Origin of the sequence: Corallococcus sp. CA054B (genome assembly GCF_003611625.1) — a bacterium.
GTDB lineage: Bacteria > Myxococcota > Myxococcia > Myxococcales > Myxococcaceae > Corallococcus > Corallococcus coralloides.
This window is the reverse complement of the sequence record NZ_RAVY01000041.1, coordinates 1-54460: the sequence shown is the minus strand read 5'-3', so window position 1 is coordinate 54460 and position 54460 is coordinate 1. Positions and strand designations below refer to the sequence as shown.

The window sequence follows — 54460 nt, the reverse complement described above, 5'->3', positions numbered from 1 at the left end:
TCTTCCACGACCTCAAATGCTTTCGCGCCGCTGCCACCCGTTACGACAAGACAGCGACCTGCTACCTCGCCGTCCTGCACGTCGCATCCATGCTTCTCTGGCTGCGTTAATCAGGGACAGCCCCTAGTCCACCGCGAGAGTAACCGCCTTCGCCCTGCGACGGCGGTGCTACGGGTGCTTGAATGAGTGCCTGCGATGACTCAACTGTCGTCAGGATTGGTGTCTTTGCCGGGGCCTCGCAGTTCATAACGACGTTCGGCGACAGGCTCGAAAATTCTACTGGTGCCTCCGGCCGCCCCGAAGCCGGCGTCCTTGTCCGCGGCCCGCAGCGCGCCCGCGACGACACGGACGGGTTGCGCCGGGAAACCCTCCTTGGGCATCCGAATGACACCCAGGCGTCGCGCTCGGCGCGCATCGGCCAATTGGACGATTTCTTCGGGAGCGGTGTCGAGCCCGTCCGGCTCGACATGCACATGGACGACCTCTCCCGTGTCCACGTCATAGACAGCATACGAAACCATGGTCATGGCGTCCTCCCTGTTTCACAGGTCAGGTGATGTCGTAGACAACGCCTTCCCCCCTGTGGAGCCCGCCGTCGCCTCGGAGCTTCACCGTGACCCGAACGGCGTTGTTGATGAGTTCAACGATGCCGAGGTTCGAGATGCTGGTTTCTGGCGGGTCGGCCGGATCATCTCGGATTCCGCAAAGGATCTGATCTTCGCTTCGCATCGTACAGACGGTAGAAATGAAAACCTGACCCAGCTCACTGCCAGCCTTGCCAGTCAGGGCGCCTGTCACGAGGTAGCGACGTCCGCGATCGAGTGAGATTGTCTGTGAGATTGATATACGCCCCCGCGTCCACATCCAGTATGTCGCGTGTACAAACATCAGGGCCTCCTCTCACACACAGCGTAGGCCTCGTGCTTTCAATGCGCACGGAGCCAGGACTCGACGTGCCGCAGACCGCCTCACAGGGCATGCGACGAGTGCCTGCCAGCTATCTCCCCCACACAACTCTTCGCCCGCGCCAATAGGGAGGCAGGGGCGGGGTGCTGGCCTGCTCGTCCACACATCGGCATCACCGGACTGTCGGAGGTATTCGGCCTCGCCGCCCTCCTCAGAGGTTCCGCGCCAGCCGCTCCCGCGCCTTCACGATGGCCGCGGTGCGCGTCGTCACCTCGAGCTTCGAGAACACGTTGCGCAGGTGCCACTTCGTGGTGGAGAGCGCCACGTTGGAGCGCTCGCTGATCTCCTGGTTGCTCAGCCCCTGGGCCAGGAGCTTGAGCATCTGGAGCTCCCGCTCGGTCAGCGGCTCCAGCGGCGCGCTGGGCAGGGGCGTGATTCCGGCCGGCCCGCTGGGGCCCAGGGACAGCAGGTCGTGGTACCGCTGGGTGTAGCGCGCGGGCAGCACGTGGCTCAGCTTGCGCTGCGTGGCCGCCGCGACGATGACCTCCTGCAAGCCCGGCGTCTCGTCGAACACGCCCCGGCTGAAGCCGAACCGCGGCACCAGCGCGAACCCCCGGTTCACCGCCGCGAACGCCGCAGCTGGGTCTCCCGCGCGCCAATGACACACCGCCAGCGCGGCCAGCAGCGCCGTCTCCCGGGCCACACAGCCCGCGTCATGCGCGCTGGCCCGCAGCGTCTCCAACAGCCCGTGCGCCCGGTCGTGCCGCCCTTTCGCCATCAGCACCCACGCCTGCGCCACCCCCAGCTGCTCCCAGGTCTCGTCGTAGAAGCGCCGCTCGCTCCACTCGCCCCGGCGCATGCGCTCGCCCAGGTCGAACTCCCGCGCCACCGCCTTCATCCTCGCGGGGGATTGCTCCACCAGCGACAGGCGGATCTTCTCGCCGCAGACATGGGCCAGGAAGCGCGTCTGGTGCCCGCATTCGAGCACGCTGTGCAGGTAGTCCAAGAGCTGCCAGGCCTCCGCGTACTTCCCTCGGATCGCCTTGAGGCGGGCCAGCACCAGGTAGGCCACCGCGAAGGTCTCGAACACCGCCGCCTGCGACAGGAGCGGGAGAACCTCGATGCAGAGCGCCTCGGATTCATCCAACCGGTTCTGATCGTAACGGGTGGTGGCCAGCGCCGTCGCCGCGTTCACCCACACCGGGTTGCGCCGCCCGCGGCTCGCGCGCTCGAACGCCGCCTCGCACCGGTCCGACGCGTCCTTCATGTGCCCCTGCGCCCGGTCCGCCAGCACGATGAGGACGTCCGTGTAGCCCACCATGTATGGGTTGTTCAGTCCGGCCAGCGTCTCGCGCGCGACGGAGGCGAGCCGGCGCATCGCATCGAACCGGTTCTGCCGGAGCGCCTGGTAGGCCTTCGCCGCCAGCACCGAGCCCGCCATGAAGACGTCCGGGTCCTCGTCCCCGGGTGACGTCTCCAACTCAATGTCAGACGCCGGTGCCGAGTCCGACAGGACGGCGTGCAGCAGCGCGAGCCGGGAGAGCTGTCGCGCCAGCCGCTCACGCTCCGGGTCCGCCGAGGCCGTCTGGAGCCGGCGCTGCGCGTCCTGCAATGCCAGGGAGGCCGGCGCGAAGCCGCGGGACAGGATGAGGCACGCGATGCGCGCCACGCAGATGGCCGGCGCGTGGAAGGTCTCCTCCGCGGTCAGCTTCGCCGTCCAATGGAGCACGGAGGCAATCTCGCCCTCGCGCATCCACGCCTCCGCGCAGCGGGCCGTGAGTTCCAGGCACCAGCTCCGGTCTCCGGAAGCGAACGCGTGCGTCAGGGCCTCGTCCGGCAGCGCGTGCTCGGCGAACCATGCGCTCGCCGCGCGGTGCAGCCGGGGGATGCGGTCGCCATACGTGCACGCGAGCTGCGTGCGCAGGAAGTCGAGGAACAGCGGGTGGTACCGGTACCACTGCTGCTGCGTGTCGAGCGACTGGATGAACAGCTGCGCCCGCTCCAGCTCCGCCAGCAGCGCCGGCCCCTGGGTGATGCCCAGGAGCGCGTTGCACAGCTCTCCGTTGAGCCGGTCCACCACCGAGCTCAGCACCAGGAACGCGTGCACCTCCTCCGTCTGCTCCCGCAGCACCACGTCCGCCAGGTACCGCGCCACGTCGTGGTTGGAGCCGACGGCCTTGCGGAGCGCGTCGCTCACGCTGGCGTGCTCGCCCGCGGTCAGCAGGGCCAGCTTCACGCCGGCCACCCAGCCCTCGGTGCGCGCGCGCAGGTACTCCACGTCCTCCGGATTGAGCGCGGCGCCGCACAGGCGCTGGCCCAGCTCATGGATGGCCTCCCCATCCAGGCCCAGGTCGCGGCCGTCGAGCGTCACCAGCTGCTCGGTCAGCTTCAGCTTCGCCAGGTCCAGCTCTGGCGGGCTGCGCGACGAGACGATCCAATGGACGTGCGGCGGCGCGTGGTCCAGCAGGTACGAGAAGGCCCGCACCAGCGAGCGCTCCCGCAGCACGTGGAAGTCGTCAATCACCACGACGAGCTCGCGCCCCAGGTTCCACAGGCTCCGCAGCACCACGGTCGTCGCATGGTCGAGCGGGGGCGCCACCTGCGCGTCCAGCTGGCTCGCGATGTAGGCGTCGAACTCCGGCGCCGCGCGGCGGATGGCCCCGACGAGATAGGAGAAGAAGCGCTCGGGCGCGTTGTCCCGCTCGTCGAGCGACAGCCACGCGAGCAGCCGCGACCCGCCCACCTCGCGGTACCACTGCGTCAGCAGCGTCGTCTTGCCCGAGCCCAGCGGCGCCGTCACCAGCACGAGCGTGCCGCCGACACCCCGTTCAATCTTCCGGAGCGCCGCGCTCCGCGACACGAGCACCGACGCCGTCCGCGGCGGCGAGAGCTTCGTCGGCAGCAGGTGCGAGAGCGGATCGCCCATGGGCACGTTCCCCCTGAGACCGATGGCATTGCCAAGTAGACCACGGTCCGCTCGGGCGGGGGCCGGGGCGCTGGCGCCCCCCATGTCAGGCAGCAAACACCGCAATGCGTCACAGCCCCCCTCCCCTGCCCCTCCCTTCGGAGGGGGCGATGTCGCGGGCCTCACTGGTAATCCCGAGTGCGCAGCTCTTCCCGCTCACCCAGGAGATCCCCATGGTCCGTACCCCGCAAGTGGGCCCGAGCAAGAACCGGTGGCGCACCCGAGCCGGTCTGCTGTGCGCCGCCACATCGCTGTTCGTCGCCTCCCCCGCCGCAGCCCAGGCGCCCTCGTTCATCGAATTCGAGAGCGCGCACGTGCGTCCGTTGGCCCTCTCTCCGGACGGGACGAAGCTGTTCGCCGTCAACACGCCGGACAACCGCCTGGAGATCTTCAACGTCACCAGCGCGGGCCTGTCGCTCGCGGCGGAAGTGCCGGTGGGCCTGGAGCCCGTGTCCGTCGCCGTGCGCAACAACACCGAGGTCTGGGTGGTCAACCACCTGTCCGACAGCGTCAGCGTGGTGAGCGTGAGCGGCACGCCGCACGTGGTGCGCACGCTGCTCGTGGGTGACGAGCCGCGCGACATCGTCTTCGCCGGCGCCAACGGCAATGCGTTCATCACCACCGCGCACCGCGGCCAGCAGCGCACGGATCCGTCCATTGCCTCCGTGCCCGGCGCGGGGGATCCGCAGCTCACCACGCCGGGCGTGGGCCGCGCGGACATCTGGGTCTTCAACCCCGCGGCCCTGGGGACGACGCTGGGAGGCACGCCCGTCCGCATCCTGACGCTCTTCGGCGACACGCCGCGAGGCCTCGCCGTCAGCCCGGACAAGAAGACGGTCTACGCGGGCATCGCCCAGTCCGGCAACCGGACGACGACCATCAACATGGACAGCGTGTGCAACGGCTTTGGCAGCGCGGGCGTGTGCCTGGTGCAGCCGGACTCGTTCCCGTGGGGCAACAACCTCTTCCTGGGCGGCCTGCCCGGTCCGTCCACGAACGCCCAGGGCGCGAAGGCGCCGGAGACGGGCCTCATCGTCAAGTGGAACAGCGCCACCAACCGCTGGGAGGACACGCTCGGCCGCAGCTGGAACAACGGCGTGCGCTTCAACCTGCCGGACAAGGACGTCTTCGCCATCGACGCGGACGGCCTGCAACAGAAGGCGTTCTACACGGGCGTGGGCACCACCGTCTTCAACCTGGCCACCAACCCGAAGACGGGCGCGGTGTACGCGACCAACAGCGACGCCAACAACCTCACCCGCTTCGAGGGCCCCGGCACCTTCGGCGGCAGCACGGTGCAGGGCAACATCGCGAAGATGCGCATCACCGTCATCAAGGGGACGACGGTGTCTCCCCGCCACCTGAACAAGCACATCGACTACTCGAAGCTGGCCGGCGATCCCGGCTTCGACCCCACGGCGAAGAACCACAGCCTCTCCACGCCCACGGAGATGGCCATCTCCAGCGACGGCGCGAAGCTCTACGTGGCCGCGTTCAGCTCCAGCAAGGTCGGCGTCTTCGACACGGCGGCGCTGGAGGCGGACACCTTCAATCCCCGGACGGCCAGCGCCAACTACATCCCGGTGAGCGGCGGCGGCCCCAGCGGCCTGGTGCTGGACGAGGCGCGCAACCGCCTCTACGTGATGACCCGCTTCGACAACGCGGTGAAGGTCATCGACCTGGGCACGAAGAGCCAGGTGGCCTCCGCGGCGCTCTTCAACCCCGAGCCCACCTCCGTCGTGCAGGGCCGTCCGTTCCTCTACGACGCGAACTTCTCCTCGGCGAATGGAGAGGCCTCCTGCGCCAGCTGCCACATCTTCGGTGACAAGGACGAGCTCGCCTGGGACCTGGGCAACCCGGATGACCCGGTGACGACCAACGCCATCGACAAGCGGCTCGCGAGCAACCTGGAGATTGGCGCGTTCCGTCTGCTCACCGGCCACCCGAGCTCGGACGTCAACGGCACCGGCAACCAGAACTCCTTCCACCCGATGAAGGGGCCCATGACGACGCAGACCCTGCGCGGCATGTCCACCTCGGGCGCCATGCACTGGCGCGGGGACCGGTCGACGGGCTTCTTCGGCTCGGGTTCATATGACGAGGCCCTGTCGTTCAAGAACTTCGTCGTCGCCTTCCCCGGGCTGCTCGGCCGCGCGGATCAGCCCACCGAGGCGGAGATGAACCAGTTCACGAACTTCCAGCTCCAGGTGCAGCTGCCGCCCAACCCCATCCGCAAGCTGGACAACTCGCTCACGTCCACGCAGGCGGCCGGCCGCGACTTCTACTTCGGCAGCCGCCGCGTGGACGGCCTGGCGATTGGCAGCAACACCGGCTTCAACTGCAATGGCTGTCACGCCATCGACGCCGCGCAGGGCTTCTTCGGCACCGACGGTCAGGCGAGCTTCGAGGGAATCAGCCAGATCATGAAGATTCCCCACGTGCGCAACATGTACACGAAGGTCGGCATGTTCGGCTTCCCGGACAACAGCTTCTTCCAGCATTCGGAATCCGGCCCCATGGGCGACCAGATCCGCGGCTTCGGCTACACGCACGACGGCGCGGTGGACACGCTGTTCCGCTTCTTCAGCGCCATCGTCTTCTCCAACACCAGCATCGGCGGGCCGCTGGTGGGCTTCCGCAGCGACACCGAGCGCCGCGAGGTGGAGGCCTACATGATGGCGGTGGACTCCGACCTGGCGCCCATCGTCGGACAGCAGGTGACGCTCACGTCGACGAACGCCTCCGCGGTGGGAGCGCGCATCGACCTGCTCATCGCCCGGGCGAAGGCGCCCTTCGTGTCGAAGATCCTCGGCGGCTCCACATATGAAGCCGACCTGGTGGCGAAGGCCGCCATCGGCACGCGCGTGAAGGGCTTCCTCTTCGACCGCGCAGCCGGCACGTGGAAGCCGGACGACGGCACCGCCAACCTCACCACCACGGCCCTGCGCGCGCTGGCGAACACGCTGGGCCAGGAGGTGACCTTCACCGCGGTGCCTCCGGGCTCCGGCACGCGCATCGCGCTGGACCGGAACCTGGACGGCAGGCTCGACGGGCAATGACAGATTGACGTGGATGGCCCCCTGCCCCGCCACTCCGGCACGCCCGGGGAGGCGGGGCTTTTTCGTGTCCACGGGTGCGGGACTCTCAAATAACTGAGATGTCTGTCGGCGCGGCCCCTCCGGAAAACGATGGGATGACCATGGCCTGACGTCTGCATCAGCGCCGGGGACTCAATCCCAGGAGGACGCAGATGCGACTCACCGTTCCATTGATGGCCCTCACCGCGCTGCTGGTGGCTTGTGGGGAGGTCGAAGTCTCCCTTTCCACGGACGCCACGGAGTACCGCCCCGGTGACACCGTCCAGCTCGAGCTGCGCAACGAGGGCACCCGCGAGGTGGGCTACAACCTCTGCTTCGTGCGGGTCGAGCGCAGGGAGGACACCGGGTGGAGCCACACACCGCACCTGGGCGAGGACGAGGCATGCCAGGCCAGCCAGCACACGCTGAAGGCCAGCGCCCGGGCCCATGGCACGCTGAAGCTCCCCTCGGAGCTGGCCGCCGGCGAGTACCGCATCGTGCACGACGTGGACACCCTGGAGACCGACGCCCAGGGGCGGAGCGTCCAGGAGCCGGTGAGCAGCAATTCCTTCGTCATCGCGCCGTGACGCTCGTGTTCCATTGCTCGACCATCAGGTCGATGAAGCGCCGCACCTTCGCCGGCAGGTGACGTTTGCTGGGGTAGAGCGCCATGATCGGGACGTGCTCCGTCTCACAGGACGGAAGCAGCGCCTTGAGCCGCCCGGCCGCCAGGTCTTCGTCGACCAGGAAGCCGGGAAGATAGGCGATGCCCAGCCCCGCGACGGCTGCGTCCCGGATCGCCTCGCCACTGTCGAGCCGCAGGCGGCTCCGTCCTTCCACCTTCACTGTGGAGCCGCCCTTCTGGCGCAGGTGCCAGTGCTGCCGTCGCGTCCGGCTGCTGAAGACCAGGCACTCATGCGCGGACAGGTCCTCTGGCGTGCGGGGTTCGCCGCGCGCCTCCAGGTAGGCGGGCGCCGCGCAGACGAACACCGGGTACCGGGCCACGGTCCGCGAAACCAGGCGCGTATCGGTGCTGGAAGCATTGATGCGCACCGCCAGGTCGTAGCCCTCCTCGATGATGTCCGAGACGCGATCGGAGAAGCTCACCTCCGCCTGCACCTCGGGCCAGGTCCGCAGATAGTCCCGCAGCAAGGGAAGGACATGCAGTCTGCCGAACGCGGCGGGCAGCGTGAGCCGCAGCAACCCTCGGGGAGTCCCCGTGCGCTGCCCGACGCTGGCCTCCGCGTCGTCCAGGGCCGCGAGGACCTGCAGGCAGTGCTCATGGAAGACGCGGCCCTCATCGGTGAGGCTCAGCTGCCGTGTCGTGCGGTTGAGCAGGCGCACCCCCAGGCGGGACTCCAGTCGGGCCAGGGCCTTGCCCGCCGCCGAGCGCGTCAGGCCGAGGGCCTCTCCGCCGCCCACGAAGCTGCCCGCGTCCACGACGGACATGAAGGCGAAGATCTCATCCAGGTGGGCGCGCTTCATCGAGGGTGCTCGATTGTAGCGACCGCGTCGCTGGAGAGGGGAACGCTGTTCGTCAATGGGCCCGGTATACGAGTCCGGCACTCGCATCCCCTCTGGAGATCCTCCATGCCCGTGACCCTGCTCAACCCCGATGGAATCATGAAGCCCGACGTGTACCGGCAGGTGGCCATCGCCACCGGCACCCGGCAGGTGCACATCGCGGGGCAGGTCGCGTACGACGCGGATGGCCAGCTGGTCGCTCGCGGCGACCTGGCCGGACAGGTGGCGCAGGCCTACCGCAACGTCGCCATCGCCCTCGCGGCCGCTGGAGCGACGTTCGACGACGTCGTCCGGCTGACGTTCTACGTGGTCGACTGGAAGCGCGAATCGATGCCTGACTTCCTCGCCGGCATCGAGCAGGTCGCCAGGGAGCTGCGGATTTCTCCGGCACCGGCATCGCTGATCGGGGTCTCCGTGCTCTACGAGCCGGGCGTCCTCGTCGAGATCGAAGCCACGGCCGTCGTGGGCTGAGCCGCTTCGGTGCCGCGCCCGCGGGGAACGCCTCTTTCTGAACCCGAGGCGCGCCTGCTGACCTGGAATGGAACGCCGCGCATTGCAAGTGGCTGACGGCCACGCCTATGACAAACAAGGCAATCGCGGCTCAACCAGGAAGGCAAACATGAACTCGACCCAGCTGATGAAGTCATTGTCCGGCCTTGCCCTGTTGGTGGGACTCATCACAGGCACGGCCCTGGCGGTGGTCCCCAGTTCCATTCCGGAGTCCCCGTCCATGGCCGCCGCCGGGCGTGCCTCGGGAGCCACCACCGTGACAGAGGGCGGTGACCCCGCCGCGCCCCGGCCCCGGATCTGCTCCATCTCGTGCAGGGATTGTCTCCTCAGTGAATGCCCCCCGGGCGAGGGCACCTGCCAGAACATGCTCTGCACCATCGCGGACTAGCGCTCCCCCAGAGTCTGGGTGAAGCCCGGCTCCACTCCCGGCAGGGAACCTGTTCGGGAGCAGCCATGCCAGCCGATATGCTGGGGGGCCATGAGCCCCTCTCCCCTCCCGGATGAAGCCGCGCCCCACCGCGACGGTTACGCTCGACGCGTCGGCTTGTTCTCGGGGGTGATGCTCGTCATTGGCGGCATCATCGGCTCGGGCATCTTCCTCAACCCGGCCATCGTCGCGCAGCGCGTGCACACGCCCGCGCTCACCCTGGCCGTGTGGCTGCTCGGCGGGGGCGTGGCGCTCATTGGCGCCTTCATCTACGGAGAGCTGGGCCAGCGCATCCCCAAGGCGGGCGGCAGCTATGTCTATCTGCGCGATGCCTTCGGCCCGCTGCCCGCGTTCCTCAATGCGTGGGGATTGATGCTGATGATCGCCACCGGGGCCATCGCCGCGGTGGCCGTCACCTTCGCCAACTACACCCTCGCGCTCACCGGCCTGGGGCCCGGGTTCCGCTTCCCCCTCGCCGTCGGCGCCATCCTCCTGCTCTCCGGGGTGAACTACTTCGGTGTGCGGTCCGGCGCGCTCACGCAGAACATCTTCACCGTGCTCAAGCTGCTGGCGCTCGCGGTGCTCGTGGGCGCGGGGCTCCTGCTCGACAGCCCCCCTCCCGCCGCGGTGGAAGCCGTTGCCGCTCCGGAGGCGCCCGACTCCCTGGTGCTCGCGCTGGGGGCGGCGCTCGTCCCGGTGCTGTTCAGCTACGGAGGGTGGCAGCAGACGAACTTCGTGGCCGAGGAGATGGTCGACCCCGAGCGCAACCTGCCGCGCGCCCTGCTGCTCGGCGTCATCGGCGTGGTGACGGTGTACCTGCTCGCGAACCTCACCTACCTGCGCACGCTCGGCGCGGTGGGGCTCGCGGGGAGCAGCGCCCCGGCGGCGGACGCGCTCGGCCAGATCATCGGCCCCGCGGGCCGCACGTTCATCACCCTGGGGGTCGCCCTCTCCACCTTCGGGTTCCTCAACCTCGTCATCCTCGTGTCGCCGCGCGTGTACCAGGCGATGGCCGCGGACGGACTGTTCTTCCCGTGGATGGCCCGGCTGCACCCGCGCTACCGCACGCCCTCCAACGCCATCCTCTTCCAGGCGGCCTGGGCCATCCTCCTCACGGGCACGGGCACGTACGGCGAGCTGCTCGACTACGTCGTCTTCGCCGACTGGCTCATCTTTGGCGCCACGGCCGCGACGCTGTTCGTCTACCGCGCTCGCGAACGGCAGGGGCTGGTGCCCCGCGCCGCGTACCGGGTGCCCGGCTACCCCATCACCCCGCTCCTCTTCATCGCGGCGGCGCTGTACGTGATCCTGGGCTCCACGGCCTCCAACCCGCTCAACGCGCTCAAGGGCACGTTGCTGTTTGGCGCGGGCGTGCCCGTGTTCCTGTTCTGGCGCCAGCGCACCCGGTCGCGCATGCCCATGCCGAACGCGACTGCCATTGATTAAAGCCGCGCGAAAGCGCGTATGCCTTTGACCCGCTCGCCCGCCTGGCCGGCGAGCGGGGGCACTCCAAACCCAGGCGGCGTGTATGGGCAGACCCGTGGGAATCCCCTAGCCGGGCCCCGATGCAATGCGCAACGCGGCCCGGGCGCAATCGTCCGCGCTCACAGGAATCACATGATTTGCTCGTTCTGATTTGCAGTTAAATCAAGACCAGTGCTAGGAATGCCTTGGCTTCGGCCAACCCCACACAATCAACTCAGGAGCAGTCCATGACGAGGAACGTGAAGCGTTTCCTGGCCGCCTCCCTGTTGTCCCTCGCGCCGTCGGTTGCCTTTGCCGGTCCGGCCGATCTCGGGTTCCCCGACTTCCTCTCCCAGCGCAACGAGTACGTCAGCGTTCGCGAGGGCGCGTTCGAAGTTCCGCAGGTGAAGGGCGGCGCCGCCATTGGCCCGGCCCTGGAGAACTTCTTCGTCTCCAACCAGAGCGGCGCCACCATCTCCCTGGGCCTCCAGATCGTGAACGGTACGTTCAACGGCGTGTTCTCGCCCTACCCCGTGCCCACCGCCAACCTGGGCGGGTTCCAGATCGACGCCCCCGCGCCGGCCCCGTCGTTCTCCCAGCAGTACTACTGGACGGTCGACCCGGCGAACCCGGCCGGCGCGAAGACGTGCGTCTGGCGCGTGGACATCGCCGACAACGCCGGGGCCTGCACCGCGACGGTCTATTACGGCACCTATGGCGGCGCCGTCTGTGCCCTCGACACCATCAACTCCTACATCGACATCAACACCTGCTTCGCGCAGATCGTCACCATCATGCAGTGACGTGAGCCTCACGCCGCCCGGGGCCTTGCATGAGGCCTCGGGCGGTGCCCGTTTCCGAGAGACGACCCATGAGGCGCAAGCATTGGCATTGGCGTGTCGCCACCACCCAACGGGAGTTGGATGACGCGGCGCGGATCCGCTGGGCTGTCTTCGGCGGCGAACTGGGATTGCTGTCCGAGCAATCGGCGCTCTCACGGCGGGAGTTGACCTGCGTCGACACGCTCGACACCACCGTGCATGTGCTCGTCCATGACGGCGCCGAGCCGGTAGCGACGATGCGGATTGCCTTGCCCAATGCGGAAGTGGCGGCGAACCTGGGCGGGACGGTGGGGCTCGAGCTGGAGCAGCGACTGGACCTTTCGGCCTTGCTCCGGCCGGGGATGAGGTTCGCTGAGCCCTCGCGCTTCTGCGTGCTGCCGGAGTGGCGGCGCTCGGAGGCCGTGACCTGGCTGCAGGCGGGCATGTACGCGGAGAGCCGGCGGCGCGGGGTAACCCATTGGATTGCTTCCGCGAACCTGGAGACGGATTCGCCCGAGGACGCACTGCTGTCGTGGCAGGTGGTGGCGAGCCGGGGATGGCGGAGTCCTTGCTTCCGGGTGGCCGTGCCTGATCCACGGGAAGCCGCGGCGCACGCCCGGACTCTCTTCTACACACCGGAGGAGCGGGCGCGAGCGAAGCAGGGGCTGTTGGACGGACTGCGGGTTCCCAGGTCGCCCTCGCTCTTTGCCAGGACGATGGGGGCGCGCTTCATCGCAGAGCCGCTCTACGACGCGTATTTCGAGTGGTTCACGCTGCCGCTGATCATGGCGCTCGATGAGATCCCGGCGGACTCCCTGGCGCGCTTCCATGCGCTGGAGAACAGCCTGAGCTCCGCCGCGTAGGCCCGGAGCGGCGCTCCCCTCTTCCTTCACCTTCAACACCCATCCGCCGGGAGCCCGAATGGCCCCGGACAGGAGACTCACGTGCAAACACAAGCGGATCATCAGGCGGGAGCGAACTGGCTGGCGGCGCTGGACGCGGAGGCGCGTGCGCTGGTGGCGGCGGTGGATGCGCAGCCCGACGCCCGCCGCATGCTGGAGGGCACCCTCGACGCGGAGGGTTACATCCACTACCTCGTCCAGACGTACCACTACGCCCGCTGGAGCACGGCGCTGCTCGGCGAGGCGGGCCATCGGCTGCGGCGACTGGGGCGGCATCCGGAGCTGGCGGAGCTCCTGGTCCAGAAGGGGGAGGAGGAGCGGGGGCACGACCTGTGGTTGCTGTCCGACCTGAAGAACCTGGGGTGGTCGCAGGAGCAGGTGGAGGCGGCGGCGAAGAGCCCGGCGGTGGATGCCTATACGGGGTGGAACTTCTTCACCTCGCGCGCGGGCGTCCCGACGGCGGTGCTGGGGACCGCGTACGTGCTGGAGTACCTGTCACAGACGCGGGCGGGCCGGTGGGCGGAGCGGATGCAGGCGGCGGCCGCCATTCCCAACATCCACAAGTCGGTGACGTTCCTGCGCAGCCATGGGGCCCTGGACGGAGACCACGTGGCGGAGATGGTGAGGATCCTGGGGAAGCTGACGGACCCCGAGGACCAGGAGGCCATCCTCTTCTCGGCGCGGGTCGCCCGGAGCGTCTACCCGCGCATCTTCCGTGAGGGTGGCGCCTCCAGCCGTCCCCTCGCGGCATAGCGACCTCCGCTTCGGCTACGCTCACGGCGCGCGGCCGGGAGCATGGGGCCCTGACCGCGACGGGACAGGGGCAACGAAGATGAGCGCGGTCGTCGCGGGAGTGTGTCTGCTGGTGGAGCTGGGGCTGGGCGTGGCGCTGCTGGTCGGCACCTTCTTCACCCTGGCCTTCAGCAGCGAGTCGTACCGGCACTCCGCCACGCCGCTGCATCAGGCGTTGAACGGGCTGGCCTTCGTGCTCGCGGTGCTTCCGCTCCTCCTCACGCTCTGGGTCGGCTGGCGGCGCTTCCTGTCGGACCGCCCGTTCGACTCGGTGCCGCTGGGGATGGGCCTGCCCATGGTGGCGCTGGTCGCGTGCGCCGTCACCGCATTCCTGTCCATCATGGGAGGCGAGTGGTCGACGTCGCGTCACCGCGCACGGCAGGAGCAGGAAGCGCGGCTCGCACTGCGCGCCGCGGTGGAAGGCGGCGCGGTGGACAAGGCGTGTGACCTGGTGGCCGCGGACCCGCGCGCTTCGGCCGAGGACATGCGCCGTTGCCGCGCGTTCATCGAGTCCCGCCCCGACGCCGAGTCCCGCTGGACGCAGCTCACGAAGTTCGCCGACGAGCGCGGCGGCTTCAATACCTGGCACCTGGGGCAGACGGGGCTCGCGCCGGACTGGGAATGGGGCAAGGCGGTGCCGGTCATCCGGCACGACCAGGAGTGGTTCCTCCGCACGTTCTATGAAACGTGGCTGGCCCGGACCCAGGACCTGCCGACCCTGGATGACCTGGGCCGGTTGCAGTTGGCCCTCCAGACCAGCACCCGCTACCTGGGCTGGGATGCCCGGGCCGTGGAGACCCTCCGCACCCAGGTGCTCCCCACGCTGAGCGCGCGGCTGGAGGCACAGGACGCCCGCCTGCGCGCCCTGCCGGGCATGGACCCCTGGGTGCTGGATGCGATCCGGGACCGGATGCAGGGCCTCCAGACGAAGCCTGACGAGGGTGTGGAGCCGCTGCCCCCGTTGCCGGGGACGCCGTCGCCGGGAGACATCGGCGTGGCGCGGCTGGACGACACGGGCGCGCTGGACCTGTGGCTGCGCGCCACGCCCACCTCGGGGGACTTTGGTGACGTCTACGTGCGCCGGGCTTCGTACGACAGCGAGTACGAGGAGTGGCTGAAGTATCTGGGGCTCCTGCGTCCCGGGGAGCCGCGGTTCATCCCCGCGCCCTGAGCGTCAGCTTCCCGGCGAGCAGCTCGCGCATGCTCGTCGGCTCGCGCCCGAGCAGCTGCCGCAGCGTGGGGTCTACGGCCGCGAACTCGCCGTCGCGGCTCGCGCGGTAGAGGCCGAGCGAGATGCCGACTACGGGCGCGGGCATGCCGCCCGCCACGAGCTTCGCGCGCATCTCGTCCTCCGACACGGTGCTTCGACGGAGGGGACGCCCGAGGATGCCCGACGCGACGTCGCACAGCTCACCGAAGTCCAGCGCCTGAGACGCCGTGAGCGGCGGCGTCGGCCCGTCGAAGCGCCCCTCGTTCGTCAGGATGACCGCCGCCGCCTCCGCCAGGTCCGCGTGCGTGGTCCAGGAGACCTTCCCGTCCGCGGGCGCCTCGAAGACGCCCGATGGCAGGGCCCGCTCCAGCAGGAACGCCGCGCTCGAGGCGTAGAAGCCATTGCGAAGCGAGGTCCACGCCAGTCCGGATCCGGCCAGCATCTGCTCCGTCGCCGCGTGGTCGAGCATCGGAGGAAACGCCGACGTGCGGCTCGCGCCCATGTGGCTCGTGTAGACGATGCGCCGCGCGCCAGCGGACCGCGCGGCGTCGATGGCGGAGCGATGCTGGGCCAGGGGATCGCCCCCATGCGCGGCCGCGTTCGACGAGACCAGCAGCACCTGGGTCGCGCCCTCGAAGGCCTGCGCGAGGCTCGTCGGCTCCGCGAAGTCCCCCCTCCGCACCCGGACGCCGCGCGCCGCCAGGTCCTGGGCCTTCTGGACGTCCCGGACGCTGACGGCCACCTGGTCCACGGGGACGCGGGCGATGAGCTTCTCCACGATGAGGCGGCCAAGCTGCCCCGTTGCTCCGGTCACGACGATCATTGAACGTCCTCTCTCAGTATCACCGGAAACACCATCGAGATACCAACGATAACGTAGCGACCGCTATCGCCGTTATCAAGTGTTCGTTACCGCCGCTCCGAAGGGCGCGTGCTAAGTCGGTCGCATGAAGGACCGCGAGAAGGTCGCCGCCGAAGACGCCGAGGGCCCCGATACGCGTGCGCGCATCCTGGTGGCCGCCGCGGAGCTCATCGCCGCAGGAGGGCCCGACGCCGCGACCACACGAGCCGTGGCCGCCGCGGCCGGTGTGCAGGCGCCGACCCTCTACCGGCTCTTCGGGGACAAGCGTGGCCTCCTGTCGGCCGTCGTCGAGCACGAGCTGACGAGCTACGTGGCGAAGAAGGCCGCTCGCAAGCCGCACCCGGATCCGGTTCAGGACCTGCGGATGGGATGGGACATGCACGTCGCGTTCGGACTCAGCCATCCAGGGCTGTTCGCGCTCATGTGCAGCGACCTGGAGCCGGCTCCACGGTCCTCCGTGGTGAGCACCGGCAACGACGTCCTGCGGCGCCGCATCCGGAACATCGCGCTCGCGGGCCGGCTGCGGGTCAGTGAGGAGCGGGCGCTCGGCCTCGTGTCGTCGATGTGCAACGGCGCGGTGCTCACGCTCCTGCGCCAGCCCGAAGGGCAACGCGACCTCGGGCTGTCCGATGCCGCGCGAGAGACGGTCATGGCCGCGATCACCAGCGAGGCCGCCCCTCCGGCGAACACGGAGGTCCGTTCAGCGGCCACCACGCTGCGCGCCTCCCTGGACCGGCTAACCGTCCTGACCCCAGGCGAAAGCGCGCTGCTGAGCGAGCTGCTGGCGCGCATCACGGACGCCGGGTGACAGTCACCGCCGATACACCGCGCAGCAGGTTGAGGGCCCAGAGCATGTCGTTCTCCGCATTCCAGCGCTATCTCGCGAGCGAATACGTCTCGCAGCAGTCAAACGCTCCCCTCAGCCCCAGTACGGCGAGTGACTACGCCTCGCGGCTGCGCCGCCTTGAAGAGGTGTCGGGGTGGCAGGTGGAGGAGACGAGCCCCAGCATCTTGCGTGGGTTCATTGACCGCATCCGAGACGACCGGGAGCTGGCCGGGAAACTGGGCCCTGGAGGAGCTTCAGACATCCAGGTTGCCCTCCGGCGTTACGCCGACTACCTGTCACGCCCCAAGGACGCTGAAGCGCACGAGGCCGACCCGGGGCCGCTCCGTACAGACGGACAGGGGCAGGCAATCGATCCTGGAGATGCTCCACCGGGCGAACCGCTGGATGCTTCAGCAAGGACGTCACCTCGGGCAGGGACGCGGTCCCGGACACCACGCCCCTTCGATCCGCATCAAGTCCTTGCTCCCTTCGTCCCTGGCGATGAGCACGAAGATCCCGCAGACACGTCGGACCGCCGAGAGAAGGCCTCGCGGGAACACCGTGCCCTGCTCACCATCCTCCACCAGCACCTCGTAGAGGCGAGGTGGACCGAGATCCGGGAGATCGCAACCTCGGTGGACCTGTGGGGCACGAATCCGGCTGACGGGCGCCGCATCATCTTCGAGGTGAAGACACTCGGTGCCAAGACCGAGCGAATGCAGACCCGTCACGCGCTCTCGCAGCTCCTGGAGTACCGATACTTCGACGGGAACAGCGAGGACCGACTGTGCCTGGTGACGGATGCGCCCATCAGCGATGCGCGCGAGCAGTTCCTGAGGACGCAGGGGATCGCCGTGCTCGTGCACAATGGCGAAGGCTTCCAGGCGCTGGGGCCACTGGCGCACGAGTGGCTCGGAGCCTTGCTCGGCAGCAGGGCTCCTGCGGCGGCCCCCAGCGATGACGTGAAGAGCAAGACGGCCGGACCGTCGTAAGCGCCCTTGTGGCAGAGGGGCGCGCGAGCTGTTTGCCGCGCGCTCCTCGCCTGGACGCTTCCTGCTACGGCATCGGACGCGAACCGGAGGACGGCGCTTCCGGAACCGCGGGCCAGCCGTTGGGCCAGGTAATGGCATCCACGAGCATCACCCGCGCCGTGTGGGCGCTGTTCCACGCGTGGTAGACCATGACCGTCCCTCCGCCGGGTCCGGTGACCACCGAGTTGTGGCCGGGCCCCACCCAGCCGCCGCCCGTCTTGAGGATGGGGTTGCCCAGCTTCGTGTAGGGCCCCAGCGGACTCGTGGCCCGGGCCACGCCCACGGCGTAGGTGCTGTTGGCGTACGAGTTGCCACTGTAGAAGAGGTAGTAGTAACCGCCCCGCGCGACGACCCACGGCGCCTCGACGACGCCGCCCTCCCAGCCGAGCGTGTTGCTCATCAGCGTGCGGCGCGTGCCGGTGAGCGACAGACCATCCGCGGACAGCGTCTGGCCATAGATGGGCGTGGACTGCCCCACCGCGTTTCCGTCCGCCTTCCACACCAGGTACGGCACGCCCGCGGTGTCGTAGAAGAACGTCGCGTCGATCATCCCCATCCCCGCGTCATGCACCAGCGGATGGCCCAGGTCCGTGAAGGGCCCCAGCGCGCTGGTGGCCGTCGCGGCGCCGATGGACAGCTTCCCGTCCTGATGGCGCGCCGTGAAGTACGCGATGTACCGGCTGCCCACCTTGTGGATCTCCGGCGCCCAGTAGTCACCCGTGGCCCACGTCGGCCGGCGCGAGGAGGGGAAGATGTTGCCGGCGGCCGTCCAGGTGACCAGGTCCTTGGACGTGCGCAGCGGGAACGCGTTGGCCGCGCCACCGGACGTGCAGGCCGCGACGTACTGCGTGCCGTCGTGGATGACGCCCGGGTCCGCGCAGTCCACGGGCACCACGGGGTTCTGGTAGAGCCCGCCACAGCCCGTGTAGCGCAGCGAGATGCCGCACGCGTTGCTGCCGCTGAAGTACGGCGCCCAGTCGTTCGACAGCACCGTGTACGAATTGGGGGACGCATTGGTGCAGCCCCGGTCCCACCACACGCGGCCGCCCACGTCGTCGTACTGGGCCGGGTGCCCCGCGGGATGCAGCCACGCCGGACCGTAGGTGACGCGCGTCGCACAGGCCGTGGCGCCACCACAGTCCGTCGTGTCGAGCGCCATCACACAGGCGTTGTTGCCGGTGAAGTACGGCTTCCAGCCGTTCGACAACACCGCGTAGGAGTTGGTGCCTTCGTTGACGCAGCTGCCGTCCCACGTCACCAGACCGCTCGCGATGTCGAACTGCTCCGGGTGCCCGGGGTGGATCCACCGGTCCCCGTAGGTGATGCGTGTGCTGCACGCGAGCGCCCCCGTGGACGTGCCCACCGGGGCCTCGTCCACCAGGGGACCGTCGGGACGCTCCTCACCACACCCCGCCGCGAGCGCGGCGAGGAAGACGGCGGACAACAACGGGGGGTTCTTCATCGATGGACCTCCAGGCCTGCGAAGACTTGGAAGTCCTATTTATCAGTTTTTACTTGTTGTCGAGATTCCATCCCGGCCCGGGCGTGGGAAGGGTCGGTCAGCGAACCTCGAGTTCGTAGATGCGCGTCGCCGGGTCGCCGTTCTGGGACGGGGTGGTGATGTTGAGCTTGATGTAGCGCGCGGAGGTGGCGCTGATGGCGTGGGTGGAGGTGTTGGCGGTGTTGTTGGTCACCGTCACCAGGGTGCTCCAGGTCGTGCCGTTGGTGGAGGTCTGGAGGGTGAAGGCCCGGGTGTTCCAGGTGCTCGCTTCGCCGCCCGCGCCGGCATGCTGGACCGTGAAGCTGCTGACCGTCTGCACCGACCCGAGATCCACCTGCATCCAGGCGCCCGACACCAGCGAGCAGAACTTGTCGGTGGTGCCACCGGAGACGCTCCCGTTGACCGCCCGGGCCGGCGTCTCGCTGCTGTTGCAGGCGGTGGAGCCGGTCGCCGGCTTGTTGAGCGCCAGGTTGGCGTAGCCCGCGCCGACCGAGACGGTCTGCGTCCGGGTGTGGCTGGCGCCGCCGTTGTCCGTCACGGTCAGGCTGACGGCGTAGTTGCCGGCGCTGGCATAGACACGGCTGGGATGGGTCGCGGTCGAGCCGCTGCCGTCGCCGAAGCTCCAGCTGCGCGCGGTGATGGTGCCGTCGCTGTCGCTGGAGGCGTCGCTGAAGGTCGCGGTGAGTCCGCTCACGGTGACGCCGAAGTTGGCCACCGGCGGGGTGTTGCCGCTGACCGCCGTGTTGATGGCCGCCGCGTACTGCGCGCTCGTGCCCTGCGCCGCGCACTTCTGGATGTCGTCGTACAGCCACATGAAGCCGCCGTTGATGCCAGCGGTGCTCTTCCAGTTGCTCATCCGGGTCTGCACCGAGGCCGGGCTGTCGCCGCTGGCGCAGTTGGTGCCGTGGCGCGACCACAGGCCCGGGTCGACGGTCATGCCCATCGCGGTGTTCCAGCTCGCCGGGTTGTTGCCGGCGCCGCCGTCGTAGACCTGGAGGTAGATGCCGTCGACCGCGGAGCCGAGGTTGTTCCGGAGGTTCCGCCAGAAGGTCTGCTGGGTGTAGGGCGCGAAGGTGATCTTGAAGCCCTGTCCAATGAGCATCTGTCCGAACTGCGTGGTCGGAGCGAGGTCGTAGGCGCTCTCGTCGTCGAAGTTGACCGCGTCGGCGCCGGTGGCGGCCTTCAGCGCCTGGAAGTTGCGGTACAGGATGCTGTTGGTGCCGGTGCCGCAGACGAGCGTGCTGCCGCAGCCGGCGGCGGTGCCGTTGACCAGCCGGGCCATGCGCTCGAAGTCCGGGACGCTCCAGGCGCCAATGGACACCTCGATGCGATTGACCGAGGTCGGCGCCGTCTTGAGCGTGGCCAGCCGCGCGGGCCAGGCCGGATCGCCGATATAGGCGCCGTTCCGGACCACGGGGATGTCGTTGTAGACGAGGTCGCCGTTGTCCTCGATGTGGAAGCTCCAGAGGATCACGGTGGTGAAGCCCGAGCCGCGCAGGTCGTTCATCACCGCGGTGCCGCCGGAATAGAACGGGCCGCCGCCGTAGATCGCCGAATCGGCAAGTGCCACCGGCGAGACCGTGGCCAGCGCGAGGGCAAGGCAGGACGCGAGTTGCTTCGACTTCGGCATGGTGTGCTCCCCCTGTCGCCATCGTTGGCGACGGGGAGACATTGCGAACACGCAAACCAGCAAGTCAATTCTATTCAGACAAACTGGAATATACCGGAAGACTCACTCGGCGCGGAAGTGCGACTCCGCGATGGAGGCGCCCCAGCAGCAGGCGGCCTCGCCCTCCGCATCGGTGGGCAGCGTGGTGTGGAGCGGAGCGTCCGCCTTCACGTCCTCGAAGTAGAAGAGGTTCTCCGGGAGGAGGACGAGCGCACGGTCCGCCTTGCGCGTGCGCAGGGTGAGTTGCGCCAACGCCGGGTCGGCCACGTCCGAGGTCCCCTTCGGGAAGAAGGCCTCCCGCTTCGGCGGAGCACGGTCACCCTCCGGGATGCAGCCACCCTCCTCCGTGGAGACCTCCACCTCGCGCACGTGGCAGCCCTTGCCTTCCGCGAAGTGGAACACCGCCCGCACCTTCGTGAAGTAGCAGTCGGGGGTGCCGCAGTCCGCGCTGTGGACGTCCGCCACCGCGGTCAGTCGCACCTTGTTTCCAGGCAGGGACTCCACCATCCCGCTGCGCGCATAGCGCTGGAACAAGGGGGCCTGGGCGCAGCTGGAGGGCGCCGGAGCCGCCGCCTGGGGGCCACTGACAGGCACGGACAGCAGGAGCGCGAGGAGCGGCGAGACGTGCTTCAGGGACATGGCTGAGCTCATAGCAGACGCCAGACTTCGAGTAGCGCGGTGATGCGGGCTACCGCTGCGTCCAGACGATCGGCGTGGACACCGAAGTCACGACCTCGGTGATGTCCACCGAGGACGCGACCCAGGTGTGTCGCGAAGGGCCCCCGGACGGCGAGCAGCCCCAGACCGCCGAGGGCTGAGGCCCCGAAACAGCCAGGCGCGCGCGGCCTTCAGTTGCGGACCAGCGCCACGTCATCCACCTGCAACCACGTGTCGCCCGTGTTCGCCCAGGTTCCGGCGTACACCTCCACGCTGTGGTTGCCGCCGGAGTTGAAGGTGACGGACTGGAGCGTGTAGCTGCCCAGCGGCTGCGTCAGGTGCACCTCGTTGAGGATGGGGCCGGCGTTGAGCATGCGCGCGCCGAAGTAGCCGTCGTTCTGGTTGGAGGACGTCTTCACCCAGCCCGTCAACGTGTAGACGGTGTTGGGTGTCACCGCGACCTCCTGCTTGAGCGCATTCCAGCCGGTGTTGTTGCGCACGAAGCCGTTGTTCGCGCCGGTGCGCGCGAAGCCCAGTCCCCGGTCGACGCCGCCGTTGCCCTGCACGTACCAGGGCGAGGTGGCGGTGGAGGACGACTGCTGTTCGAAGCCGCCCTGCGCCACCAGGTTCGCGCCCCGCGTGAGGCTCACGTCGTCCAGCTGGGCCCACGTGTCGCCCGAGTCCGCCCACACGCCGCCGTACACCTCCACGACGGTGTTCGCGCCGGAGTTGAACGTGACGGTGCGCTCCGACCAGGACGGCAGCGAGCCGTACTGCGACTCCCCCAGGATGGGGCCGTTGCCCGCGGCGCGCGCGCCGAAGTAGCCCCGGGTGGTGTTGGACGAGGAGCGCAGCCAGCCCTTGAGGGTGTAGTCCGTGTACGGCTGCACCACGACGCTCTGCTTGAGCGCGTTCCAGCCGCTGGACCCACGCACGAAGCCGTTGTCCTGGCCGGAGCGCGCGTTGCCCAGCGCCCGGTCGATGCCGCCCGCGCCCGCCAGGTACCAGGGCGCCATCGTCGGCGTCGCGGCTTGCGTCTCGAAGCCCGGCTCGGACAGCAGGTTGTTGCCCTCCGCGTCGGCCGTGAGCGTCGCGCGCATCAGGAACGTGTTGTAGGGCGTCCACTGCGAGGTGATGAAGTACAGCTCGCTGGCGCTGTTGCCCCACGGGTGGATGAAGCCGTTGTAGACGCCGGGGAAGGCGGCACCGGTGGCCAGCAGCTTCTCCCCGCTCCACGGCCCGGTGGGCGTGCCCGCGTCGCGCATCACCACGGCCTGCCGGTGCTCGTTGAGATACGTCATCAGGAAGCGGCCCAGCGCGGCGTTGTAGGCGACGGACAACTCCCCCGCGATGCCGATGACCACCGGCCGCGCCGCCGCCTGGGACGCGGACCAGCCATTGCCGTCCCAGTACCGGTACGCGTTGATGTCCAGCAGCGCGCCCTCCGGCACTCGCGCCAGGTGCACGTTGCCGAAGCGCCCGTTGGGCGTGGCGTACAGGTAGACGAAGCCGCCGTTCTTCACGAAGGCGCCCATCTGGAAGGGATTCGTGAAGGACGCGTTGTTCACCCAGCGCGCCGTGGGGTGCTTCACCCAGTTCTGTCCGTTGTCGTCCGAGTACGCGATGCCCGAGTAATTGGTCGTCCACTGCCCCGGGTCGCCCCAGTGCTTCACGGACATGTAGTGGATGTAGTGGCGCGTCCCCACGCTGACGCCCGCGGTGGGGATGACGGTCATCTCGTCGTTGTCCACCTTCTTGGACGCCAGCACCTCCTTCGCGTGGCGGGTGCGGTCCTGGATCATCGTGGTGAAGGACAGGCCGTTGGACAGCGTGGTGTCCGCCGAGCGCGCCAGCACGTTGCTGCGCCAGCCGCCGCCGCACCCACCGTTGCCGCACCAGCCCGCGCCAAAGGTGTCCCCGAACAGGACGAACACCTCGCCGCCGCCCTTGTCCCAGACGATGCCCAGGTCCGTGCCATACACCTCGTAATTCGTGTGCGTCTGGTTCGGATTGGGAAGCGTCTCACCCGCCGGCGTGGCGCCCGTCACCCGCGCCACCTTCGTCACGTTCGTGGGCGTCACCGCCCCGGCCGTCCCCGTAACTCCCAGCAGACACACCGCCTGCAACACCACCACGCGCCTCATCATCTGGACTCCTCCGGCAAGAAAATTCGCATTCAAAGCAAATGCCTCAATTCAGGAAATAACCAACCTTGAGTTGAGGACTCCAGTGTCTGGTGGATCAGCGGTAGCGTGGGGGGACGCCCGAGGAGATCCGGATGCTCGCCTGTGTGGACGTGGACTACCGCCCCGACGTCACCGTGGCCGCGTGTGTCCTCTTCCGTGGGTGGACGGACGCCAAGGAGGCCGGGCATTGGGTGGACCGGGGCCCCATCGCGGCCCCCTACGAGCCGGGCCAGTTCTACCGCCGCGAGTTGCCGCACCTGCTGCGGGTGCTCGCCGACGTTCAGGAGCCGCTGGAGGCCATCGTCGTGGATGGCTACGTGTGGCTCGGGGAGGGCGTGCCCGGCCTGGGCGCGCACCTGTACGAGGCGCTCTGCCGCTCGGTGCCCGTCATCGGCGTGGCCAAGACGCCCTACGTCACCACGGGGTCCGCGCTCCCCATCGTGCGGGGGCAGAGCCTGCGGCCCCTGCTCGTCACCGCCATTGGGATGGAGACCGCGACCGCCGCGGAGCACATCCGGCGGATGCATGGCTCCTCGCGCCTGCCGACGATGTTGAAGTTCGTGGACCGGCTGTGCCGTGAGTCCTGACTGAGGGACGAGGACGTGCTACCCCAGGCGCATGGATCGCCCCCGCCGCCCCACCGCCTCGCCTTTCGAGTTTCCGCCCGGCGCCTCGTTCACCTGGCACTCGGAGAGTGACGAGCCCGCGCCCACGCGCCTGTCGCCCGTGGACGACGGCCTCAGCGCCGACACCGCGCTCAAGCGCGTCCGCCGGGGCGAGTTCCTGCGCTACACCGGCGACTTCCACAATGCGAAGCAGCTGCTGGGCGCGTTGGGCCGGCGGCTCGAACGGCCCTGGCAGGCCCGCACACCGCTGGAGGCGTTCCGGGCCGAACGCCGCGCACGGCAGCAGGAGCACGCGACGCTGTCGCGCATCGTCGTCGCGCTGGACCGCGGCTACCGTCTGGACCTCGCTCGCGCGCCGGACGTCGCGGAGGCGTGCCGTCAGGTCTGGGGCGAGCCCACGGAGGACTTCACCGTCGTGCCGCTCAAGCAGCTGCTCGGCATGCTCGGGGCCGCGGAGTGGCGGCGCAAGGGCCTGGCGGTCCCGGGGCTGAAGGGGCTGATCCATCCGCACTACGGCGTCTACCTGCCCACGCGCACGGACTACGTGGAGCTGCTGGCGGCGGTGCCGGACGTGAACGGCCAGCGCGTGTTCGACGTGGGCACCGGCACCGGCGTGCTCGCCTTCCTGCTCCTGCAGCACGGAGCGGCGTTCGTGCAGGCCACGGACTGCGACTCCCGCGCGGTGGCGTGCGCACGGGAGAACGCGGAGCGGCTCGGGCTCTCCCAGCGCTTCCAGGTGACGGAGGCGGACCTGTTTCCGGAAGGAAAGGCGGACCTCGTCGTCTGCAACCCGCCGTGGATCCCCGAGCCACCCAAGAACCGGGTGGACCGCGCGGTGTTCGACGAGGACAGCCAGTTCCTGCGCCGCTTCCTCGAAGGGCTCCCCGCCGCGCTGAACCCGGGTGGAGAGGGCTTGCTGATCCTCTCGGACCTGGCGGTGCTGCTGGGCCTGCGTCCGCCCGGGTGGCTCGAGGAGCAGTTCGAGCGCTGCGGCCTGACGGTGGTGTGGAAGGAGTCCACGCCAGCGCGGCACTCCAAGGCGAAGGACAAGGCGGATCCCCTGCACGCCGCGCGCTCCCGGGAGATCACCACCCTCTACGGCCTCGTGCCCACCACCCGATAGCCAGGGCGCGTGGCCACCGCCAGGGCCGCCGGAATCCTCTCCCGCATCCACTCCACGAACCTGCGCAGCCTCGCCGGATGGAAGCGCGCGGCGGGATAGATCAGGTACATGGGCAGCGGCGCGGCCTGCCATCGCGGCACCAGGTGCAGGAGCCGCCCGCGTTGGAGCTCCTCCTGGAGCACCCAGGACGAACCCACGCAGACGCCCAGGCCCTTCACCGCGGCGCTGCGCAGGGCGTAGAGGCTGTCCGTGCTCACGCGCGGCTGGAAGACGATGGGCTGGACCTCGCCGGTGGCCACGTGGGTCAGCGCAATTTCGTTGCGATAGAACGTGCGCAGGGACAGCCAGGGCAGCCTCGCGAGCGCGTCCGGATGCTCCGGCAGGGGGCCTCCCGCCAGCACTGACGGCGCGGCCACGACGATGCGAGGCACCTCCGCCACGCGGATCGCCACCACGCTGGGGTCCTGCACCTCGCCGACATGGATCGCGCAATCGATGCCGTCCGCGATGAAGTCCACCGGCCGGTCATGCAGCAGCCATTCGACGGAGACCCGCGGGTGACGGCCCAGGAACTCCGTCAGCGGCGCCACCAGCAGCTCCTGCCCGAATGCGTGTGGCACCACGACCCGCAGCCTGCCCTCCGGTTCGTCGCTCGCGCCGCGCAGGTCGGACTCGAACAGGTCCCAGCTGGCCAGCAGCTCCTTCGCCCGCTCGTAGCAGCGCGTCCCGTCCTCGGTGAGCTTCATGGCGTGGGTGGAGCGCTGGAGCAGCCGCAGCCCCAGTGAGCGCTCCAGCGCCTGGAGCCGGCGGCTCACCGTCGGCTGCGTGGTGCCCAGCTGCGCGGCGGCGGAGGACAGGCTCCCGGCGTCCACGATGCGGATGAACGTCTGCATCAGCTCCAGCCGGTCGGCGCTGGCGGACACGGGAAGCTTCGGCGGGGACTCGCGCCGCCGGGCCGGCTTCGAAGGGTTGGGCATGCGGAAGCCGCTCCAGACGGGGTGATACGTCATGCGTATAACCGCTGTACGGAGCGCGCGTCTACCGTCCCCGCTCCCTCTGGCGCACTGTCACCTCATCGCGCATCACCCGAGGTGAACGTCATGTCCTTCATTCGCGCCGTACATGGAACCGCCGGAAGCGGCGTCCTCCCCTCACCGGTCTCCGCCGCCAGCGCCTCCCTGTCGCACGGCCTGCGGCTGCTGCTGGCCGCGAGCGCCGGCCTGTCGGTGGCGGCGATCTATTACAGCCAGCCGATGCTGGGGGTGATGGGGTCCACCCTCGGCGCCTCCGACACCGCGGTGGGCCTGGTGCCCATGCTCACGCAGCTGGGCTACGCGCTGGGCATCCTGCTGCTGACGCCGCTGGGCGACCGCTTCGACCGGCGCCGCATCATCCTCATCAAGGCCGCGCTGCTGAGCGGGGCCCTGCTCCTGGGCGGCCTGGCCCCGGACATCCAGCTGCTCCTGGGGGTGAGCTTCGCCGTGGGCCTGACGGCGACCGTGGCGCAGGACATTGTCCCCGCCGCCGCGACCCTTGCCTCCGAGCACGAGCGCGGCAAGGTGGTGGGCACGGTGATGACGGGCCTGCTGCTCGGCATCCTCCTGTCCCGCGTCATCAGCGGCGTGGTGGCCGAGCGCTTCGGCTGGCGCGCCATGTTCATGGTCGCCGCCGCCAGCGTGGCCTTCGTCGGCGTGGCGGCCTGGCGCGGGCTGCCCCGCTTCCACCCCACGAACACGCTCTCCTACGGCGCCCTGCTCGGCTCGCTGGCCGCCCTGTGGCGCAAGCACGGCGCCCTGCGCCGGGCGGCGCTGGCCCAGGGGCTCATCTCCATTGGCTTCAGCGCGTTCTGGTCCACCCTCGCCGTGATGCTGCATGGCGCCCCGTTCCACCTGGGGAGCGCGGCGGCCGGCGCCTTCGGGCTCGCGGGCGCGGCGGGAGCGCTGGGTGCTCCGGTGGCGGGCCGCATCGCGGATCGCTACGGGCCGGAGGTCGTCACGCGCCTGGGCGCCGCACTGACCGTCCTCTCCTTCGCCACGATGTTCGCGGCGCCGTGGCTGGAGCCCCATCACCGGCTGTGGCTGATTGGCGCCAGCGCGATTGGCTTCGACCTGGGAGCGCAGGTGACGCTCGTGGCGCATCAGACGCTCGTCTTCGGCATCGAGCCCGCCGCCCGCAGCCGCCTCAACGCGGTGCTGTTCGCCGGTGTGTTCGCCGGCATGTCCGTGGGCGCGGCGAGCGGCAGCCTGGTCCTGGCCCGCTGGGGCTGGGTGGGCGTGACGCTGCTGGCGACGGCCTCCGCGCTGGCGGCCCTGCTGGTCCGCCTGTTCCCGGCGGCCCGGGCGGCCCGCTGACGGTGCCGAAACCGCGCCCCGTCCTCTTTTCCGAGGACGGGGCCCCCCCTCCCCCACCTACTGCACAGCTTGTTCGGACAGCATCCGCACGTTGAGCGCGCCGTTGGCGAAGAACTGGCTGTTCTGGCCCACGCGATGCTGCTCCAGGCGGCGCTGGAGGTTGACGTCGTAGCGGCCCAGCTTCATCAGCCCGTCGTTGAACCAGCCATCCCCCGGCCCGGTGCCGTCCACGTACTCCGCATAGACCCTGGGCGAGGGCCAGATGACGGTGTCGAGCGTCACGACGAACCTGCGGATGTCCGCGTCCGTCCACACCATGCCCGCGTCGTGGGCTTCCACGATGAAGGCCAGCACGTTGTTCGCGTGCGCCACGTCCTGGCCGGGCTGGGCGTTGGTGTCCCACTTGTCGTTCCAGAACCAGGCCGCCGGGTGGTCGGGGTTGGGCGCCAGCTTGTCGCGCAGGGAGGACGGGAAGTTCGGCATGCCGTGGTTGATGTTGTCGAAGACCTCCAGGTAGCGGGCCTTGCGCTCCGGGTCGGTGGTCATCCGCGACAGGTCCATGGCGATGAAGGCCCAGTGCGCGGCCATGTGCGTGCGGTTGCGGTAGACGAAGTCGTTCGCCCCGCGCAGGAACCACTTGTCGAAGATGTTCCGCTCCGTGAACGCCAGCAGCCGGTCGTACTGCCTGCGGTAGTTGCTGGAGCCGTAGAGGTCCGGCGTCTCGCGGATGATGCGCAGCATGCGCGTCGCGTAGCGCCAGCAGTAGCTCTCATAGAGCGGCACCTCCTGCCCGGCGGGGGACGACAGGGACGAGGTCCAGCCCAGGTACCCATCCTTGAACTGGCTTTGGGGGAACGAAGACGAGACGCGGGCGGAGGCCACCATGTTGTTGACGTAGAGCAGGGCCCGGTCCAGGTACGCCCGCTTCCCGGTGGCCCGGTACATCGCCGTGTTGGCGTCCAGGCCGTAGGCGAGGTTGTAGAAGTCCCAGCTGTCGCGGGAGTTGCTCCAGGGCAGGAAGGTCTGCATGTGCTCTCGGCCCCACGCATCCACGAACATCCCCTCCCAGACGGCGACGGGGCGAAGCCCCGCGGGAGTCGGAGGCAGCGCCGGTGGAGCCGGTGGAAGGGCCTCCTCTTCGGGCGCGGAGGAAGGCTCCATGGGAAGGCCCTGCACTTCAGGGGACTCGATCCGGCCCACGGCCTCACATGCACTGCACAGCAGCAGCGAGAGCACCAAGACCGGGAGATGGATCCAACGAGAGCGGCACGAGCAGCGGGGGTTTGACATCAGGGGTCCTCGCTTCAGGTCGATGTGGCCTGAAAGGGTATGGGCGCAAGCGGACCGTCCCAATGCCCCCGAGGGAACGGCCGCTCATCCAGGACCGGACTCCCATGTGCCCTGGACGCTTGCCCCCTCATGTCGTGACGTCTGGGTTTGGACGGAGGAAGTGTCCAGCACCGGCCGCGCCCGGAGGGGCAGGTTCGAAAGTCGGGACAGCCTCTTGATTCCTGCGGTTTCGCGGCACCGCAATGTTCCGATCCTGCTGTCGCCAGAATGCGCGTGGAGCACCTCCACGGACACCGCGGATGCGGGCCACGCGCCTGGGTGTGATCGCCCCCGGGTGGCCCGGGTCAGGGAGTGGCTGGAGCGTGCCGCGGCCGAAGGGGCGGGACTGAGCATGCGGCGCATGGGTTTCTTGGTTCGTCGCCCCCCGGCCGTCACCGCCTCACCCGCCTTCGTCGCGTTGCTCCGGCTGCACCACCCGTTCGCGGGCCTGCTCAGAGGCAGCCCAACTCCATGGCGCGGAGCACGGCGCGGGTGCGGTCCCTCACGCCCAGCTTGGAGAGGATGCTGGAGGTCTGGTTCTTCACCGTCCCCTCCGCCGTCCCCAGCGCGTCGGCGATCTCCCGGTTGCTCAGCCCCCGCGCGATGAGGCGCAGCACCTCCACCTCGCGGCGGGTGAGCCCCTCCGGCAGGTCCGCGTGGGGGAAGTCGCGAGGCAGCTCCGCCATGCCGCGCGCCACGCGCTCCGCGACTCCTGGCGGCAGCAGCGTCTGACCGGAGGCGACGCGCCGGATGGCCTCCGCCAGCTCCTCCAGGGACACGTCCTTGAGGAGGAAGCCCTGCACGCCCAGGCGGAGGGCCTCGATGAGGACGGCGTCCTCGTCGAAGGTCGTGAGCAGCACCACGCGCCGGTCCGCGTCCGTGCGGCGCAGCGCGCGCAGGGCCTCCAGCCCCGTCACGCGCGGCATGCGCACATCCATGAGCACCACGTCCGGGTCCAGCTCCGCGACCTTGCGCAGCGCCTCCTCGCCGTCCGAGGCCTCGCCCACCACCCGCAGGTCGGGCGTGAGCTCCAACAGGCTGCGCAGGCCCTGGCGCACCAGGGCATGGTCATCCGCGAGCACCAGGCGGACCGTGTTCATGTCCCCACCCCACGCTCCTGCGTGGCCGGCAGCCACGCCTCCAGCTCCAGCCCCTTCCCCGCCGCCGCGCGCCACTCCACGCGCCCGCCCAGCCGGGTGAACCGCTCCCGCATGCCGGTGAGCCCCGCGCCGGGCGTCACCGTCACCGCGCCGCCTCCGTCGTCCCGCGCGTGCACCCGCACCCCGCCGTCCTCCGTGGGGGCCATGACAATCCACAGGTTGCGGGCCCCGGCGTGGCGCAGCGTATTGGTGAGGACCTCCTGCACGCAGCGGAACAGCGAGTGCGCCGCTTCGGAGGACTCCAGGGCCAGCTCGCCGGGAACCTCCAGGTGGACTGCGAGCCCCGGGGCCCCTTCCGCGAGCGCGCGCAGCGATGGCAGGAGCGGCATGGGCGCCTCGCGCAGCTCCGTCACCGTGCGCCGCACCTCGGACAGGAGCGTGCGGGCGGTCTCTCGCGCGCGGCGCAGGTGCTCGGCGGCGGCCGTGTCCTTCGCGGTGTACGCGGCGGCCTCCAGGTTGAGGCTGAGCGCGGTGAGGTGGTGCCCCACGGAGTCGTGCAGCTCGCGGGCGATGCGCAACCGCTCCCCCTCGCGCTCACGCGTGGCGAGCAGCACCTGGGTGGCCTGGAGCTCCGCGTGGACCCGGGCCAGCTCGCGGCGGGCCTCGGCCTCGCGGACCATCACCAGGGCCGTGCCGAAGGTGAAGCCCTGGAAGCCGGTGTAGATGAGCGTCTGCACCAGTGCCTGGACGAACGGGCGCTGGACCGCGAACGCGACGAGCATGCCCAGCACCTGGGCCCCCACCCACGCCAGCGCCCGGCGCTGGAGGAGGATCTCCGGCACCTGTCCGGCGGTGATGGCGAGCAGCGCGCCGTCCAGCCCGCTCTCCCCCGTGGCAATGCAGACGAGCGCCGCGAGCGTCTGCGCGACGAGCAGCGGCAACTCTCCTTTGCCCTGCACCCGCGTCTGGAACCAGAAGGCCCCACCGAAGGTGAGGAGCCCGAGGCACCACAGCAGCGTGTCCGGCGCCATCCACCGCGCGGGCGCATGCGACAGGTCCTCGACGTGCGCGAAGCCGACCACGGCCCAGGTCAGCATCCCGGCGACGAACAGCAGGCGATGGGTGGTGGCGGGCTTCGCCACGGGGGACCGCGCGGGCATGGCTCAAGGACCCTAGGCCACCCGCGACACGGGGGCCATGTGCCGGAAGTCACATGCGGGCCGTATGACTTCCGCCAGATGGAGGCACCCGCGCCGACGCGTACCTTGCTTCCCGGACTCACCACACGTCGGAGGCACCTGTGTCGTTCTACCTGCTCGCCCGCTGGTTCCACATCGCGTCGGGGATCATCGCGTTCGTCACGCTCTGGCTGCCCCTGGTGGCGCGCAAGGGAGGCGCCCTGCACCGGCGCGTGGGCCAGGCCTACGTGGGCGCGATGATCTCCGCGGCGATCTCCGCACTGGCCATCTGCGGACCGCGCTTCATCCAGGCTCCGGGCACGCAGCCCATGGACCTCTTCTTCATCTACATCGCGGTCCTGAGCGCGGCCTCCGCGTCCATGGGAGTGCGCGTAATCCGGACGAAGACGCGCACCGGGGCGAGCACGCACCCGCTGGACGTGGGCCTGTCCACGCTGCTCCTGTGCATGGGCCTCTTCACCGCGGCGTACGGACTGCGGATGGGCGTGCCCCTGCTCTGGGGCTTCGCGCCGGTGGGCATCTTCTCCGGGTTGACCGGGCTCTGGTACTGGATGCGTCCGCCCCAGGACCGCATGCACTGGTGGTTCCAGCACATGGGCGCGATGGTGGCCTCGGGCATCGGCACCATCACCGCCTCCCTGGTGGTGAACGCCAGGCACGTCGGCATCGAAGGCCTTCAGCTCGCGATCTTCCTGGGGCCCACGGTGGTGGGCGTGGTGGGGCTGAAGCTCTGGACGCGCTACTACCGACAGCGCTTCGCCCGGAAGGCCCCGGGTCCCGTTAGCGTCCCCTGGGCAGGGGCCGCAGCGCGGCGATGACCAGGTCCACCACGGTGTCGGCGTACGCGCTCGTGAGGGGCGCGGTGCGAAGCAGCCACCGGTGGAAGAGCGGCCCGACGAGCAGCTCGACCGCGACATCCAGGTCCACCCCCTTCGCGACCTGGCCTGCTTGCTGCGCCGAGCGCAGCCGCTCTTGGACCGCCCTCAAGTGGGGCCGCAGCACGGCCTCCACGAACTGCTGGGCCAGCGCGGGGTCCGCCTGCGACTCCGCGGTGAGCGCCCGCGAGGGCAGCTCGAAGCGCGGATCCGTGAGCTCCTGCACCGTGGCGCGCAGCACCTCCCGCAGGTCGGCCTTGAGGTCGCCGGTGTCCGGCAGCGCCGAGGGCTGATTGCCGCCGCTCAGCTCCACGAACGCGTCCAGCACCACCGCCCCCTTGGAGGGCCACCACCGGTAGATGGTCTGCTTGCCCACCCCCGCCCGCGCCGCGATCGCCTCGACCGTCAGACGCGCGTAGCCCACCTCTCCGACGAGCTCGACGGCGGCCGTGAGGATGGCCTGGCGGGAGCGCTCACTGCGGCGGGACGGTTCCGGGGTCTTCGGGTCAGCCATGGACCGCCAGCCTACAACCAACGAGACGGGACGTCTCGTCTTGACATCCAGCCCCTCCAGGCGGATTGTGACGAAACGAGACGGTCCGTCTCGCCAGCTTCCGCCAGGAGAGCGCCATGTCTCGTCGTGCCCATATCGCGATGGTCAGCATCCCCGCCCACGGTCACGTCAATCCGAGCCTGGAGCTCATCCGGGAGCTGGTGTCCCGAGGGCACCGGGTGACGTACGCCAACGACGAGGCCTTCGCCGAGCCCATCCGCCAAACGGGCGCGGAGCTTCGCCCCTACCGCTCCCTGCTCCCCCGCGAAGGGGTGACACAGCCACGCTGGCCCGACGACCTGGTGGGGCAGCTGGACATGTTCCTCGATGACGCCATGTCCATGCTTCCGCAGCTGCGCGCTGCGTATGAGCACGACCGGCCGGATCTCTTCCTCTACGACATCGGCTGTTCCACGGCGCGAATCCTCGGAGAGAACTGGGGCATCCCCGCGGTCCAGCTCTCCCCCTCCTCCGTCGCGTGGGAGGGCTACGAGCAGGACATGGCCGCACTGGTGGAGACGCTGCGCACCGATCCGCGCGCCGTGGCGCACTACCAGCGCTACTCCGCCTGGCTCAAGGAGTGCGGCGTGGCGGAGACCGACGCCATGCTCTTCGTCGGGAAGCCGCCGCGCGGACTGGTGCTCATCCCGCGCGCGCTCCAACCGCAGGCGGACCGGGTGGACCTCAAGCGCTTCACCTTCGTGGGGCCGTGTTTCGGAGATCGCTCGGCGCAGGGCTCGTGGCAGCGTCCCCCAGGCGCTCGGAAGGTGCTGCTGGTGTCGCTCGGCTCGACCTTCACGCGCCAGCCTGGCTTCTACCGCGCGTGCCTCGCTGCCTTTGGAGGGCTTCCCGGCTGGCACGTGGTGCTGCAGATCGGCAAGCACGTGGCGCTGGAGGACCTGGGAACAATCCCAGACAACGTCGAGGTCCACCGCTGGGTGCCGCAGCTGGCGGTGCTCGAACAGGCCGATGCGTTCATCACGCATGCGGGCATGGGAGGCGCGCAGGAGGGCCTGTACTGCGGGGTGACCATGATTGCAGTGCCCCAGTCGACGGATCAGTTCTCCAATGCGGATCAGCTCGTCGCGCTCGGCATCGCGCGGCGGATCGACACGGAGGACGCCACGGCGGACGCGTTGCGCTCCGCGCTGCTTCAGCTCACGGAGGACCCGGCCGTCGCGACCCGGCTCGCGGCCCTCCGCAAGGAGCTGCGAGCGGAGGCTGGTGCCGCGCGCGCGGCGGAGCTGCTGGAGAAGGAGTTCCGTCTGTAGATGAAACCGGGGTTCACATGCGACCTGGGAACGGAAGGTCCTGGCCTGAATGGGCCAGGACCTCCCGGGTCCACACCGCGCGAATGTCGCTCAGGAGATGGAGCGCCGCCGGGCCGCCATCACGCCGAGGAGCCCCAGCATTCCCCAGACAGCGCTCACGGGCGCATCACTGCCCGCCGCGCATCCGCACCCCGTGTCCCCTGGCTCCAGGATGGGTGGCACACCCGCGTCCGGCTTCGCCCCCGCGTCCGGCGTCTGTGTCCCTGCGTCAGGCTCCGTCCCTGAGTCCGGTGTCGGCCCTGCGTCCGGCGTCTGCGGGCCCGCATCCGGCACCGGCCCGGCGTCCGGATCCATCCCAGCGTCAGGCTCCATCCCGGCGTCCGGCTCCGTCCCCGCGTCGAAGGGAGCCGGCATCACGTTCACCGACACCTGGAAATCGCACGTGGCGCGGTTGCCCGCGGCGTCCTCGGCCGTGACGGTGACGGGAGTCGTCCCGGGCAGGAAGGCGCTGCCCGACTCCGGGCTGTACGTCAGGACGGGGGCGGCCGTGACGAGATCCACTGCAGTCGCGGGAGGGAACTCCACGGCGTGCGCGGCCTCGTCCTCGACGGTGACGGAGACGTCCTCCGGACACGTCAACTGGGGCGCGGTGGTGTCGCGGACGAACACGTGGAAGGTACACGTGGCCGTGAGCTCCTCCTCGTCGTGCGCCGTGACCGACACCAGGGTGTCGCCCAACGGGAAGGTGCTGCCCGACTCCGGGCTGTACGTCACCCGCGGCGTGGAGGTGTCGTCCGAGGCCCGAGCCTCCGGCAGGCTCACGTCCGCGCCCGCGGCACCGGTGGCCTCGGTGGTGACGTCCTCGGGGCAAATGACAGTCGGCGGCACGGGTCCGGTCACCGCCCGCCAGGGGATGAGCCAGGGCTCGTAGCCCGTCCAGCCGTCATTCGCGGTGAGGAAGATGCGGTTGCCGCTGCGCGTGAGCGTGCGCGGGCGCGAGGAGGATGGCCCCGGCGCGATGTCCGTGATGCGCACGGTGCCCGCCTCCGTCCCGTCCGTCTTCCACACCTCGATGCCGGACGCGGAATCCGCGGCGGCGAACACCAACATGCCTTCGGGCTCGAGCGCGAGAAACGACACCGGGTCCCCGGTGCCCATGAGGCCCGGCGCAGGCCCCCGGACTCGCACGGTGCCCGCCTCGGTGCCATCGCTCTTCCACAGCTCGGGGGCACCCGCGGCGTTGGCGGCGGCGAAGTAGAGCGTCTCGCCCACGCGCGTCAGCAACGTGGGCGCGGAGCCGCCAAGACCCGGCACCAGATCCTTCACCTTCACCGTGCCCTCGGGCGTGCCATCGCTCCGCCACAGCTCGTTGCCGGACACGCCGTCATTCGCGGCGAAGTAGACCCTTCCGTTCACACCCACCAGCGAGGAGGGCTTGGAGCCCGACATGCCGGGCAAGATGTCCTTCACCCGCACGGTCCCCTCGGGCGTGCCGTCGCTTACCCCCAGCTCGGAGCCATAGGAGTAGTCGAAGTAGCGGAAGAAGAGCCGTTTCCCCACTGCGGTGAGTTGGTAGGACTCCATGCTCGAATCACCGACGAGCTGCTTCACCATCCACGTCCCCGCGTCCGTCCCGTCCGTGCGCCACAGCGCGGCGAGGCGGATGAAGTACAGGATGCCGTCCATCTGGACGGGCTCGCGGATGGCGCTGCCGGACAAGTTGTAGGACAGGTCCTTCACCTTCACCGTGCCCTCGGCGGTGCCGTCGCTGCGCCAGAGGTCCATGCCGGACACGCCATCGTTGGCGATGAAATAGAGCATCCCCTGGTAGGCCCCGAACACGTTGCAGTCACACGACGCCGTCCCGGAGCGCATCTCCGTCACCATCACCGTGCCGGCCTCGGAGCCGTCGCTCTTCCACAACTCGTAGCCAGTGGCCGGCGTGTAGGCGATGAAGAAGAGCGTCTCTCCGACCCGGGTGAGTGACCCCAACGCCGAGCTGGCCGGGCCCGGAACCACATCCTTCACCAGCACCGTGCCCTCGGGCGTGCCGTCGCTCTTCCACAGCTCGTAGCCGTGCACGCCATCATCCGCGACGAAGAACATCGTGCCGCCCACATCCACGAAGGACACGGGCATGGAGTCGGACGTCGCGGGGCCCCGATCCGTCAGTCGCGTGGTGCCGGCCTCGGTGCCATCACTCGTCCACAGCTCCATGCCCTTCACGACGTCGAAGGCGAAGAAGTAGAGGCGTCCGTCCATCACCTGCGCCTTGCTGAACTTGCTGGCCGCGGAACCAGGGTTGATGTCCTTCACCCGCCAGGTGCCCCCGGGTGTGCCATCGCTCCGCCACAGCTCGTTGCCGGACACGCCGTCATTGGCGACGAAGTAGAGGACCCCGTCCATCACCACCAGGAAGTTGGGCAAGGAGTCTCCCGGCCCGGGGAAGATGTCCTTCACCAGCACCGTGCCCTCGGGCGTGCCATCGGTCCTCCACAGCTCGCGCCCCATCTCCTTGCCATTGGCCGTGAAGAGGGCCACTCCGTTCACAGCGATGAAGGACTGGGGACTGCCGTTGCCAGGCTGCATGAGGTCCTTGAGAAACCCCGTGCCCCCTGGCGTGCCGTCGCTCTTCCACAGCTCGTCCCCCTCGCCGTTCGGCCCCTGGCTCGCGAAGTAGTACAGCCCGCCCACGACCCCTGGCGAGCTGATGAACAGACCGCTGTTGGGCTTGGGGTTCACGTCCGCGATGAGCACCGTGCCCTCGGGCGTGCCATCGCTCTTCCACAGCTCGTTGCCGTGCACACCGTCATACGCGGTGAAGAAGAGCGTCCCGTTCACATCCCGCAGGTACGCGGGCTGGGAGTATCCCGCGCCAGGCCAGATGTCCTTCACCAGGACCGTGCCCTCGGGAGTGCCGTCGCTCTTCCACAGCTCGTCGCCCGTGTCCGTATCGTTCGCGGCGAAGAAGAGCGTCCCGCCCGAGACGGTGAGCCCCGACACGGTGGGCCAGATGGAGCCCTCGAAGAGGCGCAAGCGCACGGTGCCCGCCTCGGTGCCATCGCTCGTCCACAGCTCGCGATCGCGGGCGAAGACCAGCCGGTGGCCCAAGCGGATCAGGGAGCGCGGCGCGCCGCTGTTGGGCCCTGGGAGCAGGTCCTTGACCCGCCAGGTTCCCTCGGGGGTGCCGTCACTGCGCCACAGCTCGTTGCCGGAGTAGTCGGTGGCGGAGAAGTAGAGGATGCCGTCCAGCTCCGCGAAGTTGTCAGGGTTTCCATCGTAGGGCCCTGGCTGGATGTCCATGACCAGCACCGTGCCCTCGGGGGTGCCATCGCTCTTCCACAGCTCGAGCCCGTTGCGCAGGTCGGATGCGGCATAGAAGAGCGTGCGCCCCACGCGCAGGGACTGGGACGCGGACTCCGCGTAGGCCACGCTGGCCGCCCCCGGCTGGATGTCGCGCAGGAGCCGGGCCTCTCCCACCGCGAGCGCGTCGGCGCGTGAGCCCTGCTTCGCGGACACTCCGGCCCCCGGACGCCCCTCGTCCGAGCACCCTCCCAAGGCCAACCCCAGGGCCAACAGGAGGGTCCCCCACTTCGCCATGGCTTGCATGTGCTCCCCTCATCCACCACCGGCCAGCCCCCAGGGCGGCGTCTCGGCGGTGAGGACTCGGAGGTACAGGGTGGGTGGACGCAGCGTCAATCCCCCACCCCGACGACGCTAGGCAACCTGGGCGAGGACCTTGGACCAGCGCTCGCGCATGGCCTCGCGGACCTCCGCGTCCGGGAGCTTCTCCATGTGCACGTGGAGGGAGGCGCCCTTCGTCTTGGGCGTCACCGTGAGCTGCAACGTCGCCGGCTTCTTCCAGCCGTCCGTCTCCCAGGTCATGCGAAGGCGCTGGCCGGGCTTCACCACCCGGACTTCGCCTCGCACACCGGGTGCGCCGCGACGCTTGGGGGCCTCATAACGGCCTCCCACTTCGGCCTTCAACGTCGCGCCCGGGCCCAGCCAGCGCTCCGGTTGCGTCGTGACCCACTCCCAGAGCTCGGGTGCGGTCATCGGCAGCGTGCGCACCACGCCCACCTGGAAGCCCGTGGCGGCGGTCTCGCCCACCACCCGCTTGCCCCGGGCCTGCTCGTACGCCACGGCGATGGACTGCTGCCACCAGCCGGACTTGACCTCCCGGCCCACGAGCGTGGCCAGCTGCTTGTGGGTCAGCCCGGCCGCCCCCGCCTTGTCCAGGGCGCGCATCCAGGCCTTCCAGTCACGGCCGGTGGCCTCCTTCACCGCCGCGTCCGTGACGCGTTCGGTGATGAGCGCCTTCTTCTTCGCGACCGCGGACTTCTTCGCGGCCGAGGGCTTCTTCGGGCGCGTGGCGATCTCCTCGAGCCGCGTCTGCACCAACTTCTTCACCAGCTTCGCCGGGAGCGGTTTGTCCGGTGGAAAGGTGACGCCGCCCTTCGACGTGGTGTAGCCCTCCAGCTCCGACTTCAGCGCCGGCACCACGCTGCCGCTGCCGGGGTAGAAGCCGCAGTGCTTCTTGAAGAACGCGAAGCCCACCACGAGGTCCCCGTCCACCTTGAAGGCGGGCATCTGGTAGCTGATGGTCTCGGTGGCCTTGGGGAGCAGCTTGCGCAGCTGCGTGCGCAGGGCGGTCAGGGTCTTCTTCGCCGCGGGGTCGGTCACGTTCGCCAGATAGGCGTCAATCGTCTGCGGGACTCGGGTCGTCGTCGCCATGGTCTTCGGGCCTCCGAGGGCGCGGGTCGATGTGGAACGAGAATTTCGGATTGTAGGGGACGCGCTGCTTGATGATGCGCCCGTGGACGTGAATCTCGTTCTTTTCATCTCCAGAGAGGATTCGACGCGCATGGGCAAATATGGCAGCGCCAGGCAAGGGAGCCCTGCCCCGCGGATGCTCGGCGCCCGCTCCCTGGAGACCCCATGAAGCTCGAACGCCACGTCGGCGGACTGTCGCTTGCGCGCAAGGTGAACTACCTGCGCGCGCGCGGCTGGCGCGAGGACCCGGAAGGCTGGTCGAGCGAGCGTTTCCGCCCCGTCCCCATCGCCCGCGCCCTCCATCACCAGCTCACCGACGACCTCAGCCAGGCGCTGTGCCGAATGGGCTGGCAGGTGATGGGCTACTCCCCGCGAGGCTATGTCCAGATGCGCGACGGTGAACGGGGCCCGTCCTGCTCCCTTCCCAAGGCGCTGCGCATCCAGGCCCGGCGGGAGCGCCGGCCCGTCGCCGAGCTGACGTATGCGTTGTTCCTCGCGGCGCTCCTCGAGACCGAAGGCGGCGCCCCCGGGTGAGGCCGGAAGAGACGTGCGTTTCGTGCGCATGCCATCATCGAAGGTCGGAAACCCGAGCAGAAGAGGTCCCGTGAGCGTCGCGACAGTCGATGAAGGTCCGTTGCTGGGCCCGAGCTTCTTCCTCAGCCGGACCGCGCTCCGCTCGCTCGCGTTGGCGCATCGCGAGACCTACGGCGCCGCGCGGCCCCATCCGCACGTCGTCATCGACGGCTTCCTGGGAGAGCGGCTGGCGACGCAGCTGGCCGGCGTCTTTCCAGGCGCGACCGGGGCCCCCTGGATGCGCCGGGATCATCCGGAGCAGGCGGCCCGCCTGGGACAGCTTCAGCGCAAGGCCTTCGAAGGCGTGCACGGCGCGCTCCGGCACCTGCTCGCGGAGCTCTCGGGCATGTCGTTCCTCGACTTCCTGGAGACGCTCACCGGCGTCAAAGGGCTCATCGCGGATCCGCACTTCCGGGGCGCCGGGCTGCACCTCACTCTGCGCGGGGGCCACCTGGCGCTCCACGCGGACTTCAACCGCGATCGCACCCGCGCGCTCTCACGGCGGCTGACCGTCCTGTACTACCTGAACCCGGGCTGGGAGCCCGCGTGGGGCGGCGACCTGGAGCTGTGGAACGCCGACCTCACCCGCTGCGAGGCCCGCATCGCTCCGGTCCTGGATCGGCTGGTCGTGATGGCGCACGGCGACACCCACTGGCACGGCCACCCCGCCGCGCTGGCGAGCCCCGAAGGACGGGGCCGGGCAACGGTCGCGGCCTACTTCTATACGGCGGAGGAGTCCCCGGACGCGCCAGAGGCCCACAGCGCCCTCTGGGCGCCACCGCGCCCCTGACCGCTACCAGCTTCCGCTGGAGCCTCCGCCCGACGAGCGCCCGCCTCCGGACGACGAGGAGCGGGAGGAGCTCGAGGAACTCGACGACGAGGACCGTGTACGCCGGGGCGTGCTGTGGCGCGAGGTGGTGACGTGGTCGCAGTGTCCACAGCGCACCGTCACCTCCACTTCGCCGCCGTGGTCGTAGGTCGCGCTCCGCAGCGTCCGCGAGGTCTGCTTGCCCGTCACGTAGCCGCACCGCTTGCAGCGCTTGAAGCGAGAGAAGAACCGGCCATAGCGCTCGACGGCGGCGTCCTCGCACGGCGCGCACCACCAGACGTCGTAGTCCACGGAGCCCAGCGACTCCTCGAACCGCTGGCCCGGGTCGAGGTGGGCATCGTCCGCCGTCTCCCCGAGTCGCACTCGCGGGTTGTTGCACGTGCGGCACTTGCGCGGACGACGGCGGAGCAAGGCACGGCCCGCGAGCCCCGCCGCGCCGAGCACGCCCGCGGCGCCCGCGAAGAGGCCGACGTTCGGCGGCGGGGAGGATTTCTCCACTGTGAGCACCTGCATGTGCGGAGGGTTCAGGAACGCCTCCCGTTCCCAGTCCATGAGCTCGACGTCGTCACTGTCGGCGCTCGGGGCGTCGGCCGCGGCGTCGGGGTTGTTGAGCCGCGAGTTCTCGATGAGTTCCTTCAGCCCTTGCGCGCCCCCGCGCACGGCCTCGTTCGGGTCGCCACGCTTGAAGGCAGGCACGACCTCCTGCGCCATCACCGCGTCGCTGGCCACCTGGTCGTCGGGCTCATCGACTCCGTCTCCAAGGATGATCTCCGCCTTGCGGTCCGCGTACGCGATGAAGAGCAGCGCGCCGTCGTCCCTCCCGGGATGACCGATGCCCCAGCGGTTGAAGAGCTCCAGCGCGAACTCACGCGAGCGCCTGGGCGACGTGGTGTCCACCATCACCACCATGAGCTGGCCCAGTCCGCGGTCGTCCAGCGACCGGGCCATCTCATCGACCTCCGCCCGAACCTCTGGTTCGAGGACGTGCGACGGCGTGAGGTCCACCGTCCAGGAGCCCGCGGCGGGCCGGGGCACCGCTTCCACCGTGACGCCCAGGGCCGGAGTGCCGAGGGCGCAGAACAGGACCACGAAGCCCAGCCATGCGCGCATGGCGCCGAATGTAACAGAGGGCGCCAGGGCCCCATGCGCCGCTAGCGGGCCGCCGCCTTCGCCCGCTTGCGTTCAATGAGCTGGCGCGCGGCCTGTCCGCTCGTGACGAACTCGACGTCCCCCTTCAGCCGGCCCGTGAGATAGAGCGCGAAGGCGACGGCCTTGGCGCTCGCCATCTGCAGCCGCTGGGTTCCGACGTAGATGACGCCTCGCAGCCACTCCGGGCGGGATTCCTTGCTGAAGTACTCGCGAGCCGGCTTGTCGATGACGGACCCGTCGATGTCCACGACGACGAACACGGGCTCCTGGACCGCCACCTCCTGCACGATGGACAGCAGGCGCTTCGCATCCTCCAGTCCCGTGGAGCCCTGGAAGTCGACCCACAAGACATCGGGCTCCTCCAGATGCACCCGATGCGCTCCGAATGCCCACTCACGTCGTTCCGTCATGAGTCCCCCCGGCCGGATACACAGACCGGGGCGGAGCATACTGAAACACGTTGGCTCGCCACCAGGGCGGCCGTCACTCGATGGCGGTAGGCTCCGGGCCCGGCCAGAACCCGTTCCGCACGTCATTCCACGCCATGTATCTGGAAACACATCTCACCCTCGCCCTGCCTCCTGGAGCAGAGCCGGCGCTCCGGACGTGGGCTGTGCGCCGTGGAGTGAAGGTGCTGTGCATCGAGCTCGTACGCGGCGTGGCGCCCCGGCAGATCATGCTGACCCTGCACGGCGGCACGTCGGTGGTGGAGGCGCGACAGCACGCCGAGGCGCTGGCCTTCGAGGCCCTCTCCACCTGCGGTGCACGGCGGAGCCGCCTCAAGGTCGAGGCACCCTGGTCCCAGGGCCCGTTCGCGGCTTCCGCACCGGTCTACCTGGAACACCACGTCCGGGTGGCCACCCGCGACCTGGAGGCCCTGGGGCGGCTCGCGGCCTCGCAGTCCGCCCACCTGTCCCGCAGCGCGTACAAGGTGTCACCGGACGGCGTCCAGGAGCGGTTCCTCACCCAGCGGTTCGGTCCCTCGGATGATGCCGCCATGGGTGCGGCATTCGACTCGCTCCTGGCGAGCCTGGCGGACGCGGGGCTCCCGGTGACGAAGGTGGAGCGCGAGCGCGTGCTCTTCGACGACAACATCGCCCTCGACGAGGGCTGGCTGGAGGAGACATCCCCATGAGCGACCCCACGAAGCCCGTATCGCCACGGCGCGCTCTTCCCGCGGGCTATGAGCGGGACGACAACCGGCCAGACGTGTTCGATCCGGCCCTCAAGCACCACGACGCGGCCTTCATCAAGGGGCCTCCCCGCTTCGAGGACCCCACGGAGGCGGCCCGCTTCCGTGAGGCCCGTGCCCGGCTCCTCCGGCGGTGCCTCGCGGGCATCGGCCGCGGGCCCGTGGGTGAGCAGCTCGTCGCGCGTGGCAGCGCCGTCCTCGAGCTCTGGTACGGCGGGCGCGCCCGGCCGGCCAAGGACCTCGACTTCGTCGTCACGCCCGCGTCCGTGAGCCCGACGTCGCGCGAGGGCATGCAGCTCATGGCGGACCTGACCCGGGCCGTCACGGATGCGCTGCGGCTGGAAGGCATCCACCTGGATCCGGCGAGCATCCCGGTGGACGGCATCTGGACCTACGAGCGCGCCGAGGGCCGCCGGCTCACGTTCCCCTGGAGCTGGGAGGGGCGCGTCCGCGACTCGGTCCAGGTCGACGTCGTGTTCAACGAACAGCTGCTCACATCACCGCTCCGGCACACGGTGGAGGGGGTGCCGGTCCAGGTCGCCACGCCAGAGGAGTCCCTGGCGTGGAAGCTGCTCTGGCTCAGAAATGACTGCTGGCCCCAGGGCAAGGACCTCTACGACGCGGTCCTGCTCGCGGAAGACACCCGCCTGCCACCGGGCTTTCTCCAGCGCGTGTTCGAGGCGAGGCAGAACTCGTGGATCGCTCCCATCCGCCCGGGGGCGTTCGAATTCGCGGGCGCGCTGGACTGGCCCAACTTCGTGCTCGAGCACCCCTCGCTCGCCGGAGCGACGCTCGAGGAGTTCCTGGCACGGTTGGACCGGGCGCTCCAGCGGGGCATCTGAGCCCCCTCACTCGATCGTGGAGTTCGTCACCCGGATGGGCGTGTCCGTGTGGTTCGAAATCTGCGGATAGGTCACGTACCAGGAGCCGCCCTTGTTGTTCTGGATGACCGAGCGGTCGATGCGGATGTCGCCCGAGTGGTCATTGCTCACGAAGAAGATGGCGCTGCCGTGCGCGTTGACCTCGTTGTGCTCGATGCGCGTGCCACAGAGCGACAGCGTCATCGTGTTGCCATCGTTGTAGATGGCCCCGCCGCTGCCACCGCCCGGCGTGCCCGGCTGGGCGGGATTGGCGCCGTTGCCGATGGCCCGGTTGTGGGAGAAGAGGCTGTTGATGACGGTCCACGACACGCCAATGCTGCTGATGCCGCCGCCGTTGGAGCAGACCCCGCCGTAGCCCTCCTTGCCGCCGAAGGTCGTGTTCACCACGTAGACGGGCTGGTCGTCGTGCTGGTCGAACACCCGCAGCGCGGCGCCTCCGACGTCCGGGCCGGTGTCCGCGCACACGTTGTTGAAAAAGCGGGAGTTGATGACCTTCACCCGGCCGCCGCGCACCCAGACCGCGCCGCCGCCGTCGAACTCCTTCTCACTCTTGGAGCTGGCGTCCACGAAGGTGAGGTTCTGGAGCGTCAGCCGGGGGTGGTCCTGGTCCTGGCAGTGGGAGGTCGTCCACACCTGGGCCTGGTCGCAGGTGTTCATGTAGAGGATGCGGTGCTTGCCCGCGCCGCTGAGCGTCACCAGTCCCTTGCCGTCGATGACGATCTCCGGCCCCTTGTCGTTGAAGACCTTCGCCGTCCGGTCCAGCGTGATGACAACGGGCTCCGGGCCGCAGTCGAAGGTGATGACCCCACCCTTCGCCACGGCACTGACGAAGGCATCCGAGGTGCAACTGGCCGGCGTCCCCGTCCCGACGACGGTGGTGGGCCGGGACACGTCCGCGAGCCCCGCCTCCGCGGGCACGGCGCACGTCGCCTCGGCGTTCGGGTTGCCAGCCGGGGGCCCGTCCTTCGGGTTGGTCAGCGGGTTGGGGACATCCACGCCCTCATCGTCCGAGCAGCCAGCGGCGCACACCAGCGCGACCCCCACTGCCAGGGAGCGCAGCGTGGATACAGGGAACCAGTGAAGTCTCTTCGGGTGCATTCAGCCTCCAGGGGGGAGGCAGTCTAGGGCGGCGGTGCACCCGGGATGAACACCCGTCAGTCCTGGCGACACGGCGCGGACCGCTTGCGGCAACTGGCGATTTGGGGCACGAGACGCGCCGTGATCGTTCGTCCTCGTCCTGGCTTCTTCAAGCTCCTGTTCGTCGTGCGCGGCACCATCCTTCCGCGCGTCCTGCCCCACGTGTTGGGGGTCGCTGCGCTCGCCACGCTGGTCGTCATGACGCTGAAGCAGGGCTACATCCGGCTTCCAATCACGTCCCCCGCGCCGCTGTCGCTGCTCGGCATCGCGCTCTCCATCTTCCTCGGCTTCCGCAACAACGCCTGCTACGACCGCTGGTGGGAGGGACGGAAGCAGTGGGGCGCGCTCATCATCGAGGTGCGCGCCTTCACCCACGCGACCATCGCGCTGCTGGACGACGGACGCGCCGAGCTGCCCGACGCCGGGCGGCAGGCAGCAAGGAGGCTGGTGCACCGCACCATCGCCTTCCCCTACGCGCTCGCCGCGCACCTCCGCTCGAAGGACGCCGGAGAAGCCATTGGCCGCCACCTGGAGGAGCCTGAGCGCTCACGCGTCCTGGGCAGCGGCAACCGCCCCAATGCGCTCCTGCGCGAGCACCAGCTGGAGTTGGCCCGCCTGCTCCGCGAGGGCCGGCTCACCGACATCACCTGGGCCGCCTTGAACGAACGGGTGCACGCCATGATGAGCATCTTCACGGCCTGCGAGCGCATCCGCCTCACGCCCCTGCCCTTCGCCTACACCGTGCTCCTGCACCGCACGGCCTACCTCTTCTGTCTGCTGCTGCCCTTCGGCCTCGCCGAGTCGATGGGTTGGTTCACGCCGGTGCTCACGGCCATGATTGCCTACACGTTCTTCGGCCTGGACCTCCTCAGCGAGGAGCTGGAAGAGCCCTTCGGAGAAGCTCCCAACGACCTGCCCCTGCTCGCGATGTCCCGCACGGCGGAGATCAACATGCTGGAGTCGCTGGGAGAGCCTCAGCCGGAGCCGCTGCGCCCCAAGGACTTCGTCCTCGGCTGACGAAAACATTCCGGGCCGTATTTTCAGAAATTACGGCTTTGGCTAGCTTCCCTGGGACGCGCCAGGAATGACCTGGCGCGCATTCCGAGGGAACCATGCTCAAGCTCCTGTCGTCGGCCGTCCTCAGCCTGCTGCTCTCCCTGGGGCTTCTGCCCGCTTCGCCCGAGGAGACAGAAACCACGGCGCTCGCCGCCACGACGACCACGGTCGCGACGCACAACACGTGGCACGGGCAGGCGAACACGCGGCCGCTCGCGGACATCATCGGCTGGCAGGAGGTGGACACCGCGGAGGGCCACTCCAAGCTGGGCGCGATGGACGCCTACGCGCACTTCCGGCCCGGTGATGACCGGCTGGACGCGCGCAACTCCATCGCCATCTCCTGGCGCAAGAGCAAGTTCGAGAAGACGGGCGATGGGTCCCGGCTCACGCATGGCGGTGAGGCCGGGGTGACGCCGTCTCGCTTCGTGAACTGGGTCGTGCTGAAGAACCTCGCGACCGGCGAGAAGCTGGCGTTCATCAACACCCACTACATCTCCGGCGCCTGGAACGGCGAGCACCCGGAGCGCCAGGAGCGCTGGCGGACGCACAACACCGTGGTGCGCGAGGTCGTCGCGGAGCTGCGCGGCCGGGGGCTGCCCGTCGTGCTGGTGGGCGACTTCAACCGCGCGCTGTCGCAGGACATCCCTGGGATGAACCACCTGAACACCGCGGGCGTCAGCGGCGTGCCCATCGATCAGATCTACGTCACCGTGGGCATCGGCACCGGTCCCGCCGAGCGGCTGGAGAAGTACGGCTCCGACCACTTCGCCTACACCGCGACCGTCCGGTACTGAGGCGAAGGCCGGGGCGGGAGGACCGCCCCGGCCCGCCCGCGCTACCAGCAGGTGAACTGGAGGTTGTCGTACCGGACCGACGCGGTGCTGAAGACCAGCGTGCGCATGTCCCCCTGGGCGAAGCCGCTCTCACCGCAGGCGCAGGTCGTCCCGGTTCCGGTGCACGACGTCCAGTTGGTGGTGTCCCCGCTCGAGTCCTTGCGGTACTCGGCGTTGAAGACCGCCTTGTTCTTGTTCGTGAACCAGGTCTTGTAGGCGCCGCACTCGTTGTACTTCTGGCACTCCTCGTTGATGGCGAAGTCGAAGGAGTCCGCGAGCGCGGGGACCTGGTCCACGTCGTTCTTGAGCGCGATGCCCAGGCACAGCGAGTGGGCGGTGGTGGCCAGCCAGCGGTTGTAGTCGAGCTGGTTCGCCGCCGTCAGGCCCCAGCAGGCCTGGTCGGTGCAGTTGATGTCGTCGTCGTGCGAATAGCCGTCGATGTTGTCCGGCTCCACCGCGTCGCAGCCCTTGTTCTTCGCCAGCTGCATGCGTGACGTCATCACCGTGCGCACCGCCTGCTTGCGGTGGTCCAACCACCACTCACAGCCGCCGCCGCTCGTGCACCAATCGCCCATGATGTGCACGGACTGCGCGCAGTTCTCCCCGGGGGTGCAGTACGTGTCCTGCGGGAACTGGTTCGCGTCCTCCCGCCAGTCCTCATAGGAGCCCGCGCTGAAGTAGCAGACCACCTTCTTGCCGGCGGTCTTGTACTCCTGGATCTTCGCGGCGGTCGTGTTGAAGAGGTCGACCACGTAGACCTGGGCGTTGAGGTTGGTGGGAATGGCGTTGTGCTCCAGGTCCCACATCCAGGTGGTACCCTTGGGGAAGGCCGGCACCGTGCAGGCGGAAGCCTCGCCACAGACGTTCGGCGTGCCGCCACCGCCGCACGTCTGGGGGCTCTGGCAGGCGCCACAGCTCGCGACCGTGCGCGCCTGGCCACAGTTGTCGGTGCCGCTCTTCTGACCGCAGCTCGCGCCCAGCCGCGCGCAGAAGGCCGCGTCCGTCTCAGCCGTGCACGTCGTGGCGATGTCCCACGCCACCTGGAGCCGGAGGCTGTCCAGCTGCGCCGCGTCCGTCCCCGCCCCCTTGATGAGGCGCGCGCGGATCTCCCCGCTGCTCGACACGAAGTTCGACGCGACCTCGGTGGTGGGGAGCGCGAGCGTCAGGGCCGGCGTCCACACCCAGTCACCGCGCCCCTGCGAGTTGGCGATGCTGACCCAGCTGGAGGTGGAGAACCGGTACAGCTGCCACTGGTAGTAGGACGTCGCGACGCCGGGCCCCTGGTACTTCGTCAGCAGGCTGAGCTGGGTGACCTGGGCCGGGGTGGGCGCGGCCTGGGTGAGGCTGGAGAGGTTGAAGGACAGGTAGCCCGTGTAGCTGGGGCTGAACTCGATGTACTGCGCATAGCAATCCGCGTACGCGCCAACCGTGCAGTTCGAGCTGTTCGTCTTGAGCACGGCCATGCCGCCGCTCTTGCCCGACGCGTCCGTGTTCGCCTGCGTGCTCGCGGAGGCGAAGTCGATGATCTCCGAGCCCGGCAGGGCCTGCTGTTGAACTTCCGGCTCCCGCGCGTCGTCCGCCTCCAATGGCATGCATCCGGGGGTCAGCAAGGCAAGGCAGGGGAACAGCCAGGCACTCCAGTTCGACATTGCGCCTCCAGGGTTTGGGCCCGGCTAGCACAAAAGGGCACCGCATCACTTAGCTCTTGCGCTAAGTGTCTACGGACGTTACTTAGCCTCGTGGAAAAGCATCCGGAACAGCTGAATGGAATTTTCCAGGCACTCGCGGATCCGACCCGACGGGCGGTGATTGCGCGTCTGGGAAAGGGCCCCGCCAGCATCAGCGACCTGGCGAAGCCCTTCGACATGGCCCTGCCATCCTTCATGAAGCACATCCACTTCCTGGAGGACAGCGGGCTCATCCGCACGCACAAGGAAGGGCGCGTGCGGACGTGCGCCTTGGAGAAGAAGCCCTTCGCCGCCGTGGAGTCGTGGCTGTCCGCACAGCGCGCCCTCTGGGAGGCCCGCACGGACCGGCTCGAGCAGTTCGTCACCACCCTATCCAACAAGGAGTGAACCGATGTCCCCTGTCCTGAATCCCGAGCTCGACCTGAGCATCTCCCGCATCATCAAGGCCCCTCGCGCGGTCGTCTGGAAGGCGTGGACGGATCCGGCCAGCTTCGAGCAGTGGTGGGTGCCCGCGCCGTCCCGGTGCAAGGTGTTGGAGCTGGACCTGAGGCCCGGCGGCGCGCTGGTGACGCACTTCAGCGAGACGGCCACCAGCGACTTCATGCCGCACATGAGCGCGTGCTTCCTCGCCGTCGACAAGCTCGAGCGCATCGTGTTCTCGAACGCGATGATCGCTGACTGGCGGCCCGCGGACGTCTCCGGCATGCCGCTCATGACCGCCATCATCACGCTGAAGGATCATCCGCAGGGCACGGACTACAGCGCCCACGTGATGCACAAGAACAGCGCGGACCGGACCCTGCACCACGACCTGGGCTTCCACGAAGGCTGGGGCACTGTCACGGCGCAGCTTGCCGCGCTCGCTGAACGGCGCATGTGAGTCCGGCCCGCCCGTCACGCGGCCAGGACCGCGCGCCGGACCAGTTGGCGGAAGTAACGCGCCGCCGGGTCCGCATGCGTGCGGTCATGCCAGCAGAGGGCCAGCTTGACGGTGTGCGCGGGAATCTGTGCGTTGACGCCACGTACCCCCAGGCGCGCGCCCTGCGCCGCGACCAGTGACTCCGGCAACGTCGCGACGAGGTCGGTCGAGGCCACCATCGCCGCCGCCGTCAGGAACGAAGGCACCGTCATGGCGACCTCGCGGCGGATGCCCGCGCGTGCGTATGCGGCGCCGACGAGGTCCCGGAAGCCCTTGCCCGGGACCATCTCCACGCCCACGTGACGGAGCGCGCTGAGCGCACGCGGGGACAGACGCTTCGCGAGCGCGGGGTGGTCTTCGCGGGCCACGAGGACGGTGCGCTCGTCCAGCAGCGGTTCGACGTGCAGGCCCGCGCCCCGCCCGGCGAGGCCGATGTGCAGGTCGACCTGGGACGAGGTCAGGTCCCCGAGCGCCACGAGCGAGGCGATGCCGACCACGGAGAGGCGCGCGTGCGGCATCTCTTCGGCCATCCGGGCGGCGATTCGCGGTCCCCAGGTGACCTGACCCGCATCGGCGACGGCGAGCGTGAAGGTGCGCGTGCAGCGGGCCGGCTCGAACGGGGCCTCGTGAAGCCCGGACTCCAGTTCACGCAGGCCTCGGGCGATGGCGGGGGCCAGCGCGAGCGCGCGGGGCGTGGGGACGATGCCACGACCCTTGCGCGTGACGAGCGGGTCACCCAGCACGGACCGGAGGCGCGCCAGGCTGTTGCTGATGGCGGAGGGCGTGACGTGGAGCCGCTCGGCCGCGCGCACCACGCTGCGCTCGGTGAGGACGGTGTGGAGCACCAGGAGGAGGTTGAGGTCGAGGGCGGCGATCGAAATGCTCACGGTTGGTGAGCCTAGACCTCACGAACCATCACTACCAGCGAGGTGTCCCCTTCCCCATCATGGGTGCATGCACAGATGGCTCGGCTGTCTCGTCGCGGGCGTGCTCGTCGCATGCCACGCCTCTCCACCGCGTCCTTCCCGGAGCACTCCCATGTCCATGGTTCGCCAGGCCCAGGTCCTGGATTCGTTCATCTCCTACCGCGAGGCCGGGACGGGCTCGCCCATCGTGTTCCTGCACGGCAACCCCACGTCCTCACACGTGTGGCGAAACGTCATTCCAAGGCTCGCCGACCGGGGCCGGTGCCTCGCGCCCGACCTCATCGGCATGGGGGATTCGGGCAAGCCGGACATCCCGTACCGGTTCGTGGACCACGCGCGGTACCTTGATGCGTGGTTCGACGCGCTCGGCCTGCGGGACGTCGTGCTCGTCGGCTACGACTGGGGCGGAGTGCTGGCCCTCGAATGGGCGCGGCGGCATCCGGACCGCGTGCGGGGCGTGGCCGTGTTCGAGACCTTCCTGCGTCCCATGCGCTGGAGCGACTGGCCTCCCCAGGGCGAGCAGCTGTTCCGCGCCCTGCGCACGCCGGGGGTCGGTGAGCAGCTCGTGCTCGAACAGAACGTGTTCCTCGAGAAGTCCTTCGCGAACGGCGTCCGGCATGGCCTCGCGGAGGGAGACCGGGCCGTCTACCAGTCCCCGTATCCAGACGCGGCGTCGCGACGCCCGGTACTCCAGTGGCCCCGGGAGATTCCAATCGATGGTGAGCCCGCCGACGTCGCCGCGGTGATCGAGCGCTATGACGCGTGGCTCGCGCAGCCCTCCGCGAAGCCGGTGCTCCTGCTGACGTTCGGGGACGCCGGGCTCAACGCGCCGCACATCATCGAGTGGGCGCGCGGCAATCTCCCGGCCCTCGAAATCGTTCCGCTGGGACGCGCGGGGCACCATGCCCCGGAAGACGCGCCGGAGGACATCGCGCGCGCCCTCCTGGCCTGGATGGACCGCTCCGAGGGGTGAGCAACCAGGGCCCGTGCGCCAGGTCAGCGCCGCCGCCCACCACCTCCGCGCCAGTTCCTGGGCGGCTTGCCGTGGTGGCCCCGCTGCCCCCCACGCCTGGGGTCGCCGCGCTCGCGCTCCTGCGCCTGGGGCGGACGCTCACGGCTGGCCTCGGCGATCTCATCCGGCATCCAGGGCTGGTCGAGCAGGTCCTGGAGATCCAGCAGCGAGCGGGCCTGGAGCACGCCTCGCCGGCCCCGGGCCACGCTGAAGCGCTGGGGGCGGTCGAGCAGCGGCAGCTCCTCCTCCACCAACGTGCGGGCGAGCTTCTCCGGCAGGTGCAGCCGCACCACGCCCCGCAGGGCCCCGTCCGATAGCTCCTCCACGTCGTACTCCAGCGGCACGGCCTGCTCGCGGACCTCCACGGTGTCCGGGAGCGCCAGGAGGGCCCGGCGCGTCGCGGGCGGCACGAGCGCGTCCAGGTCCAGCCGCAGCGGGCGCTCCCGGAAGTCATCGAGCGTGTCCACCCCATCGAGCTGCGCCTCGTAGAGCGCGGTGAGCTCCGGGTGCCCCAGCGGCGCGGTGGCGCCACCGGAGCGCCGCCACAGCTCGCGCACCTCGGCGATGGCGACCCGGTGACGGTCCACCGCGGGATGCGGCGCCTCGCCCCTCGCCAGTGCTTCCGCGAGCGCGTGCCGGGCTGCCTTGGCGAGCTCCGGCCCCCAGGCGCGCAGCACGTCCACTTCCTGCTCCAGCGTGAAGCCGTAGTAGTCCAGCAGCCTCACGAGCACGACCGAACGGAAGCGCGCGTCATACGTGGGCGCCTCCGATTGACGGCGCGCGTAGCGGCGCAGCAGCGACTGGGGCAGCTGGGTGCCTTCGATGGCGCCCTGCGACTCACCGTTGCGGTCGGCGAAGTAGCGCAGCGTGCCCGCCACCGCGCCCAGGTTGCCGCACACGCTCGTCTTCGACACGCGGGTGAGCTCGCCCCAGGCCGTGCGCTCGTCGATGACCAGGTCGAAGGGCATGAAGCGCGCGAGCAGGTCGCAGAAGCGATGGTGGACGCTGGAGTTCGCGAACGGCATGCGCGCGGGCAGCGCCAGCCCCACGCTCCGGTACACGCTCGCCATCGCGAGCGCCGCATCCTCCAGGGCCTTCACCAGCACCCCGCGCCCCTCCGCCCACGCCGCGAGCTTCTCCGGGTCGAAGACGTGACGCGGCAGCCCCTGCACCTCCCCCACCGTGCCCGCCACCCGGAAGGCCTCGGCGTACAGGTTGTACGCGGTCAGGTGGTCGCTTCCGGGCACGAGCACCTCTTCCAGGTTCCGCTCCTCGCGCGTCATCCGGTGCAGGGACTCCACCGCGCTGCACACCGCGAGGAATGGCAGGAGCGCGTCCTCCGCGTTGACGATGAGCTCCGCCCACGGACGCTCCACGGGCAGGGCCTCCACCGCGCGGCCGTAGGCGGACAGCCGCCCATCCGCGTCCACGATTCCGCGCGCCTCCAGCTTCGCGAGCGCCCGCCGATAGGCGGCGCGGTCCAACGGCACGGGCAGGTCCAGCTCATCCGCCCGCACGCCCAGGGCCGCGGCGGTGAGCGCCACCCGCTCCGGCTCGCCCGCGAGCTGGAACTCGGGCTCGGTGGGCCGCAGCGAGGCGAAGTGGATCAGCCGGTCGCTGAGGATGAAGACGCGCCCGCCCGCCACGCGCCCGTGCACGCGCCCCGCCATCTGCAAGAGCTCGTTGTTGCCCAGGTGCACGCGGGTGAGCACGTTGCGTCCGCCCTCCACCACGTTCGTGAAGCGCAGGTCGTCGATGACGACGGTGTCCAGTCCGGGCACGTTGAGCGCGCTCTGCCCCGCCGCCGTCATCGTGAGCACGAAGGGCCGGGGCGCCGTGCCCTCCAGGAAGGGGCGGATGGCGCGCAGCGGTTCGCCGCCGTGATAGTGCGCCGCGTGGACCTCGGGTGAGCGGGCACGCACGTGGGCCGCCGCCTCCTCCACTCCGGCGCGCGTGGCCAGGAACACGCCCACGCCGCGCCCCTGACGCTCCACGTCCTGGAGGAAGGCGTCGTCGAGGAAGGACAGCGGCTTGCGGCGCTCCACCTCCACCTGGGCCGCCTTGCCCGGGTCGAAGGTGGACACCTGGAGCACGTCCGCGCTGTCCAGGTAGCGCGCGTAGAAGGCTGGATCCACCGTGGCGGACAGCCAGATGAAGCGGCAGCCCACGCGCTTGCCCAGGGCCAGGCACAGCTCCAGCTCCGCGGAGGTCTGGTGGATTTCATCCACGATGAGCGTGTCCTCGCGCCGGATGACGCCGCCCTGGAACCAGCGCCGCGCGATGCCGGTGGTGACGATGGCCACGTCCGCGAGCGGCGTCTCCGCGGTGGCCTCCCGCTCGCGGTTGACCACCGTCACCCGCAGGGGCCGCCGGCCCGTGAGCTCCTCCGCGATGGGGCGGATGGCGAGCGTCTTCCCCGTGCCCGTGCCCGCGACGATGCCGAACCCCTGCCCGCTCCGCGCGAGCGCAAGGAGGCGCTCGCCGTGGTGCTCTTCCAGGTACGTGCGCAGCTCCAGCCCGAGCGCCAGCTCGATGGTCTCGCACGCGGCGCGAGTGGGCGCGATGACCACCACCCGCCCACGCAGGGGCGGCGTGGCGGAAGAAGCGTCGGTGCGGGGCGGCAGGAAGCGGTCGGTAGGTGTGCGCACGAAGGCCAGTGATACGCACGGGAGGTGTCCCAGGGAAGCGTCAGATGCGTCCGGGACCGGTCAGAGGGAGGCAGGCAGCCGCGCACGCCGGGGCTTCAGGCGCCACACGCACGCCTTGCCCCATGGCTACCTTTCAATCCCAGGGACCTGGGAGGGGGGAACGATGAAAAGAGAGATGCTGCTCCATGAGCTGCACCCGTCAGTGGTGCACATGCCACTGGCGTTGCTGCCAACGGCGGCCGTGGCGGACCTCATCGTGGTGACGACGGGAGACCGCGCCTGGGAAAAGGTAGGCCGCCGCCTGTGGGTCGCGGGCGCGGCGAGCGCCGTGTTCGCCGGGGTGGCGGGCCTGGCGGCGAGCCAGGAGGTCCGCATGGACGCGCCGCGTGCCCGGAAGATGACGGTCGTGCACGGCGTGGGCAATGCCCTCATCACGCTGGGCGCGCTGGGCCTCATGGCGTGGCGGATGGGGCGGCCTCCCACCATCGTGACGACGGCGCTGGGCCTGGCCGCGTGCGCCAGCGCGCTCGTCACGGCGGCGCTCGGCGGGAAGATGGTCTACGAGCAGGGCATTGGCATCAACCCGATGCCTCGGGACACGCCGCAGGGTTCATTGAAGCAACCCCTGCTGCTGTCGCGCGAAGCCCCCATGGCGCTCCTGAAGGACGCGGGCCGGGGCGCCGCGTGGCTGCTGAGCCAGGCGCGCGCACCGCGCTGAGCGCACGGGCGAGAAGCCACGTGAGAGCCGAGGACGCGAATCGCGCGTCCTCGGCTCGTCAGGGTCAGCGGCTCATGTCGCCTCCGCCTCCGCCACCACCCGAGCCGCCACCACCCGAGCCGCCTGAGCCCGAGCCACCCGAGCCACCCGAGCCCGAGCCGCCAGTGCTCGAACCACTGCCACCGGAGCCGCCACCACCCGAGCTGCCAGTGCTTGAGCCGCTGCTCGTGCCACCTCCGCTAAGCCAGAGGAAGTAAGTCCTGTCAGGGGGTAGAGTTGCCGCTCCTCCGGTTATGCGGAAGGAGCGGCGAAGTGCCCCACCAGCACCGAGCGTTGGAACTGACGGCGGCCGAGCGGCGTGGGCTG

General features: G+C 69.6%; 48 protein-coding genes. 27 read left to right on the top strand and 21 right to left on the bottom strand.

The window, feature by feature from the left end:
- Positions 1 to 200: 200 nt before the first annotated feature.
- Complete coding sequence (locus tag D7V80_RS41410; RefSeq protein ID WP_147447094.1) at positions 201 to 527, bottom strand: hypothetical protein; 327 nt, start codon at positions 525 to 527, stop codon at positions 201 to 203.
- On the opposite strand from D7V80_RS41410, the gene D7V80_RS41405 reads away from it, so the two are divergent.
- The gene (locus tag D7V80_RS41405; protein ID WP_147447093.1) at positions 526 to 825 is read left to right on the top strand and encodes a hypothetical protein; all 300 of its coding nucleotides are present in this window, start codon (positions 526 to 528) and stop codon (positions 823 to 825) included. The two genes, D7V80_RS41410 and D7V80_RS41405, sit on opposite strands and share 2 nt — an antisense overlap.
- Before the next feature lie 292 nt (positions 826 to 1117).
- Here D7V80_RS41405 and D7V80_RS13345 read toward each other — a convergent pair whose 3' ends face one another.
- The gene (locus tag D7V80_RS13345) at positions 1118 to 3832 is read right to left on the bottom strand and encodes a LuxR C-terminal-related transcriptional regulator (protein ID WP_120588517.1); all 2715 of its coding nucleotides are present in this window, start codon (positions 3830 to 3832) and stop codon (positions 1118 to 1120) included.
- Positions 3833 to 4044: 212 nt separating this feature from the next.
- Between D7V80_RS13345 and D7V80_RS13340 the strand changes: the two genes are divergently transcribed.
- The gene (locus D7V80_RS13340; RefSeq protein ID WP_120588520.1) at positions 4045 to 6930 is read left to right on the top strand and encodes a YncE family protein; all 2886 of its coding nucleotides are present in this window, start codon (positions 4045 to 4047) and stop codon (positions 6928 to 6930) included.
- A 191-nt stretch (positions 6931 to 7121) separates the two neighbouring features.
- Entirely contained in the window at positions 7122 to 7535 is a 414-nt protein-coding gene (locus D7V80_RS13335) for an immunoglobulin-like domain-containing protein (RefSeq protein ID WP_147447092.1), read from the top strand.
- Here D7V80_RS13335 and D7V80_RS13330 read toward each other — a convergent pair.
- Complete coding sequence (locus D7V80_RS13330; RefSeq protein WP_120588515.1) at positions 7522 to 8433, bottom strand: LysR family transcriptional regulator; 912 nt, start codon at positions 8431 to 8433, stop codon at positions 7522 to 7524. The genes D7V80_RS13335 and D7V80_RS13330 overlap by 14 nt on opposite strands.
- Before the next feature lie 105 nt (positions 8434 to 8538).
- Between D7V80_RS13330 and D7V80_RS13325 the strand changes: the two genes are divergently transcribed.
- The 7 genes from D7V80_RS13325 to D7V80_RS13295 all read left to right on the top strand — a co-directional run bounded on the left by D7V80_RS13325 (position 8539) and on the right by D7V80_RS13295 (position 14559).
- On the top strand, positions 8539 to 8943 hold the full coding sequence (locus tag D7V80_RS13325) for a RidA family protein (RefSeq protein WP_120567074.1): 405 nt from the start codon (positions 8539 to 8541) through the stop codon (positions 8941 to 8943).
- A 148-nt stretch (positions 8944 to 9091) separates the two neighbouring features.
- Complete coding sequence (locus D7V80_RS13320; RefSeq protein WP_120588514.1) at positions 9092 to 9370, top strand: hypothetical protein; 279 nt, start codon at positions 9092 to 9094, stop codon at positions 9368 to 9370.
- 90 nt (positions 9371 to 9460) lie between these two features.
- On the top strand, positions 9461 to 10855 hold the full coding sequence (locus D7V80_RS13315; protein WP_120588513.1) for an APC family permease: 1395 nt from the start codon (positions 9461 to 9463) through the stop codon (positions 10853 to 10855).
- Positions 10856 to 11121: 266 nt separating this feature from the next.
- Positions 11122 to 11676 (top strand): hypothetical protein, encoded by a 555-nt coding sequence (locus D7V80_RS13310; protein WP_120588512.1) that lies wholly within the window; start codon positions 11122 to 11124, stop codon positions 11674 to 11676.
- Positions 11677 to 11744: 68 nt separating this feature from the next.
- Complete coding sequence (locus D7V80_RS13305; protein ID WP_120588511.1) at positions 11745 to 12557, top strand: GNAT family N-acetyltransferase; 813 nt, start codon at positions 11745 to 11747, stop codon at positions 12555 to 12557.
- 81 nt (positions 12558 to 12638) lie between these two features.
- Positions 12639 to 13349, top strand: coding sequence for an iron-containing redox enzyme family protein (locus D7V80_RS13300; protein WP_120588510.1), 711 nt, complete (start codon positions 12639 to 12641; stop codon positions 13347 to 13349).
- A gap of 79 nt (positions 13350 to 13428) precedes the next feature.
- Complete coding sequence (locus D7V80_RS13295; protein WP_120588509.1) at positions 13429 to 14559, top strand: hypothetical protein; 1131 nt, start codon at positions 13429 to 13431, stop codon at positions 14557 to 14559.
- Here the strand turns inward: D7V80_RS13295 and D7V80_RS13290 are convergent.
- Positions 14543 to 15421 carry an SDR family oxidoreductase gene (locus D7V80_RS13290; protein ID WP_120588508.1) on the bottom strand — a complete coding sequence of 293 codons (879 nt, stop codon included), beginning with the start codon at positions 15419 to 15421 and terminating at the stop codon, positions 14543 to 14545. The genes D7V80_RS13295 and D7V80_RS13290 overlap by 17 nt on opposite strands.
- 124 nt (positions 15422 to 15545) lie before the next feature.
- On the opposite strand from D7V80_RS13290, the gene D7V80_RS13285 reads away from it, so the two are divergent.
- Positions 15546 to 16268 carry a TetR/AcrR family transcriptional regulator gene (locus D7V80_RS13285; protein WP_120588507.1) on the top strand — a complete coding sequence of 241 codons (723 nt, stop codon included), beginning with the start codon at positions 15546 to 15548 and terminating at the stop codon, positions 16266 to 16268.
- A 44-nt stretch (positions 16269 to 16312) separates the two neighbouring features.
- Positions 16313 to 17278 carry a hypothetical protein gene (locus D7V80_RS41400; RefSeq protein ID WP_147447091.1) on the top strand — a complete coding sequence of 322 codons (966 nt, stop codon included), beginning with the start codon at positions 16313 to 16315 and terminating at the stop codon, positions 17276 to 17278.
- Positions 17279 to 17342: 64 nt separating this feature from the next.
- Here D7V80_RS41400 and D7V80_RS13275 read toward each other — a convergent pair whose 3' ends face one another.
- The 4 genes from D7V80_RS13275 to D7V80_RS13260 form a co-directional block, all read right to left on the bottom strand.
- A complete protein-coding gene (locus D7V80_RS13275; protein ID WP_120588505.1) occupies positions 17343 to 18779 on the bottom strand; it encodes a glycoside hydrolase family 43 protein in 1437 nt (478 codons plus the stop codon).
- A 97-nt stretch (positions 18780 to 18876) separates the two neighbouring features.
- Complete coding sequence (locus D7V80_RS13270) at positions 18877 to 20448, bottom strand: PKD domain-containing protein (protein ID WP_120588504.1); 1572 nt, start codon at positions 20446 to 20448, stop codon at positions 18877 to 18879.
- 102 nt (positions 20449 to 20550) lie between these two features.
- On the bottom strand, positions 20551 to 21126 hold the full coding sequence (locus D7V80_RS13265; protein ID WP_120588503.1) for a hypothetical protein: 576 nt from the start codon (positions 21124 to 21126) through the stop codon (positions 20551 to 20553).
- Between the two features lie 209 nt (positions 21127 to 21335).
- The gene (locus D7V80_RS13260) at positions 21336 to 23291 is read right to left on the bottom strand and encodes a DUF4185 domain-containing protein (RefSeq protein ID WP_120588502.1); all 1956 of its coding nucleotides are present in this window, start codon (positions 23289 to 23291) and stop codon (positions 21336 to 21338) included.
- Positions 23292 to 23422: 131 nt separating this feature from the next.
- On the opposite strand from D7V80_RS13260, the gene D7V80_RS13255 reads away from it, so the two are divergent.
- Positions 23423 to 23917: an endonuclease V gene (locus D7V80_RS13255; RefSeq protein ID WP_120588501.1), complete on the top strand. Its 495-nt coding sequence runs from the start codon at positions 23423 to 23425 to the stop codon at positions 23915 to 23917.
- A gap of 31 nt (positions 23918 to 23948) precedes the next feature.
- Positions 23949 to 25079 (top strand): class I SAM-dependent methyltransferase, encoded by a 1131-nt coding sequence (locus D7V80_RS13250; protein WP_120588500.1) that lies wholly within the window; start codon positions 23949 to 23951, stop codon positions 25077 to 25079.
- Here D7V80_RS13250 and D7V80_RS13245 read toward each other — a convergent pair.
- Positions 25052 to 26056 carry a LysR family transcriptional regulator gene (locus tag D7V80_RS13245; protein WP_233585310.1) on the bottom strand — a complete coding sequence of 335 codons (1005 nt, stop codon included), beginning with the start codon at positions 26054 to 26056 and terminating at the stop codon, positions 25052 to 25054. The genes D7V80_RS13250 and D7V80_RS13245 overlap by 28 nt on opposite strands.
- Positions 26057 to 26179: 123 nt before the next feature.
- Here D7V80_RS13245 and D7V80_RS13240 point away from each other — a divergent pair, with 123 nt between their 5' ends.
- Positions 26180 to 27430 (top strand): MFS transporter, encoded by a 1251-nt coding sequence (locus D7V80_RS13240; RefSeq protein ID WP_120588499.1) that lies wholly within the window; start codon positions 26180 to 26182, stop codon positions 27428 to 27430.
- A gap of 57 nt (positions 27431 to 27487) precedes the next feature.
- On the opposite strand, the gene D7V80_RS13235 is transcribed toward D7V80_RS13240, so the two are convergent.
- From D7V80_RS13235 to D7V80_RS13225, 3 genes are all read right to left on the bottom strand, one after another.
- Complete coding sequence (locus tag D7V80_RS13235) at positions 27488 to 28591, bottom strand: hypothetical protein (RefSeq protein ID WP_233585308.1); 1104 nt, start codon at positions 28589 to 28591, stop codon at positions 27488 to 27490.
- Between the two features lie 620 nt (positions 28592 to 29211).
- Positions 29212 to 29859 carry a response regulator transcription factor gene (locus tag D7V80_RS13230; RefSeq protein ID WP_120588497.1) on the bottom strand — a complete coding sequence of 216 codons (648 nt, stop codon included), beginning with the start codon at positions 29857 to 29859 and terminating at the stop codon, positions 29212 to 29214.
- Entirely contained in the window at positions 29856 to 31019 is a 1164-nt protein-coding gene (locus tag D7V80_RS13225) for a sensor histidine kinase (RefSeq protein ID WP_120588496.1), read from the bottom strand. Before D7V80_RS13225 ends, D7V80_RS13230 begins: the two co-directional genes overlap by 4 nt.
- Positions 31020 to 31159: 140 nt before the next feature.
- Here D7V80_RS13225 and D7V80_RS13220 point away from each other — a divergent pair, with 140 nt between their 5' ends.
- A complete protein-coding gene (locus D7V80_RS13220; RefSeq protein ID WP_120588495.1) occupies positions 31160 to 31876 on the top strand; it encodes a hypothetical protein in 717 nt (238 codons plus the stop codon).
- Here the strand turns inward: D7V80_RS13220 and D7V80_RS13215 are convergent.
- On the bottom strand, positions 31839 to 32447 hold the full coding sequence (locus tag D7V80_RS13215; protein WP_120588494.1) for a TetR/AcrR family transcriptional regulator: 609 nt from the start codon (positions 32445 to 32447) through the stop codon (positions 31839 to 31841). The two genes, D7V80_RS13220 and D7V80_RS13215, sit on opposite strands and share 38 nt — an antisense overlap.
- A 116-nt stretch (positions 32448 to 32563) precedes the next feature.
- Here D7V80_RS13215 and D7V80_RS13210 point away from each other — a divergent pair, with 116 nt between their 5' ends.
- On the top strand, positions 32564 to 33757 hold the full coding sequence (locus D7V80_RS13210) for a macrolide family glycosyltransferase (protein ID WP_120588493.1): 1194 nt from the start codon (positions 32564 to 32566) through the stop codon (positions 33755 to 33757).
- A 90-nt stretch (positions 33758 to 33847) separates the two neighbouring features.
- Here the strand turns inward: D7V80_RS13210 and D7V80_RS13205 are convergent, their stop codons facing one another.
- Entirely contained in the window at positions 33848 to 37366 is a 3519-nt protein-coding gene (locus tag D7V80_RS13205) for an ELWxxDGT repeat protein (protein ID WP_120588492.1), read from the bottom strand.
- A gap of 108 nt (positions 37367 to 37474) precedes the next feature.
- Positions 37475 to 38491 carry a DUF1801 domain-containing protein gene (locus D7V80_RS13200; protein ID WP_120588491.1) on the bottom strand — a complete coding sequence of 339 codons (1017 nt, stop codon included), beginning with the start codon at positions 38489 to 38491 and terminating at the stop codon, positions 37475 to 37477.
- A 204-nt stretch (positions 38492 to 38695) separates the two neighbouring features.
- Between D7V80_RS13200 and D7V80_RS13190 the strand changes: the two genes are divergently transcribed.
- Both D7V80_RS13190 and D7V80_RS13185 read left to right on the top strand, forming a co-directional pair.
- Complete coding sequence (locus D7V80_RS13190; RefSeq protein WP_120588490.1) at positions 38696 to 39064, top strand: hypothetical protein; 369 nt, start codon at positions 38696 to 38698, stop codon at positions 39062 to 39064.
- A 70-nt stretch (positions 39065 to 39134) separates the two neighbouring features.
- On the top strand, positions 39135 to 39893 hold the full coding sequence (locus tag D7V80_RS13185) for a 2OG-Fe(II) oxygenase (RefSeq protein WP_120588489.1): 759 nt from the start codon (positions 39135 to 39137) through the stop codon (positions 39891 to 39893).
- Between the two features lie 3 nt (positions 39894 to 39896).
- Here the strand turns inward: D7V80_RS13185 and D7V80_RS13180 are convergent, their stop codons facing one another.
- Both D7V80_RS13180 and D7V80_RS13175 read right to left on the bottom strand, forming a co-directional pair.
- Positions 39897 to 41042: a YgcG family protein gene (locus D7V80_RS13180; protein ID WP_120588488.1), complete on the bottom strand. Its 1146-nt coding sequence runs from the start codon at positions 41040 to 41042 to the stop codon at positions 39897 to 39899.
- Between the two features lie 41 nt (positions 41043 to 41083).
- Positions 41084 to 41428: a hypothetical protein gene (locus D7V80_RS13175; RefSeq protein ID WP_158616623.1), complete on the bottom strand. Its 345-nt coding sequence runs from the start codon at positions 41426 to 41428 to the stop codon at positions 41084 to 41086.
- Between the two features lie 266 nt (positions 41429 to 41694).
- On the opposite strand from D7V80_RS13175, the gene D7V80_RS13170 reads away from it, so the two are divergent.
- Together D7V80_RS13170 and D7V80_RS13165 are read left to right on the top strand one after the other, a co-directional pair.
- Positions 41695 to 42216 (top strand): hypothetical protein, encoded by a 522-nt coding sequence (locus D7V80_RS13170; RefSeq protein WP_233585306.1) that lies wholly within the window; start codon positions 41695 to 41697, stop codon positions 42214 to 42216.
- Positions 42213 to 43115 carry a nucleotidyl transferase AbiEii/AbiGii toxin family protein gene (locus D7V80_RS13165; RefSeq protein ID WP_120588485.1) on the top strand — a complete coding sequence of 301 codons (903 nt, stop codon included), beginning with the start codon at positions 42213 to 42215 and terminating at the stop codon, positions 43113 to 43115. The genes D7V80_RS13170 and D7V80_RS13165 overlap by 4 nt, the downstream gene beginning before the upstream one ends.
- Before the next feature lie 6 nt (positions 43116 to 43121).
- Here D7V80_RS13165 and D7V80_RS13160 read toward each other — a convergent pair whose 3' ends face one another.
- Positions 43122 to 44252: a hypothetical protein gene (locus tag D7V80_RS13160; RefSeq protein WP_120588484.1), complete on the bottom strand. Its 1131-nt coding sequence runs from the start codon at positions 44250 to 44252 to the stop codon at positions 43122 to 43124.
- Positions 44253 to 44372: 120 nt separating this feature from the next.
- On the opposite strand from D7V80_RS13160, the gene D7V80_RS13155 reads away from it, so the two are divergent.
- Complete coding sequence (locus D7V80_RS13155) at positions 44373 to 45308, top strand: bestrophin family protein (RefSeq protein WP_120588483.1); 936 nt, start codon at positions 44373 to 44375, stop codon at positions 45306 to 45308.
- Positions 45309 to 45403: 95 nt separating this feature from the next.
- On the top strand, positions 45404 to 46144 hold the full coding sequence (locus D7V80_RS13150) for an endonuclease/exonuclease/phosphatase family protein (protein ID WP_120588482.1): 741 nt from the start codon (positions 45404 to 45406) through the stop codon (positions 46142 to 46144).
- A 41-nt stretch (positions 46145 to 46185) separates the two neighbouring features.
- Here the strand turns inward: D7V80_RS13150 and D7V80_RS13145 are convergent, their stop codons facing one another.
- On the bottom strand, positions 46186 to 47775 hold the full coding sequence (locus tag D7V80_RS13145; RefSeq protein WP_158616622.1) for an endo alpha-1,4 polygalactosaminidase: 1590 nt from the start codon (positions 47773 to 47775) through the stop codon (positions 46186 to 46188).
- 147 nt (positions 47776 to 47922) lie between these two features.
- Between D7V80_RS13145 and D7V80_RS13140 the strand changes: the two genes are divergently transcribed.
- Both D7V80_RS13140 and D7V80_RS13135 read left to right on the top strand, forming a co-directional pair.
- Complete coding sequence (locus D7V80_RS13140) at positions 47923 to 48258, top strand: helix-turn-helix transcriptional regulator (RefSeq protein ID WP_014395926.1); 336 nt, start codon at positions 47923 to 47925, stop codon at positions 48256 to 48258.
- Between the two features lie 4 nt (positions 48259 to 48262).
- A complete protein-coding gene (locus D7V80_RS13135; RefSeq protein WP_120588480.1) occupies positions 48263 to 48751 on the top strand; it encodes an SRPBCC family protein in 489 nt (162 codons plus the stop codon).
- A 14-nt stretch (positions 48752 to 48765) separates the two neighbouring features.
- Here the strand turns inward: D7V80_RS13135 and D7V80_RS13130 are convergent, their stop codons facing one another.
- Positions 48766 to 49677: a LysR family transcriptional regulator gene (locus D7V80_RS13130; RefSeq protein WP_120588479.1), complete on the bottom strand. Its 912-nt coding sequence runs from the start codon at positions 49675 to 49677 to the stop codon at positions 48766 to 48768.
- Positions 49678 to 49828: 151 nt separating this feature from the next.
- Here D7V80_RS13130 and D7V80_RS13125 point away from each other — a divergent pair, with 151 nt between their 5' ends.
- Entirely contained in the window at positions 49829 to 50689 is an 861-nt protein-coding gene (locus D7V80_RS13125) for a haloalkane dehalogenase (RefSeq protein WP_120588478.1), read from the top strand.
- 23 nt (positions 50690 to 50712) lie between these two features.
- On the opposite strand, the gene D7V80_RS13120 is transcribed toward D7V80_RS13125, so the two are convergent.
- Complete coding sequence (locus D7V80_RS13120; RefSeq protein ID WP_120588477.1) at positions 50713 to 53376, bottom strand: DEAD/DEAH box helicase; 2664 nt, start codon at positions 53374 to 53376, stop codon at positions 50713 to 50715.
- 163 nt (positions 53377 to 53539) lie between these two features.
- On the opposite strand from D7V80_RS13120, the gene D7V80_RS13115 reads away from it, so the two are divergent.
- The gene (locus tag D7V80_RS13115) at positions 53540 to 54094 is read left to right on the top strand and encodes a DUF2231 domain-containing protein (protein ID WP_120588476.1); all 555 of its coding nucleotides are present in this window, start codon (positions 53540 to 53542) and stop codon (positions 54092 to 54094) included.
- Positions 54095 to 54460: the final 366 nt, after the last annotated feature.

What these genes read in the sequence shown, in the direction of transcription:
- D7V80_RS13190 (WP_120588490.1), top strand. Translation starts at nt 38,696, where the DNA reads ATGAAGCTCGAACGCCACGTCGGCGGACTGTCGCTTGCGCGCAAGGTG.
- D7V80_RS13250 (WP_120588500.1), top strand. Translation starts at nt 23,949, where the DNA reads ATGGATCGCCCCCGCCGCCCCACCGCCTCGCCTTTCGAGTTTCCGCCC.
- D7V80_RS13325 (WP_120567074.1), top strand. Translation starts at nt 8,539, where the DNA reads ATGCCCGTGACCCTGCTCAACCCCGATGGAATCATGAAGCCCGACGTG.
- D7V80_RS13310 (WP_120588512.1), top strand. Translation starts at nt 11,122, where the DNA reads ATGACGAGGAACGTGAAGCGTTTCCTGGCCGCCTCCCTGTTGTCCCTC.
- D7V80_RS13260 (WP_120588502.1), bottom strand. Translation starts at nt 23,291, where the DNA reads ATGATGAGGCGCGTGGTGGTGTTGCAGGCGGTGTGTCTGCTGGGAGTT.
- D7V80_RS13340 (WP_120588520.1), top strand. Translation starts at nt 4,045, where the DNA reads ATGGTCCGTACCCCGCAAGTGGGCCCGAGCAAGAACCGGTGGCGCACC.
- D7V80_RS13215 (WP_120588494.1), bottom strand. Translation starts at nt 32,447, where the DNA reads ATGGCTGACCCGAAGACCCCGGAACCGTCCCGCCGCAGTGAGCGCTCC.
- D7V80_RS13240 (WP_120588499.1), top strand. Translation starts at nt 26,180, where the DNA reads ATGTCCTTCATTCGCGCCGTACATGGAACCGCCGGAAGCGGCGTCCTC.
- D7V80_RS13235 (WP_233585308.1), bottom strand. Translation starts at nt 28,591, where the DNA reads ATGGAGCCTTCCTCCGCGCCCGAAGAGGAGGCCCTTCCACCGGCTCCA.
- D7V80_RS13270 (WP_120588504.1), bottom strand. Translation starts at nt 20,448, where the DNA reads ATGCCGAAGTCGAAGCAACTCGCGTCCTGCCTTGCCCTCGCGCTGGCC.
- D7V80_RS13180 (WP_120588488.1), bottom strand. Translation starts at nt 41,042, where the DNA reads ATGCGCGCATGGCTGGGCTTCGTGGTCCTGTTCTGCGCCCTCGGCACT.
- D7V80_RS13150 (WP_120588482.1), top strand. Translation starts at nt 45,404, where the DNA reads ATGCTCAAGCTCCTGTCGTCGGCCGTCCTCAGCCTGCTGCTCTCCCTG.
- D7V80_RS13290 (WP_120588508.1), bottom strand. Translation starts at nt 15,421, where the DNA reads ATGATCGTCGTGACCGGAGCAACGGGGCAGCTTGGCCGCCTCATCGTG.
- D7V80_RS13305 (WP_120588511.1), top strand. Translation starts at nt 11,745, where the DNA reads ATGAGGCGCAAGCATTGGCATTGGCGTGTCGCCACCACCCAACGGGAG.
- D7V80_RS13205 (WP_120588492.1), bottom strand. Translation starts at nt 37,366, where the DNA reads ATGCAAGCCATGGCGAAGTGGGGGACCCTCCTGTTGGCCCTGGGGTTG.
- D7V80_RS13320 (WP_120588514.1), top strand. Translation starts at nt 9,092, where the DNA reads ATGAACTCGACCCAGCTGATGAAGTCATTGTCCGGCCTTGCCCTGTTG.
- D7V80_RS13285 (WP_120588507.1), top strand. Translation starts at nt 15,546, where the DNA reads ATGAAGGACCGCGAGAAGGTCGCCGCCGAAGACGCCGAGGGCCCCGAT.
- D7V80_RS13265 (WP_120588503.1), bottom strand. Translation starts at nt 21,126, where the DNA reads ATGTCCCTGAAGCACGTCTCGCCGCTCCTCGCGCTCCTGCTGTCCGTG.
- D7V80_RS13335 (WP_147447092.1), top strand. Translation starts at nt 7,122, where the DNA reads ATGCGACTCACCGTTCCATTGATGGCCCTCACCGCGCTGCTGGTGGCT.
- D7V80_RS13145 (WP_158616622.1), bottom strand. Translation starts at nt 47,775, where the DNA reads ATGCCATTGGAGGCGGACGACGCGCGGGAGCCGGAAGTTCAACAGCAG.
- D7V80_RS13275 (WP_120588505.1), bottom strand. Translation starts at nt 18,779, where the DNA reads ATGAAGAACCCCCCGTTGTTGTCCGCCGTCTTCCTCGCCGCGCTCGCG.
- D7V80_RS13135 (WP_120588480.1), top strand. Translation starts at nt 48,263, where the DNA reads ATGTCCCCTGTCCTGAATCCCGAGCTCGACCTGAGCATCTCCCGCATC.
- D7V80_RS13160 (WP_120588484.1), bottom strand. Translation starts at nt 44,252, where the DNA reads ATGCACCCGAAGAGACTTCACTGGTTCCCTGTATCCACGCTGCGCTCC.
- D7V80_RS41405 (WP_147447093.1), top strand. Translation starts at nt 526, where the DNA reads ATGGCGTCCTCCCTGTTTCACAGGTCAGGTGATGTCGTAGACAACGCC.
- D7V80_RS13225 (WP_120588496.1), bottom strand. Translation starts at nt 31,019, where the DNA reads ATGCCCGCGCGGTCCCCCGTGGCGAAGCCCGCCACCACCCATCGCCTG.
- D7V80_RS13345 (WP_120588517.1), bottom strand. Translation starts at nt 3,832, where the DNA reads ATGGGCGATCCGCTCTCGCACCTGCTGCCGACGAAGCTCTCGCCGCCG.
- D7V80_RS13255 (WP_120588501.1), top strand. Translation starts at nt 23,423, where the DNA reads ATGCTCGCCTGTGTGGACGTGGACTACCGCCCCGACGTCACCGTGGCC.
- D7V80_RS13125 (WP_120588478.1), top strand. Translation starts at nt 49,829, where the DNA reads ATGTCCATGGTTCGCCAGGCCCAGGTCCTGGATTCGTTCATCTCCTAC.
- D7V80_RS41400 (WP_147447091.1), top strand. Translation starts at nt 16,313, where the DNA reads ATGTCGTTCTCCGCATTCCAGCGCTATCTCGCGAGCGAATACGTCTCG.
- D7V80_RS13295 (WP_120588509.1), top strand. Translation starts at nt 13,429, where the DNA reads ATGAGCGCGGTCGTCGCGGGAGTGTGTCTGCTGGTGGAGCTGGGGCTG.
- D7V80_RS13315 (WP_120588513.1), top strand. Translation starts at nt 9,461, where the DNA reads ATGAGCCCCTCTCCCCTCCCGGATGAAGCCGCGCCCCACCGCGACGGT.
- D7V80_RS13210 (WP_120588493.1), top strand. Translation starts at nt 32,564, where the DNA reads ATGTCTCGTCGTGCCCATATCGCGATGGTCAGCATCCCCGCCCACGGT.
- D7V80_RS13115 (WP_120588476.1), top strand. Translation starts at nt 53,540, where the DNA reads ATGAAAAGAGAGATGCTGCTCCATGAGCTGCACCCGTCAGTGGTGCAC.
- D7V80_RS13230 (WP_120588497.1), bottom strand. Translation starts at nt 29,859, where the DNA reads ATGAACACGGTCCGCCTGGTGCTCGCGGATGACCATGCCCTGGTGCGC.
- D7V80_RS13200 (WP_120588491.1), bottom strand. Translation starts at nt 38,491, where the DNA reads ATGGCGACGACGACCCGAGTCCCGCAGACGATTGACGCCTATCTGGCG.
- D7V80_RS13245 (WP_233585310.1), bottom strand. Translation starts at nt 26,056, where the DNA reads ATGCCCAACCCTTCGAAGCCGGCCCGGCGGCGCGAGTCCCCGCCGAAG.
- D7V80_RS41410 (WP_147447094.1), bottom strand. Translation starts at nt 527, where the DNA reads ATGACCATGGTTTCGTATGCTGTCTATGACGTGGACACGGGAGAGGTC.
- D7V80_RS13165 (WP_120588485.1), top strand. Translation starts at nt 42,213, where the DNA reads ATGAGCGACCCCACGAAGCCCGTATCGCCACGGCGCGCTCTTCCCGCG.
- D7V80_RS13330 (WP_120588515.1), bottom strand. Translation starts at nt 8,433, where the DNA reads ATGAAGCGCGCCCACCTGGATGAGATCTTCGCCTTCATGTCCGTCGTG.